Origin of the sequence: Pectobacterium betavasculorum, assembly GCF_000749845.1 — a bacterium.
Lineage (GTDB): Bacteria > Pseudomonadota > Gammaproteobacteria > Enterobacterales > Enterobacteriaceae > Pectobacterium > Pectobacterium betavasculorum.
Genome location: NZ_JQHM01000019.1, coordinates 1 through 43,209 on the forward strand (window position 1 = coordinate 1; position 43,209 = coordinate 43,209).

Below are 43,209 nucleotides of genomic sequence, written 5' to 3' on the forward strand. Positions count from 1 at the left end.
AGGTGAAAGCCCCTGCGGTGATGTTGCCCTGCGTTTTCCCTTCGATGCTGATATAGCATGGAGTTGGCATAGTTTTGCTCCTTGTTGTTGAACGAGTTGAATAACTTCACTGTTCGTATAGCAATCCTCATGCCAATTTATATCTTATTGTTTTTAATGATAAATTACTTAACTCAAATTTTCCCTAAGTCAAATTTGAGCAAGAAGTTGCGCAGACCTCGTGAAAAAACGGCATCCATTGCGCAAAAAGTGATTTATGCCAGAAAGTGAGCAAGAAGTTGCGCAGAATGCGCAGTTATGCTGAAAGTTTGCGTTAATGGTGTGAGATGGCCGTCTATTTGGAATGAATTAACTATTGATTGGGAATAAAAAAATGTTATTACCGATTAAAGGTGGAAAAATAATTTAAGCATTAATCGTTAGTTGCCTGATGCTGTGATAGCTAAGAATGTGATGGAGGAAGCGGGAGAATGAATAATAAAGAGGGAAATATCTGGTGTTGGCATGTTGAAAATGGGTGGAAAGACAAAAACGGCGGGGCAGGTGCTTTGCCCCAACCGTATTCAGCTCAATGACGACCTGTCGCCGACAATTAGCCTTCCTGCATCGCCTTTTCCACTTCTTCAGCCAGAATCGCGATACCGCGTTCGATTTTTTCCGGCTCTGGCACATAGTTCATGCGCATGCATTGGTGAGCGTGCGGCCAGTCCTGATCTAAGCCAGGGAAGAAATAGTGACCCGGCACCATGAGGACGCCGCGTTTTTTCAGGCGTTGGTACAGAATTTCCGTCGTGATAGGCAGATCCTTGAACCACAGCCACAGGAAGATGGCACCTTCTGGTTTATGAATCAGACACTGCTCGGGGGACAGATAGCGGCGGATAATTGCGATAGTCTCCGTCACGCGCTGCTGATAGAACGGGCGTACAACGTCGTTAGATAAACGCAACAGATCGCCGCGCTGAATCATCTCATGCGCCAGTGCCGGGCCAACCGCGCCTGGAGACAGGCTAATGATGCCGTTCATGTTACCGATCGCCGAGATCACCTTTTCATCCGCAATCACGATACCGCAGCGCGAGCCGGGCAGACCCAGTTTGGACAAGCTCATGCACAGGATGATATTCGGGTTCCACAGCGGCGTGGCATCGCTAAAGATAATGCCGGGGAAAGGCACACCATAGGCGTTATCAATCAGCAGAGGGATATTGTGCTGCTGTGCCAGAATATCCAGACGCATCAGCTCGTCGTCGGTCAGCACGTTACCGGTAGGGTTAGTCGGGCGTGATACGCAGACTAGCCCGATATCATCGGTAATCGACAGATGCTCGAAATCGACGTGATATTTAAATTGCCCATCGGGCAACAGTTCGATTTGCGGACGAACCGAAACGAACATGTCTTCGTCCAGTCCAGAATCTGAATAGCCGATATATTCTGGTGCCAGCGGAAACAGTACCTTTTTCAGGCTGCCATCGCTGTGGCGACCAGCAAACAGGTTAAATAAGTAGAAAAACGCACTCTGACTGCCATTTGTCAGCGCAATATTCTGTGGTCCAATCTGCCAACCTAATTCATTACTCAGGAGTTCGGCTAACGCATTGAGCAGCGTATCCTTACCTTGTGGGCCATCGTAGTTGCATAGCGCTTCCGTTAATTTCCCTTGTTCCAGCATATCCTGACACAGCTTTTGGAAGTAGCTGTCCATCTCCGGAATGTGCGCCGGGTTGCCGCCCCCCAGCATGATCGCGCCTGGCGTACGCAGCCCTTCGTTCAGATCGTCCATTAATTGGGTGATGCCAGCGTGGCGCGTGAATTTCTTGCCAAAAAGAGAAAAGTTCATAGTTGATTTATCAGTGGTCGTACACAGGTTAGCGGCAACCATAGCGCTTGCGCTAATAGGGTGCAATGTGGTCAAAAAACAATGCGGCAATTTTTTGCCCTGTTGTATGCGAAAAAATTAGCATTAATTGCTGATTGGTTTGTGGTCGGGACAATGCTTTCAGGTGACTTGCTTTATTATGCTGAAACGATGTCAGCTTTTTCCGATCAATGTCTCAATAATACTGCAAGTATTGTTTCTGTTAACAGATAATTAGTGAGATTAGTCAGATAAATAACGCGTCAATGCTGAATTTTTCCATCTGGTGATAGCTATCACATTCTGATCATCCGCTGATTTGTAGTCTTTAGTTCGCATTAGCTAAAACAATTCAGCAAAGAAGGGTGGTTAACATGAAAAAATTACTGGCTATGGGCATTACACTGGCGCTGGCATCATGGCAATTATCGGCACAGACGTTTGTGCTGACGGATGCTGAAAGCAGTGTAGAAAAGGGAAACTGGCAAATCAGCAGTGATGCTCTGAAGATCAAGAATCAGCATTTCAGCATTGAGCAAAAAGTCCTGCACGGCGGACGTCAGGAAGGCAGTAAAGTTATTACGATTACCAGTCAGGACGGACTGAAAATTGCGCTCAGCCCGACACGAGGGATGAACTTACTGCATGCGGCAGGTAAAAACATCCGTTTGGGGTGGGATTCTCCGGTTGATGAGGTCGTCAATCCGAATACCATCAATCTGGAAAGCCGTAATGGATTGGGCTGGCTGGAAGGTTTCAATGAGATGATGGTGCGCTGTGGGTTCGAATGGACGGGGCATCCGGTCGTCAGCGATGGCATGATCTACACACTGCATGGCCGTGCGGGTAACACGCCTGCCTCAAAAGTGGTGGTGGAAGTCAGCGATAGCGCACCGTATACCATTACGGTACGGGGTCTGCTGAAGGAAAACAGCTTTAAGAAGTCGAATCTGGAAACCTGGACTGAGCTGCGTTACGTTCCCGGCAGCGAATCATTTACCGTGCATGATGTATTGACCAATAAAGCCGACTATCCACGTGACTATCAGATTATCTACCATAGCAATTTCGGCACGCCGATTCTGGAAGAAGGTGCGCGTTTCCTCGCCCCAGTAAAAGAGATTTCTCCGTTTAATGACCACGCCAAAGCGGGTCTGGCGACCTGGCAAACCTATAAAGGGCCGACAAAAGATTTTGATGAGATGGTGTTCAACATTACGCCATATACCGATTCGCAAGGAAAAACGCTGGCCGCGCTGGTGAACAAGGCGGGAGATAAGGGAGTGTCGATTGCCTTTGATACTCACCAACTGCCGCTGCTGACGCTGTGGAAAAATACGGATACGGAAAAACAAGGCTACGTGACAGGGATCGAACCCGGCACTAACTACGCTTATCCAGTCACGATTGAACGTGAGCAAGGGCGAGTCAAAAAGTTACAGCCCGGACAGAGCACCACGTTTGAGCTGACATACAGCTTGTTGAGTAGCGCGGATGCGGTACAAAAAACGGAACAGAAAGTTAAAGCCATCCAGGGCGACAACAAAACCACGCTGACGGAAAAACCGATCGCCGTCGAGTAACCGCTATCTATGCCGGCCACTAATGTGGTGGTCGGCCATCTCACGTTATGCTCACGCTTAGTCATCATCACGTAACGCCATAATTATCTTTTCTTATTCGTTCTCTCATTTTACGCGTACCTTGGGGAAGGTATTGTTACGTATTGGATCAGGGGATGAAGATGTCGTTGAAAGATGCGCTGCTCGCGCTTTGTGTCGTGGTGTTATGGGGTGTGAACTTTGTGGTGATTAAGGTCGGGCTGAACGACATGCCGCCTTTTTTATTGGCGGGGCTACGTTTTTCGCTGGTGGCGCTCCCGGCTATTTTATTTGTTCCTTTTCCGCGCATTCCTCTGAAATGGCTACTTGCCTATGGCATGACAATCAGCTTTGGTCAGTTTGGCTTTTTGTTTCTCGCCATCAAACTGGGTATGCCTGCGGGGATTGCATCGCTGGTATTGCAGGCTCAGGCCTTCTTTACGCTGCTGGTTGGCGCGATATTGCTGTCGGAAAAGCTACGCTGGAATCACGTCGTCGGCATTCTGGTCGCAGCGATAGGGATGGTAGTGCTGGCGGAAGGGCGCACGGCGCTGCAAATGTCATCCGGTATGACGACCACTACGCTGCTGCTGACGTTGGCGGCAGCGCTGTCATGGGCGGTGGGTAACATCATCAATAAAATTATCATGAGCAAAAACAGCGATGTGCGCATTATGTCGTTGGTGGTGTGGGGGGCACTGGTGCCTGTTGTGCCGTTCTTCATCAGTTCCTGGCTATTTGAAGGTAGAGAGGCGATTGTCCATAGTTTAACCACCATTCAATTGCCGACGATCTTATCTCTGGTGTATCTGGCATTTGCGGCAACCATCATCGGCTATGGGATTTGGGGAAGCCTGCTGGCGCGTTATGAAACCTGGCGTGTGGCGCCCTTGTCACTGTTGGTACCGGTGGTTGGATTGGTGAGCGCCGCCATTTTTCTTGGGGAATCTCTCTCGCTATTACAGATCGTTGGCGCAGTGATGATTATGGTCGGTCTGCTGGTGAATGTGTTTGGCGCGCGGCTGCGTTCATGGCGATCCGTGCGGCAGGCGTGAAGCTTTTGTTTTGTGATGGTGCGTATTTATCGTGCAGCGTCGCAAAGATAAGCGGCTATTTTCGCAATTTCTCACGCCTTTCCTACGCTTCTTACTGCTGCTGAGTCCGTTAAGTTAAGCCTTTGCCGTTTGTTGGCGCGGACTTTGCAAGTTGGTTTTGCAAGAAGATAGAGATAAAGCAGTAAGTAAAATCAATGGGATAAAGGGGTCTTCATGAAAATAAAAAACACAACATCGGGAAAATGGTTGTTGTCGCTGAGCGTGACGGCGCTGCTAGTGAGTGGAAATGTGCAGGCGGCGTCTGCCCCTGCGGTGGAAGCGAAAAACGGCATGGTGGTCAGCTCGCAGTATCTGGCTTCGCAGATTGGCGTCGATATCATGAAAATGGGTGGCAATGCGATTGATGCCGCCGTGGCTGTGGGCTATGCGCAGGCGGTGGTGAATCCCTGCTGTGGCAATATCGGCGGCGGTGGATTTATGACGCTGCACCTGGCCGATGGGAAAGACACCTTTATCAACTTCCGTGAAACCGCACCCGCGGCGGCCAGTGCCAACATGTATCTGAACGCGGATGGGAGCGTGAAAAAAGACGCGAGCCTGTACGGCTATCTGGCCGCTGGCGTACCGGGAACGGTACTGGGGCTGGATACCGCGTTGCAAAAATACGGCAAATTGACGCGTGAACAGGTGATGGCTCCGGCGATTAAACTGGCGCGTGAAGGGTTTGAACTCACACGTGCAGATACCGATATTCTGGACACCACCATCAAACGCTTCAAAGCCGATCCTGAAGCAGCGCGCATTTTCCTGCGCCCTGACGGCAGCGCGTTGCAGCCCGGCGATAAGCTGGTGCAAACCGATCTGGCGAATACGCTGGCGGCGATTGCCACGAAAGGGCCGGATGCTTTCTACAAGGGCACAATCCCACAGGTGGTGGAGAAGGCGGCAAAGCAGGGCGGCGGCATTCTGACCGCGGCTGATTTTGCCAATTACCGCATTACCGAAACGGCACCGGTAACCTGTAACTATCGCGGTTATCAGTTTGTCTCTTCGCCGCCGCCCAGCTCCGGTGGCGTCACGATGTGTGAAATTCTCAATATTGTCGAAGGTTACGACATTAAATCGACAGGTTTTAACTCTGCGGCCACCGTGCATGTGCTGACGGAAGCGATGCGTCACGCTTACATGGATCGCAACACCTACCTTGGCGATCCGGCGTTTGTGAGCAATCCCGTCGAGCGCCTGTTGAGTAAGGACTACGCTGCTGAAATTCGCAAACAAATCGAACCGGAGAACGCGACGCCGTCCAAAAACGTACAGCCGGGGATTGGCCCGCACGAGCGACCGGAAACCACGCACTACTCTATCGTGGATAATCAGGGCAATGCGGTGTCCACCACGTATACCGTGAACGGGCGTTTTGGTTCGGTGGTGATCGCGCCGGGTACGGGTTTCTTCCTCAATAACGAAATGGATGACTTTACCGTGAAGGTTGGCGAGAAAAACCTGTACGGACTGGTGCAAGGGGAACGTAATTCGATCGCCCCCGGTAAGCGCCCACTTTCGTCCATGAGCCCGTCACTGGTGACGAAAGACGGCAAAGTTTTCATGGTGCTCGGCTCGCCCGGTGGTTCGCGCATTATCACCATCACGTTGCAAACGGCGCTGAATATTATCGACCACGGCATGGCACCGCAGGAAGCGGTGGATGCACCGCGTATTCATCACCAGTGGCTGCCGGACGAGGTGTATTACGAACAGCGTGGGCTCTCTGCGGATACGCTGAACCTGCTGAAGCAGCGCGGCTACAAGATGGTGGAACAGACTCCATGGGGCGCAGCGGAGCTGATTCTGGTCGGCTTGCCGGGCGCGGCGGGCGTAACGCCTGCGGATTCAGGCAATGACTCAGCGGTATCCGGCAAGGTGCGTGAAGGTTACCTGTACGGCGCAAATGATATCCGCCGCCCGGCCGGGGCAGCGATAGGGTATTGATTTTATTTTCCTGTAAATTAGCGACCCGGTAAGGCTGAGGGATCCCCACAAACTCAGGACTAATAAACCAGCACCATATTCCGATAGGTGCTGGTGAGTTGGGCTAAAATACTCCCCAGCTTTAGCCGCCTGACCCGGATGCGGCCAATAAAGTCCCATCCAAGTACTTTGATATGCCGAAACCATTCATTGTGGCAGCCCGCGCCAGTGATGAGGGTGACTTTCGTTTGTGGTGCGATGGCACTGGCAAGCGCGTCAAGAAAAGCCTGAGAGGGATAACCACTCCGGTCAACGGCAATAGCACAGCACGTCATATTTTTGGTCATCATGGAAGCAATCTGATTAAATATTCTCGGGATATCGTTATAAAGGGCAGAGTTTCGCAAAAGGCGGTTAACCCGTTTTATTTTATCTTTCACGCGGGCGGTGCCGGGTAAATAACGCCCGATGCAGGTAAGCACCGTTTATCAACGCAGCGGCAAAGCCATCAGCGTAAACATCGAGTCAACGACGCCCTGTAAAATCCGGAGCGGCAGGTTGAACACGCGCTTCATCATCAAGACCGTGGTAATAGCCATATAGCTGTAGCGATCAGATCCGTCAATCTCCTGAAAGTTCGATTTATTCAACAAAGCCGCATTGCAACAAAGTCCGATGAAAAAATTATTTACCTTGTCGTACATTAATCAATCTGGCTGAGCTGCTACTAATGCCATTCTTGAATTTTCTGTCATTCGGCATTCTCTATAATGAAGGGAAATTAACTAGTAACTCCATAACAAAGGTATTATTGATCTTTGAATCAAGAAAAATCTTAACAAAAAAAAGATTTTTATTTTGTTTTTATTTGTTTATGTGAATCTTACTTCTATTTTTGAATTTTTAACCTAATATTAATCCTGTTCTATCGGCTTGGATAAATAGCTTTTCATAATCGCGTTTTCCGTGTGGCCATAAATTATATGGCAAAAGTATTTTTCCACCTTACCTTTTGTTTTTTATATCTAATTTCATCATAAATTACCCATATTGGGTCGTGACATGTTCTGAATAGACGTTTCAACGTCAATGGTTGTCTGGCATATGTAGAGGAAGCAATCTCATATATGCTCCGTATAATAATATAGGGGGAGGTGTGTCTGAGGTTAATGGGAAAATTCGTTTGATAAATAATGATTATGTGGATAAGGTTATTTTGATTTATGATAATAATATCTATTTTCATAAATCAGCTTCTTCGTTTTTACATAACCGATGTGGTTCTGAATTCATTGTTAATGCAGTCAGCGATGAGAAGGATTTGTTTTATCAGATTGCGATAAACGAAAATATTGATACCATTTTTATTGCGTACCATCCTGTCTGGATGAATACACTCCATAGTATCTATAAATTAAAAAAATTCTATCCGGAAATCCGGACCGTCGTACTATTGGATGATCCTCATTTTCCATCAGTAGTTTTGATGCGTTGTTTTGAGATCGGTATTATCCTATCGAAAAAAGATGATCTGGAATGTTTGAACTCTGTGCTTGATTTAATGCCATGCGACTACTATTTAAGTCCATCATTTTTAATGAATGCAAATGATAAGAACATGGATAGAATTATCAGAATTGAAAAGATGAAGCGGTTTTTGACGCCAATGGAACGTTTTATTCTAGCAGAGATTTTTGGCGAGAAGAGCACATCGATTATTGCACAGGAAAGAGGGTGTAGCGTCAAGACTATTTATCAGCATAAAAAAAATGCATTGGTAAAAATGGGATTTAAGAGTTTAGTTGAAATTATTTATCTAAGAAAAGGTAATGTTTTTCCTAATGAAACAAGGAATCAAATTCACGTTCATTAATTCGTATTGTTTCTTCAATTCATAAGATGAATTATCAATCCTATATTTTTGTATGGCGTAGCTTGTACAAAAAATGTACTGAGCGTGCTTCGGTTTTTATTGGGCGCGTTATGTACTGTTCGCGATGTGTGTCCCACACACGTATTTTAATTAAGGAGATAAGGTAAATGAAACATATTTCTTCAGCTATTGGTTTGGTTTTAGCATTATCAAGCGGTGTGGCTTTTTCTGCTGATCAAGGACATGGTACAGTTACATTTAAAGGTACAATTATTGATTCACCTTGCTCTATTACCCCTGAAAGTACCGATCAGACGGTTAATATGGGACAAATATCAAATAAAGCACTGGAAAATGGAGGTAAATCTACGCCTCGTACTTTCTATATTAAATTAGAAAACTGCGATGTCACTGCTTTACAGGATAAAACGGTCACGACGACGTTTAGCGGTACTGCGTCTCAGGCCCAACCGGACAATCTCACTCTGGTAGGTACGGCTCAAGGTGCCGCCATTGCGTTAACCAATGGCGACGGCACCGGCATTAAGCTGGGAAGCCCTTCTCTGCCATCTTCTGTGGTAAATGGTAACAATACGCTGACTTTTGCTGCGTTCTTGCAAGGTAATGCTGGCGCCGCTTCCGTTGTTCCTGGTGAGTTTACATCGGTCGCGAACTTCACGCTCGCTTATCAGTAAGCCTAACTCGTGGTGTAGAGGCAGGCGCGAATCTCGCGCCTGATTTACCAGGTGTTGCCGTGCTGAAAAAGAGAGGGAGCGCTATGTCGTATATTCAATATTCTACTTTTATGCTTTGCCGACGAATTCAAACTTCCACGAACAATGGCGAAAAAAATATTGACGCGCCGCCTGTACGGATAGGGCAAATAATAGGTTTTGTTTGTCCGTTGATGGCGTTATTTAAATGGGGTGGGTGCTAATGAAAGGATGCCAGAGTTTCATAATAAGCCCGCTATCCGTATTCGTGGCGCTGTCCATATTTGTTCATACGTCGTCTTTTGCAGCAGAGAATATTGAATTTAATACTGATGTGCTTGATGTTCAGGATCGAGAGAAGATTGACCTGAGTGAATTTTCCAGAACGGGCTACCTTATGCCCGGTCAGTACCAGATGATCGTTCGCGTCAATAAAAATGAGCTGTCTGAACAGAATATCGAATTTCTTCCACCGGAAGGGGATCCCAAAGGGAGTGTTCCCTGCCTGACGCCGGAATTAGTTAAACAGTTCGGCCTTACCGCCACCGCAATGCGCAATATAACATGGTGGAATGGCGGGAAGTGTCTGAATACAAGCTCGATTAATGGTATGGACGCACAGGGTGATTTGGCAACGGGATCGCTCTACGTCAACATACCGCAAGTGAATCTGGAGTATGTTGCGGATAACTGGGATCCGCCCTCGCGCTGGGATCATGGGATCGCGGGACTGTTGTTTGATTATAATCTCAATGCGCAAAGTACGTTCCCATCAAAAGGGAAAAATACCCAGACGTTAAGCGGAAACGGGTCTTCTGGTTTTAACGTGGAAGCCTGGCGTTTTCGCGCCGACTGGCAGGGTAGCTATGACCATACCACGGGAGAACCCAATAGCACTTATAATGACTGGGATGTTAGCCGTTATTATGTATATCGGGCAATCGCGGCGCTTCGCGCTAAACTGACGCTTGGCGAAAACTATCTTACGTCTAGCATCTTCGATAGCTTTCGCTATCTGGGGGCGACGCTGGTTTCCGACGATAATATGCTGCCTCCGAATCTGCGCGGCTATGCGCCTGAAATTTCAGGCGTGGCCAATACTAACGCCAAAGTGACGGTCAGGCAGCAGGGGCGGGTGTTATATGAAACGACGGTATCGTCGGGGCCTTTTCTCATCCAGGATCTGAACTCCGCCACATCCGGCACGCTGGATGTGACGGTACAAGAACAAGATGGAACGACGCGCACCTTTCAGGTCAGTACGGCGAATGTGCCTTACCTGACTCGACCGGGGCTGGTTCGTTATAAAATGGCGCTGGGCAAGCCGTCAGACTATAAGCGTAACCATCAGGGACCTGGATTTGCTACCGGGGAGTTTTCCTGGGGTATCAACAACGGCTGGTCCCTCTATGGTGGCACTATTCTGGGGGGCGATGATTATAATGCGCTCTCCGCAGGGGTTGGTCGAGATTTGCTGGCGTTTGGCGCAATTTCAGTCGATATAACGCAGTCTCGTGCCAATCTGGCTGAGAACAAAAATGTGAGCGGCGGTTCCTATCGTTTCAGTTATTCAAAACGCTTTGATGAATATAACAGCCAGGTCACGTTCGCCGGATATCGTTTCTCTGAAAAAAACTTTTTGAGTATGTCCCAGTATATCGACATACGATATCGTGGTTTTAATATTAATAATAATAAAGATCTGTATACGGTAACGTTTAACAAACAATTTTTGGACTATAGAATGAGCATGTATGCGAACTATAGCCATCAGACTTATTGGAATCATGTTTCTAACGATGCCTATAACCTATCGCTTTCACGTTATTTAGATATCGGCGGTTTGAAAAATATCAGCATGAATGTTACCGGATATCGAAATACCTACAATAACATGCACGATGACGGTGTATTTTTAAGCCTGTCCATTCCATGGGGTAATACCGGAAGCCTATCTTATGATGGGCAATATAATCGTAATAACAATTCTAACATGGTGGGTTATTACGATCGCGTCGATGATAATAATAGCTACAACGTCAAAGCCGGTATAGGTCAGAATGGACGTTCGGCGGCGAGCGGGTATTACACACACGACGGTGATTTGGCTCAGATTACGGCAAATGTCGGTTATCGGGATGCAGAATACACGTCGGTCGCGCTTGGCTTGCAAGGCGGGATGACGGCCACGGCGGAAGGGGCAGCATTGCACCGTACCAATGTTATGGGCGGAACGCGAATGATGGTGGATACCGACGGCGTTGGCGGTGTCCCCATCCGAGGTTACGGTGGCGTTAACCACACTAATCGGTTTGGGAAAGCCGTAATCAGCGATGTGAATAGCTATTACCGCAATAGCTTAACGGTTGATGTCGACGAATTGGAAGATAACATCGATGCTACGCGTTCCGTCGTACAAGGTACGTTGACGGAAGGGGCAGTGGGCTATCGCCGTTTCGGCATCGTGTCCGGTGAGAAAGCAATGGCCATAATTAAATTAAAAGATGGGAGCGCGCCGCCGTTTGGCGCCACGGTCGCCAACCAAAAGCAATACCAGACGGGGATTGTTAATGATAACGGCAACGTATGGTTAACGGGCATCAGCGCCGGAGAATCAATGTATGTCCGCTGGGGGGGAGAGGTTCAGTGTACGATTCATGTTCCCAACCCGTTGCCGCCGCTGACCAGCAGCTTACTCCTGCCCTGCCAGACGGTGGTTAAAAATAAAGACACCGCTCAGGATGGCGAGCTGTCGCATGACGATCTCTGAATACAGGGCGGCGTATATGGTACGCAATAGATGTTTCCGCCTGGAGAGAAAGTTAATTAACTACGGCCTCTTCTTAATATCAATGCCATGCATTAATGGGCAGTAATAACGTAACGGTAAGGAATATAATGAACGCCATAAAGATATTCTCTATTTTAACAATAAGTGCATTTATGCCTGCGCAGCAGGCGAATGCGGCTATAGCGCTCGACCGCACGCGTATTATTTTTGATGGTGACAACAAATCCATAAGCGTAAGTATTAGCAATCAGAATAATGAACTGCCCTATTTAGCTCAGGGCTGGATAGAGGATGAGCGTGGGAAAAAAATTGAATCGCCTCTGGTTGTATTACCTCCGCTGCAACGTGTCGAGCCGGGAGCAAAAAGTCTGGTAAAGATTCAGGGCATGCCCGCAGTTAATGCATTACCACAGGATAGGGAAACCCTTTTCTATTTTAACTTACGAGAAATACCCCCTAAGGTTGGAAAAATTAACACGTTGCAAATTGCATTACAAACGCGTGTAAAACTATTCTATCGGCCTAAGCCTATTCAGGCCAATCAACAGGATTATGCCGATCCGTGGCAAAAAAAACTGACTCTGACAAGAGAAGGGGATAAGTATCGTATTCATAATCCCACTCCGTATTATGTAACTCTGTCAGCGGTAATGCCGTCAGTGAACGGGAAGCGTATTGACGATTTTAATCCCATAATGGTGGCGCCGAAAGGGTCGGACATCCTGAACGTCAAAGCCGCATTGTTAGGCAGCAGCCCCGTCATCAGCTATATCAACGATTTTGGCGGTCGTCCGCAGTTAATTTTTAACTGCAATGGAACCCATTGCTCGGTGAAAGAAAACAAACCTGGCTGATGAAGTGGAAAGCGTTTGCTGCGCTTTATTTTCATGGCAAGGTGCGCGACTATCGCGAAGCGCATATCATTTCTGACTAAGGGGCGCGGAAACATGTTGTTAAATCGTGTTGGGAAATTTTTTAATCCTGCGATGATCATCCCGGTGATTTTTATTATCACCTGTTTCGATGCATCAGCATATACATGTAGAAATAAGCAAACTGGGAAAACATTGGGGGGCGGGAGTTCTTCTGTTTCAATACCGCTGAGCAGGACATTAACCTCAGGTGAGCAAGTGGTTATCGATATTGGAAAATACTACGAGTGTAAGAATGATACGCCAGCAGTCTATAGCGACTATATGTTTACTCAAAGTAATTCATCAACGACGGTTTTGTCTTCTGCTTTTGATACGGGAGCCTATATTAAAGGAGGGAAATATGCTTTTCCTCTGCCTGAAGTCAATGTCTTTACTTTGCCAAAGGGGGGAGATTCCGCATACCACAATGTTCCCATCAGCATTTTCTATGAAATGAAAGATAGTCCTGGGGAACTGGTTAAAATAACCAAGGGGCAGACGATCGCCACATTAATGTTGCATAAATATGCAACGACTACTGGAGGCCCTCAGGATCGGCGGTATTTTACCTGGAATATTATTGCGGATAATGACTCAATTTTTACATCGGGAACCTGTGAAATAAATGGGGGTAGGAACATTGATATTGATTTTGGTCAGATCGCTAAACAGGAGCTGAGTGAATCCGGTATTTCCAGCACTAACCGACGTCGCGTTGACGTGCCTTATAAATGTAAAAATCCGGTAAATATGCCGATAAGCATCACCCTATCCGCTGATATTGCAGCATTTTCAATTGATTCAATCAAAACATCCAATGAAAACCTCGGCGTTCAAATGTATTATGGTGAGAATTTAATTTCTCCTGGAAAATCCGTCCATCTTGAACTCCAGAATGGAATCGGCAATAGCTTGTTTGATTTTGTATTGGTGAAAAACAGAAGTGGCACCGTCAGCTCCGGGCCATTTAGCGGCAGTGCCGTTCTGGTGATGAGCGCCGATTAATAGGCGCGCTATGGATCGGCGCTGATCTTCTCCCTCCATGACGTATTTCTCTTACATTATATTTGTGAAGAAAAGCCAGCGGTCTGGCCGTACCGCTGGCAATGCCTTACTTCTCTGTTTGCGATAGCGGCCAGCTTTGTTGAATAAATCAGAGTCAACTGACAGGGTGGCTCCCACCCCAACTGGTGATTTTGAGTTTTTGCTTTGCTATGGGGAACCCGATGCTGAAACGACTGTAGCGAGCAGATCTGTCAATCTCCTGAAAGTTCGATTTATTCAACAAAGCCTTCCCGCTGTTATGGAAACCCAATGAACCTTGAGGGACGGTTACTTAAAGTCCGCGTACGGCGTAAGCGGCTGTGGTGGACTATCGAGATCGCCCTGCCAGCCGGAGACGGAGTAGCGCAGGTAGAGGAGACCGTGGCTTGGGGTGTAGTCCTTCGCTTGCTGAATGTCGATACCGACGCCCAGCGTCCAGTGTGAGCTGAGGCGGCGTTCGACGACGGCACGCGCCGTGTAGCCGAATCCGGAACTGTTGCTGCCCTGTTCGATGGTGTCTCTGTCGGTGAGTACGGCGTTACCGAGCAGGCCGACAAGCGGATAGCGACGCTGATCTTTGGTAGAAGAACGTGACCACGACAGCGATCCGCCGAGTTCCCACGACCAGTTTTCCGTCCGCTGCCGGTAGTTCACCGGTACGCCCAGCGAGAAGTATTGCTGTGGGCTGTAGTAACCGCCCTGACCGAGCGAATAACCGCTTAAGTCTTTCTGGTGTCGCCACCACATGCTGTTCAGACCGACCGTGACGCGTCGGTTATCCTCGTTAATCAGCTTGTAGTAATAACCTGCCATAGCACGGGCGCGGTCATTATCGGCCACGTTTTTACCCGTAATTTGATGGACGCTAAAATCACTCCACACGCCGTGCGCTTCGCCCCGATCGTAGCTCAGCCCGAAACTGACGCCCGTGGCACGCACGCCGCCCCAGGTAATTCCGGTGCCAGGGTCTTTGGTGCCGCCGAAGGCGAGTAATGAGCTGGATATTGGGCGGCGCGATGCTGTCGCGGTCCAGCCGATTTGCTGCCAGTCGCCGCTGTAGCTTGCGCCACCGACGATATCGACCACATCAAAGCCGAGCGGTGTAGTTCCGATATCCGCCGACCAGCGATCGTTCTTCCAACCTGCGGCGACGCTGGTGCCGGTAGCTTTCTGCGATTTACCGTCGAAACAGTCCCGCGTGGCGCAGGTACCGAAGGTTTCCCGGTAGGCGCCGTTGCTGTCTGTAGAGAAAGAGCCCGCGTTCATCTGCACGGTGTCGGTGCGCAAGAAGGCGCGGCCGTCGTACAGCGGCATATCCACCTGCAACAGAGTGTCGTGAGCGCTGAGGTCGGAGATCCCACCGGTGCCGCTCGAACTCGAGTAATCATGATCGAGGGTGACGGTAATATCCTGTTGGCGATACAGGTCTGCGGCATCGGCGCGGATGCTGCGTTGCAGCCAGTCGTCGCTGTTTTTATTACGCGTTAGTTGGGTGTAGTCATCGTCGCGTTGTGGCAGCGCGGGGGTGATGCCGCTGGCGACCATGGCCTGTTTATAGTCCTGCTGCGCCTGTTCAGGTTGGGATTGCTGCTGTTCGACGCGTGCCGCATCGCGGTAGACCAGTGCTTTGCCCTGACCGACAGGCTCTTTCTGTGCATCGATTTTTAGCTGACGGAAAAGCGCGGTCGATTTTTGCGGATTGCCTACCGCTTGCCAGGCATTGGCGGCGCGCCGCTGTCCGTTGAGTGTATCAGCCGCCTGCGCGGGGAGTTGGTTCAGCCGCTGGCGCGCCTCATCTTGCTGCCCTTGTGCGATAAATGCATCGATCTCACCCAACTGTGCATCAGGATTCTGTGGTTCGCGCGTGCGGATGCGTTGATAATCCGCCAGCGCCGTTGTGTATTCACCCCGAGCCAGCGCCCAGTCTGCCAATAGCAGATCGATACGCGTGTCGGCCGGTTGCTGACGCAGAAACGCAATAGCGGCGGATTCGTCACCTGCATCACGCATCGCTTCTGCTTTCGCCAGCGTGGTTTGACTTGTCAGACGCTTGGACAAATCGCGCATGTCGTCGTTCCACTCTGCCGCAGGTAGCGTGTTCAGGTGAGCGAGTGCTTGCTCATCGCGATTGGTGGACGACAGATAAAGTGAGTAAACGTAGTCCTTCTCCGCGCTTGCTGGTGGTACGGCGGTAGCGCGTTGTACTACGTTATCCGCTTGCTGCGGTTTCCCCAGTTGGCGAAGCGTCTGGGCATAGCGATAGGCAAACCAAATATCGTTTGGATCTTGCTGATTAGCCTGACGATACTTCTCTTCAGCCAGTGTCCACTGTTGCTGTTCCGACAACTGTTCCGCCTGCTGTTTTAGGATACCGAGTTGCAGGGCAGCAAGTGTCTCTCGCATCGTATTCTGCTGGCTGTGTGGCAGGCTGTTGAGGTAAGCGAGCGCTTTCTCCGGCGACTGTCGTTGGTAAATACCGACTGATCCGCGTAGAGCGTTATCGTTGCCGGGTTCAAGGTGTAAAGCCTGTTGATAGAGCGACTGGGCGGCAGCATCATTTTTGCTGGCAACGGCCACGTCGCCCAGACCAATCAGCGCATAAGCGTTGGTATTATCTATCTGGCGTGCCTGCTGATATTTTTGCCGCGCCAGCGTTAGGTTATTCGCTTTTAGCGCCTGGTCGCCTTCCGCAATGGTGGTCCAATACTGCGTGCTTTGGATTAGCCCTTCCCATTTGCCGCTGTTCAGGCGATTAACATCCGCCTGCAATGCTTTCTGGAACTGTGTCAGGGCTTTTACCCGATCGCCAGCGCGCAGATAAATCACACCAATCGCGCCGATCAGCTCCGGATCGTTTGGCGTGGCGACCAGCGATTTATTCAACGCATCGAGCGTGGCGCTGTTGCCGCCGCCCTCTTCAATCTGCGCCAGCGCACGCAGTCGCCCTTGATAAATAGGATCGGCTAATATTCCCTGCTGACGACTGAGTTCTTTACGTGCGGTCTCTGCCGGTTCGCCTTCATCAAACACGGTCAGAAAGCGGTTAAGCTCAGCCATACTTTGCGGTGTGACCAGCATCCGGCCAATAATTTCCAGCCACAGCGAAGCTGCCTGACTACGTCCGACGGGGTCGTTAGAAAGCTGTTTCAGTAGAGGGTAGGCTTGTTCGTTACGATTCTGGCTAAACAACAATCGCGCCAGCGCCATGCGTAGCGGCACATTATTAGGATAAGCTCGATCCAACGTCTCCAGTCGCTTGATTGCAAGAGGTTGCTGGCCGGGCAAACGTGAAACCAGACGCCAATACTCCACGGCAAGATCGAGTGTTGGCGGATCGCTATGAAAGAGCACGTCGTATTGCGCTTTGGCTTCCGCATAGCGCCCGGCGGTAGATAACAAGCGCGCCTGCTGTAATTGTTTACGCGGCTCTTCTTGCGTCAGCGACAGCGTGATTTCTGACTGGCGGTAGATGGCAGAGTCGGGTGCTACAGCTTTCAGCTTTTCCAACTGTTGGCGCGCCTGTGCCTGATCGCCTTGACGCAGTACCAGCCGGAATCTGGCAGCGATAACCTCGGGATTATCTGGGTTGATCAGTTCTAGTCGATGGAGCGACTGACGGACGAGATCGTCTTTGTTGCTGGCTTCTCCCAGATGCACTTGCTCCATCAGAAATTGCTCTGGCGACGCGGTTTCTGCGCTGGTTGCCTGCGGTGCGGCCATCAGCAATAACGGAAGGAAGCGCAGCCAGTTTAGGGTGTTGTTGTGCATTGGCTGCCCCAAGACGGTAAAAGTTGGCCTTGTGACGTGAAGCGGTAGCGCTTCTCATCCCATCCCTGACCAAACAACGTTAGAGAAGCAGAGAAATAGGCATCGTCACCCGGTGGATTCGCAGCGAGTCGTTGTCGCTGTGCAGCTAGCGCATCCGGCTGGCGGGCTAGCATCGGAAGCAGGGAGGCAGAAAACCCGATAGACCCTTGTCCGGTGACTGTTCCTGCCGCGGTATCCGTTTTTTCGGGGGGTAATCCCAGTTGGATTGTCTGCTGAATCATCGGCTGAAACTGTTTGAGCAAATCGGCTTTCCCTCTGCTGCCGTCAGCCATCATCCCTGCCCACAGGTAGACGCGAATGGCGTCATAGCTGCCGATATTGGGCTTAGCGGTATCGGGTTGCCAGCCTTTGCCTTTTTGCCAGATGACCCAATCAGGCGAAAATCCTTGCGGCGCGGTTTCCAGCAGCATGCGCTGCGTGGTGCGCTGCATGGCTTTCCATTTCTCATCCAATGGAGCAAAACGGGCCAACAGCTGCGGCGGAAGGTAGCTAGGGTTTACGCGCCAGCTCTCTTTCTCTGCAAAACCCTCTTTTCCCGGCAATAGCATCACGCCTAACTCTGGAATGTTAACGACTTCTTCCTTGGCGATACGTGCGAGTAGCGCTGTACCTAGCGTCTGATAACGCGTTTCTTTCCACAGTCGACCTGCCTCAAGCAGGTTATAGGCAATCCACAGGTCGGCGTCGGATGCGGAATTTGGGTCCAGCACCGTCCACTGTTTATCTGTACTTTCTCCCCACAGCCAGGACGGCAAGTTAGCACGCAGATCGCCAGCAGACAGGTTGTCTTCCGTCCATTTCAGTAATCTGTCAAACATCGCCCGATCGTTGGCGACTAGCGCAAAGAACATGGCGTAGCTTTGCCCTTCGGACGTGGTGATTTTATTGGGCGTGGAGGTATCAATCACCCGGCCTTGTTCACTGATGTAATGCTGTTTGTACTGTTCCCAGGCGGACCAGTCGCAGACAGCCGCAGTGGCCAGGGAAGTCCATAACCACAGCAGCGTGGGGATCAGGTAGCGCAGCACGCGTGGCATGATGTGTTAATCCCTTTCATCCGGTGACAGACGGCGGCGGCTGAAGAATTTAAGGCTACGCCACAGCAGCCACGCAATGATGATGACGGTAAAGGTCGATATGATGGCTAGCCAGATAGGATGCTGCGCCAGCGCGTGCCAGATGCGTTCCCACCACGGCAGATGGCCGACGTAATACATGTCGCCGACTCGCAGATTATTGATGCCCGATTCACGGATGACGGAAACGGAACCAAACAGTGAGGCTCTTTTTTCGCTGTCGATCAGCGCGTTGTTGAGTAGCGTGTAGCCCTGCGGGCTATCGGCTAATAGCGCGACAACGCTGCGCTGGTCGTGATACGGAGACTGGAAGCCGATAATCGCCGACATTGCGCCGTCACCGCTGACGGTGGTTTTGCTGTCTGGCTTCGCGTCAGATTCGGGCGAGCCCATGTCTGGGATGACGGTCTGGCGTGTTGGTTGCTTGATCCAGCTTTTCGTTTGTTCGACCAGCAGGTTGATTTTGCCATCGTCGTGCAGTTCAGGCGGGATAGCGCCGATCATCAGAATGTCGCTGTCCTGCTTGTCTACCTGCGTCCAGTCATCGCTGAGTTGCATCGCTAAAGCAGGATAACCGGTTTGTGCCCCAATGTTGCCAATGGCGTTCAGTAGCGCACTGACCTGATCGGGCTGCGGCTGTTTGTTTACCAGCACCAGCGTTTGTGACAGATCAGCCAGTCGGCTGAACGGGAAGCCTGCATTGGCGAAGGCACGCAGATCCGGCATCGCCATAAAGTGACGATAGCCAGAGAAGTTAATTGTCGAACTGCCGTCGATGACAGCGTGATTCACGACTGGCGTATAGGTTTCGCAACGGTCTGCGGTGCCGCTGGAAAGTAACGTAGTGTAGTTGAAATCAAAGCGCAACTGGTTGGTGGTACCCAGCTTCAGCGCCGGAATGGACAGGCTCTTGTCGGAATCCCATAACCCCTGAGTCAGCGGCAGGCGCATCAACAGGGAGTTCTGGTCGTGCTCCGGTGCCAGCGAGAAAGCCTGCACGAACTGATTGTTCAGGTTGATACTCAGACGCGAACCATCCTGAATCTGCGGCGCGGTGTAGCGATATTTCAAGCGCATATCGATGCCCTGACTGCGGATCAGGAACAGGTCGGGCGGCAGGTTCATGGTCAGGGAAATCGGCCGAGGGACAATACCGTCAGTTTGCAACTGCTCGTTATATTGCTGAAGCTCGGCGAAGGTCATCGGGCGGTCGGTGCGCACCCAATTTGGCGCATCATACGGCTGGCGTGGGGCGAGCTGTTCGACCTTATCGATGGTGACGCTTTGCCCACGGAACAGCGTGTTCCCCTGTGCGATGCCCTGCACGGCGGTAAGTAACTCATTGTCATCGCGACCCTGTACCAACAGCAGTTTAACGTGAGGATCGTCAGGGTGGCTGATGATAGACACTGTCGGTCCATTCACGGCGGGAGTATCACGCAGGAAATCCGGTCGCTTATCGTTGGTGGCGAAAACAATGCCGTGGCGATCCGGCAACTGGTTGAAGAGGGCAGGGAAGGACTGCCCACGCCATTGCGCTTTGCTGCCAAACCAGGAAGCGAGCATGGCTGCGGCACGCTGCTGAACCAGATCCGGCTGGCTGGCAAAAACGATGGGCAGCGTCAGCGGGCGGGTATCGCGACTGTCAAAAAATGGTGCAGGGAACGGCGACAGATCGTCCTTCAGCGCCAGCTTTTGGAATTGCAGATTGAGCGCGCTGGATTTGCTCACATCCAGCCACAGGCTGGTGCTGGCAGGGTTTTCACAGATATTCTGATAATGGCCGACGAACACCAATTGCAGGCGGTTGAAGTCCGTGATGTAGCGCGAATCGATAGGAATACGGACGCGGTTTGACTTACCCATCTGCTCTTTGCCAATTGCGGTGACACCCATCAGCTCATTATTTAGGTAAACCTTGATATGAGATTCGGTGGGAATTAGCGCCGGTGACGGGGTAAATTCGAGATCGAGCGAGGCCTGCGTCACGATTTCGTCGCTACGTACACCGAATTCAATTTGTCCGTCGGGATTGATGCCGCGTAATGCAAAATTACCTGGGGCTGGCGCGATCTGCGCAAATGGCATCACCATGTTGCGTACGACGGCGTTAGCTGACGGCTGCTCCAGTGGGATCGTGGGCATGCTCGTCGTAGATATGTCAGTCGCAGGTGTGTCTGCTGTTGGTGTTGCGGTGGCAGCATTTGTGGGCGCCGGGGTTGTGCCTCCCTGAGCCGATATTTGCGCGTTCGGCGCGGTGACAGCGTGAGATAATGAGCTGACGCCTAAAGCCAATGCGGTGAACCAGATTATTTTTTTCGTCATCGTGTCATCATCAATGTTAAGGGTCTTTTTCTTTGTCGGGAAAAAGACCGTTGATCACGGTCTGTGAATGGCAATCAAGCCACTGTCTTTTCTGTAAATAGGTTCTGTTGTGCAAATCGTCTTTCATGGGCAGACGGTGTCTTGCCCTGATGCACGGCTTTTTCTGGTAGCGCAGCGCCCGGCTGTTCTATTGTGGTGCGTCTCCCCACATAGCGCGGGATGAATGACACGATCCACACCACGATGTTGAAGAAGGCCAGAATAATCTTGCGTATGACGGGCGGCGCGTAATCCGCCAGGCGCAGGTAGCCGCGAAAGCCGAGTGCCAGTACATCAACCAGACTTTCAATCGGTTTATCCTGCGGGAAGCTGTCTTGCCAGAGCGCCCAGGTATCGGCGCGGGCAAAGGTACATTGAATGAAATCAATATGCTGGCGGATGGTCAGGTTGGTCATGCGCAGGCCAATCTTGTTGTCGAATGCGCGGGTGACGCTGAAAGGGAAGGCGTACTCTTGCTGGCCGCGTTTTAACAACAGCGAGACATTGTCTCCGACCTGAAGAATGCCTGACTCGCGAGCTTCAACGCCGACACCGCCATCAGAGTAGTCGCGCAGGACGCAAGGGAAAAGGTGACCATCGGTGCGGAGGATGGCCGCGGACATCGACATTTCCACCCGATGTGCCTGACGCACCTGCTTGGCTTCGACCGCCACCGCGACGGCACCGCCTAAAATCGTCATGTTATACACGACCCACAGCAGGCTGATGAACACCGTCATGATCTCTTCTGGCGGTCCGTAAATCAGGCGCCAGATGCCATATAGCACCCCGGCGATATTCAGCAACACAAGCACCAGATAAGGCCGCGTAATCACCCAGTCGACATGTTGTTCTTCAACCAACCCACCCTTGGCCGTCACGTTGAATTTCCCTTTGTGCGGGTTAAACAGCGCTACGGTGGTGGGACGAGCGATATACCACGCCAGCACGGTTTCATAGATTTCACTCCAGAAAGAGTGGCGGTAGCGACCCTGAATGCGCGAGTTGGTCAGGCTGGCGTGCACCATGTGCGGCAGCACGTAGAGCGCAATGGCTAACGCGGGGGCGAAAATGATGTAAGCGTGCATCAGGAGAAACGCCAGCGGCGCGGTCAGGAAGATCAGCCGGGGAATCCCGGACAGAAAGTGCATCATGGCGTTGGCATAACACAGCCGCTGCCCTAGCTTCAGCCCCTTGCCGAATAAGGGGTTATCCAACCGGAAGATTTGCACCATGCCGCGTGCCCAGCGAATACGCTGCCCGATGTGAGCCGAGAGGCTCTCGGTTGCCAGTCCCGCCGCCTGAGGAATGCGGATATAGGCTGAGCTGTATCCACGGCGATGCAGCCGTAATGAGGTGTGGGCATCCTCCGTCACCGTTTCGACCGCAATGCCGTTAATCTCATCCAGCGGTTTACGCCGTAGAATGGCGCAGGAACCGCAGAAGAACGTGGCGTCCCACATGTCGTTACCGTCCTGAACCAGACCATAGAACAGGGTGCCTTCGTTGGGCGTACGGCGGAAGCGTCCCAGATTACGCTCGAACGGATCGGGCGAGAAGAAATGGTGCGGCGTTTGTAACATCGCCAGCTTTTTGTCTTTGAAAAACCAGCCCATGGTTAATTGCAGGAAGGAGCGGGTAGGGACGTGGTCGCAGTCGAAAATGGCGACGAACTCGCCTGTTGCCTGTTTCAGGGCGTTGTTGATATTCCCGGCTTTGGCGTGCTCGTGCGTGATGCGGGCGATGTAATGGACGCCAACTTCTTCTGCGAAGGCTTTAAATTCGGCACGACCGCCGTCATCCAGAATATAAATGTTGAGCTTGTCTTTAGGCCAATCGATGCCCAGCGCGGCATACACCGTCGGTTTCACGACGCTCAACGGTTCATTGTAGGTTGGGATCATGAGATCGACGGTCGGCCACGTTTTGCTGTCTTCCGGCAGCGAAACAGGGTAGCGGTTGAGCGGCCATATCGTCTGGAAATAGCCCAGAACCAACACGACCCAGGCATAGGTTTCCGCTGCCAGCAGCAAGAGTCCGCAGACCAGACTGACGGGATCGTCCCAGTTCAGCGTTTCGGTGTAGCGCCACCACAGATAACGGCAGGAGACTGTGAAAGAAAGGGCGATCATCATGAGCGTCGGCATGCGTCCCGGCATATTGCGCACGAGCATGGCGATGCCCCACAGCAGCGTCATGAAAATAAATTGCGACAGCAAATCAAATGGCTGCGTGATGCACAGCAGCGCCAGTGCCGCACACAGCAGGCTCAGCGTCACTGTCACCAGCTTTTGTACGCGGTTCATCCGGGTAGTGCCGGATTCACTGCTTTCGCGATCGTCAGTATTCGCATGGCTAAAGCGGGTAAACAGCTTTTGCTGCGCATTCATATAGCGTTGCCGCCAGCGCGGTAATGCAGAGAAGTAGTTACGGCGTGATGTAGGCAACTGGCCATTTTTGATGGTTAGCAGCCAAATACCTTGTGTCAGATAGCGAAGAACATCTGCTGGACGTGGGCGCTGAGGCGAAATGTGCGGGAACCAATAGGTTCGTTGCGCTCGAATCTGTTGCCAGCCGTCCGACTCCAACCGCAGGAAGATCCAGCCAAGTATCGCAAACAGCGTGGCGAAAAAGGCAGCAAATGTGGAGGCACCCTTCTGACGATAGCCACGGTAGCGCTGCTGTATCGCCTGTCTGGCGGGCGGAACGAGGAACAAGCGCAGGATGCCACTCATACGCCGCTTTCCTTGACGTGAATCAGGCACCAGTTTGCCAGCGTCATGATCTCTTCCGCTGCCACGCTGTCTGGGCGGCATTCGCCCAGCGGCTGTTTCAGCATCAGTGATTCTGACAACGCTTCGTCACGGTGTACTACTAGCGGCAGTAAGTGTGACAGCGTGTGCAGCCAGAACTGGTGTAAATCCTGCTGAAGCGTACTGAGGGTGGAAAATTGATTGACCAGAAAATGGCACTGACGCGGTAACGCCTGTTGATGTAGACGTGAATGGCAGTTGGCATCCGCTATCACCACCTGAAAAACGGTATTTGCGGTGGCCAACGCCTGTCGTGTCAGCGGGCTGTTGCCCGCCGGTACATCGATCAATATCCAGCGATGACGTCCCGCAGCGCTAAGCTGTGCCAGATTATTTTGCCACGTCGCGGGGTGCTGCTGGTAATGCTGTTGTAGTGTCGCGATTTCCTGAGGGTTCAGGCGGCCAAACGGTAGAAAATCCAATCCGGGGAGATATTGCATGGCACCGGTTTGCCACGGTGTGTTGTCGGCTTCTGCTCGCGCCCAGCCACGGCGCTGTTCAAACGGCATATTAAAGTTAATGCGCAGCAAATTGTCCGGCGAGAAATCCATCACCAGCGCGGATTCGCCCAGCCGGTGGAACGCCCACCCCAATGCTGCGGCTATCGAGGTTGTTCCCACGCCTCCACGGATTCCCTGCAAGGCAATAACGGGCATCGTCAGTCGCTCCCAGCCGGCTCTTTTAATTCATCCAGCAGCGGCCAGCGAGCCATCATTTGGCTCAGACGCGCCTGACGGGCGATATCGATATAGTTTATTTCAGGTAAAGAAAAAGCCTGACTGAGAACCCGTAAGTCGTCATCAGATCTTGCGTTCTCGGTTAAATCGGTGCGTGCGCTGTTATCTATACGAGTCGATTGGTTATTCATTCCATGCCTCTGAAATAGGCTATCCATTATTGAGATAGATAAAGGGAAACATCTGAATAACAGATGTGGTGCTTCTTTTGCCCCATGACAGACGGTCTGGCAGATGAAGGCTTGCGCCTCTGCTGTTTTTAATAAAATAGTGGGCAGGCCAATTAACTATAGCAATGAATTGGTGTTTGTAATGTTGAACGCTAAAAATAGTAAAAGAGGGGATTTATTAAGGGAACGGAATAATTAAGAACGCGACGTTGTGATCCTACAGAGGGCTGCTAGAGTTTATTTTGATTGGTTGGTTACCGCCATTAACGGAAAAGAAAATCAGTCTATGAAGCAGAACTTTTCATTAGGTATTCGTCACCTTTGGGATGAGCTGGCTACGCTCCAGCAGGCTGGATTTTATTGGGTGAATATTGATCGGCAGGTTGATGCTGCACTATTTTGCCAGCAGGTTATACATAGCCAAAATAACGACACAAGGGTGGCGTTAATAGGTTGTGGGGAACGATCTGATGCATTTCTGACCACATTGTTTAACACCGAAATAAAACAATTAACTTGCTATTCGTTACCGGAAAATAAAGCCGCGTTGCTGAATTTAACCGATGATTTAATGCGAGCACTGCGCCCGAAAAATCGTCTTTTAGTGCTTTATGCACCCGCTAGCCTGTGGCGAGATATTTCGCCGGAGAGGCTACAACGTTGGGTGGATGACACGGCAGTATGGCTACATCAGCGCCAGTGTACGCTGGTGGTGTTCAGTCATAGCAGCGGTGTAACCCGCCTGAGAAATATGCTGATCTCCCAGCATCGTGGGCTTTACGGTTTGGCTAGCCTGCAATGGCAGCAGGATCGCGCGCAGTATTTGGTGTCGTGGTGGACAACGGAAAGAAGCGTGCGGGCGAATCAGGTACAGATGCTGCAATCCGATGATGACGGATGGCAAATGCTGACGGAAGAACAACCTGACCTCACGCCGTCTCTGAATGACGATGGGCTCTTTCTTATGGAAAGGAGCGTGCTGGAAGGGGCGCCTGCGCTGTCAGAAAACTGGCAGTTAATGGACGACAACGCCATTTTGGTACAAACCGGTATGCTGACGCATGCGGCAACCCTCGTTTTCGCACTTAATCAGACTACTCAGGTGGATACGCTCGCCAAACAGGTTCATAGCCTGCGTCGGCAACGTGGCGAATTGCTGAAGATAGTGGTGCGGGAAATGAAGCCCTGCCTGCGCGCCAGCGACGAGCGCCTATTATTGGCGTGTGGCGCAAATCTTATTGTCTCCCATTCAGAGCCGCTATCTCGCTTCCTGACGCGGATTGAAAGCGTGCAAGGGCAGCGCTTTACCAAACATGTTCCTGTCGATGTCGAGATCCTGCTGACCACCATGCGTCCGTTGCAGATTAAGGGCTACCAGCCTCCTGAGACATTTCGGCAGTCTGTGCAGATGTTGATTGATAGTACGTTGATGCCTGAAGGCAGCAAAGGCGTGCTGGTGGCATTGCGTCCTGTGCCGGGAGTACGAGCGGCGCAGTCGTTGACGTTATGTACGTTGAGGCGCTTTGGCGACGTCGTCACGATCGCGCAGGGGCGTCTGTTTTTATTCCTGTCCAATTGTCGTCTGAATGAATTGGATATCGCGTTGAAATCCATCTTCCGCCTGCCGGTGGATGAAGTGTTCAGCAATCGGATTGTGTGGTCACAGGACTTACAGATTCTGGCGGAGATCAAAGCGTTGACACAAGACAACACCTCCGGGCAGGAACAGCAGATTAATGATTATGCGCAATTGCAACGGACCGAATCTGCACCACGCAGTCAGGCGGTGCGGCATGAACCTATTGCTATTGATTTACTGGGGCCTGATTTACTGACCCGCGCACCGGGAGAAACATCATGATGAACCTGATTGATATCGTTCAACTGGTGTTATTGAGTGCGGTCATCTTCTTTACGCTTGGCTATCTGGCACACCGTGTGATTCCTCATTGGATTCAGTACTTGAAAAACAGGCTATTGTCGCCGCGCTACCTGAAGCCCGCGCGTGTCTGGATGCGTAACCCTTCTTCAACAAAGACGGTCTCAACCAAGCCGACTTCAGCAGAGACTAAAAAATAAAATGGACGAAAAAACACGTACGCAAAAACAGCAGAACCTCTGGCGCTACTGGCGTGGGCTCGGTGCCTGGAATGTGTATTTTTTGCTGAAATTCGCCCTGTTATGGTTTGGCTACCTGAATTTTCATCCGCTGCTTAATCTGGTCTTTCTGGCGTTTCTGCTGTTCCCGATCCCCAATCACACACTGCACCGCTGGCGTCATATTATTGCCGTCCCGCTCGGTATCGGGCTTTTTTACCATGATACCTGGTTGCCGGGCATCAACAGTATTCTCAGTCAGGGAACGCAGGTTGTTGGTTTTAGCGGCGCTTATTTGTTGGAGCTGTTAAACCGCTTCATTAACTGGCAAATGGTGGGGGTGGCCCTGGTTATTACCGTGGCCTATCTATTTTTCGCGCAGTGGATTCGTATTACGGTGTTTACCGTGGCGGCACTGGCGTGGCTAAACATCGTCAATCTGGCGGGGCCTGCGGTTTCGCTGATGCCTGCGACATCGACGGCGTCCGCAACCTCGGCAGCGGCTTCCCCAACCGATGGAGGCACTGCGCTGCCTGAGGCGACATTACCGCCAACGAACGCAAACCTAACGGCTTATCTCAATCAATTTTATACGCGAGAAAAGGCGCGAACCACGGTGTTTCCCGTTACGCTGTCGCAGGATGCACAGCCTTTTGACCTGCTGATTATCAATATCTGTTCGCTGTCGTGGTCGGATCTGGAGGTGGCGCAGTTAGAAAACCACCCGCTGTGGAAGAAGTTCGATATCCTGTTCCGCCAGTTTAATTCTGCCACCGCTTATAGTGGGCCTGCGTCAATTCGCCTGCTGCGTGCAAGCTGTGGCCAACAGTCCCACACCGATTTGTACCAGCCAGTGAATCAACAGTGCTACCTGTTCAGTAATTTGGTGAAGCTGGGTTTTGAAGAGCAACTGATGCTCGATCATTCCGGCGTCTTCGGGAATTACCTGCGTGAGGTGCGCGAAGAGGGCGATATTCAGATTCCGATGCTCTCGCAGGAGGGGATTAGCCACCAGATTACCTCGTTTGACGGCGAGCCGATTTATAACGATCTGGAACTATTAAATCGTTGGTTAGGCGAGCGAGGTAAAGCGACGACAGCGCGCAACGCGACCTTCTTTAACCTGATTCCGCTGCATGACGGTAACCGCTTTGTCGGCACCAATCAGTCGGCTGACTATGCGCCACGCGCCAAGATTCTGTTTGATCAACTGGATGCCTTTTTTGACGTTCTGCAAAAATCTGGTCGTAAAGTGATGGTTATTGTCGTGCCAGAGCACGGCGCGGCGCTGGCCGGTGATAAGATGCAAATGTCCGGGCTGCGTGATATTCCCAGTCCGAGCATCACGCATATTCCTGTTGGCGTGAAACTATTTGGCCTACAGGCTTCGCATCAGAGCGACACGCTGGAAATTACGTCACCGAGCAGCTATCTGGCGATTTCAGAACTGGTGGCGCGGATGGTTGACGGTAAAGTGTTCACCGCGCCTTCTGTGGACTGGCAAGCACTGACGAGTGCACTGCCACAAACGGAAGCGATTTCGGAAAATGAGAATGCTATCGTGATGCAATATCAGGGAAAACCCTATATTCGCCTGAACGGTGGAGACTGGGTGCCTTACCCGCAATAGCGCCGACCGCCATAACATCATGCTAATCGTTTAGGCATCGAGAAACACAGGGGGCATCTCTAATGCTCCCCTGTGTTTCCCCTAAAAACGGGCAGTACTAGGCTGTCATAACACGTTCTGCCCTTCTTAACCGCTTGCTGTATTCGCGCTCAACTCCCAAATAGTCACGCTAGCTTATAAAGGGGATATATCCTATTCTGAGGCCGCATTACCGCTGTCGCCTGGGGTTGCCTAGGATTAAGATGAAATCCCCCGAACATCAGCAGAAAACAGCGTTGAGGCGACGATAAGCTGCCTTATACTATTTGCCGCGTGTAACTTGTGCGCGCCACGGCGCGTTTTTCGCGTTGTGTATTGCTCACCTCTTTTATCCGGTGGGTCAGGTATTCAGGTTTGCAAAAAAGATTGACGGAGAAAGCGCTTGCGGCTCAGACGTTCATTAACGATTAAACAGATGACTGCCGTGTCTGCCGTGGCACTGGTGACGATCAGCCTGTTTATCGTCATACAGCTCTTTCATTTCGTTCATCAGCGCCGTGAAGATTACGCCAAGCAGTTGGAGAGTATCGCCTATTCCGTGCGTCAACCGCTGACGGATGCGGTGTTACAAGGGGAAGTCCAGCGAGCTGGCAATATTCTGGATAGCTTGCTGCCAGCTGCCTTTCTTAGTCGGGCAGATGTATTGCTGCCGGATGATTTCCAAACGCTGCACGCCAATTTTCCGAAAGAACGTCCGGTGCCGGACTGGATCGCCCGAGTCTTTAAGCTGCCGATCCGCATCTCCATCCCGCTCTATTCGCCGCCGCAGACGCAATATTCGGCTCCGCTGGCACATCTGGTCTTGCAGGCGGATTCCTACCAAATGTATCAATTTATCGTCAGCACGTTTTCAACTATGCTGGCGACGTATCTGCTGCTGGCGTTGATTATGTCGATCGCCATTACCTGGTGTATTAATCGGCTGCTGATACACCCGCTGCGCGGGATTATTGTCGAGTTACAGAATCTACCGCCGGACGCGATGCTTCACCGTCCGCTCACGCTACCGCCCTGGCATCAGGATGATGAGTTGGGCGCGCTGGTGCGCAGCTATAATCGCAATCAACAGCTGTTAGAGCAGTCGCTCTCTGCCGGAAATACAGGCGTTCGCCTACCGGACAAGGCGCATTTTGTACGACGCTTCGAACAGCGTTTGGCCGATGGTATCCCGTTCAGCCTACTGGTTATCGGGCTTGACTCCTCAGCGAGTCAGGGTGATATGGCCACGTTGGCCAAGCAGCTTCACGCGGTGATAGCAGAACAAAATGAGGCTGGTCTGATCTACCTGGCATGCCTTGATTGTGATGAGTTTTCCATCATTGGGAAAGCGCTAGAATCCGCGGGGCAGGCACAGGATTGGGTGCAAAACGTGATGCTGGCGATTAACTCTCCTTTTTTACCTGCGGGTTCCCAGCCTGCACGGGCCGTCAGCGCCGGTATCCTCACGATTACCGATCCTCGACCAGAGGACGCGGCGCTGCTCTTGTCGCAAGCTCGTTTTGCCATGCAACTGGCGCGGCGTGATAAAAAATGCGGTATTCACCATCTCACCACACCCTCATGAATATTCACGGGTAACGTAATGTTACTTTGCGTAGATATGTTTCCTGAACGTTGCTTCCCCCGTATGGCGTGGGGTTGAAGGCTTTTGGTAGGGGTGTTTCTGCTGTAAAAATGTGCATCTGTTACAAGTAAATTGCATTAATGTTTCTTTATAATTCCTGCTGACGTGATTCAGCTCTTGTTTTTAACCTGTTGTTCACAAACTAAACTTATAAAACATTCTCAGCTTGTTATTGCAATGTTACTTTCCGGCGCAATCACAGGCGGCATTTTCGTACCCTATTCCCCTCCTGTGTTTTCCCCACCATAGGACGTATGTATGAAAACATCAATTTTTAAAAGTCTTTATTTTCAAGTTCTTACGGCCATCACAATAGGGATCCTGTTGGGGCATTTCTACCCCCAGCTTGGCGAGCAAATGAAGCCGTTGGGCGACGGGTTTGTTAAATTAATTAAAATGATTATTGCGCCGGTTATCTTCTGTACGGTAGTAACCGGTATCGCAGGCATGGAAAGTATGAAATCGGTCGGTCGCACTGGTGCGGCGGCTCTGTTGTATTTTGAAATTGTCAGTACGATTGCGCTGATTATCGGTCTGGTCGTTGTTAACGTTGTGAAACCTGGCGTCGGCATGAACATCGACCCGAGTACGCTGGATGCGTCTGCGGTGGCGGTTTATACCCAACAGGCCTCGCAACAAGGTCTGATTCCGTTTTTGATGGACGTGATTCCGGCGAGTGTGGTCGGTGCGTTTGCCAGCGGTAATATCTTGCAGGTTCTGCTGTTTGCTGTGATGTTCGGTTTTGCGCTGCACCGCTTGGGGCCAAAGGGCAAAGTCATTTTTGATGTGATCGACAGCTTCTCCAAGGTCATTTTCGGCGTCATTAACATGATCATGAAATTGGCGCCACTGGGGGCGTTCGGTGCTATGGCCTTCACCATCGGTAAATATGGTGTCGGTACGCTGGTGCAGTTGGGGCAACTGATCGCCTGCTTCTACATCACCTGTGTTCTATTCGTCTTTCTGGTGCTGGGTAGTATTGCCAAGGCAACGGGTTTCAGTATCTTCAAATTTATTCGCTACATCCGTGAAGAACTGCTGATCGTGTTGGGTACCTCCTCTTCCGAATCCGTGTTGCCACGAATGCTGGAGAAAATGGAGAAGGTTGGCTATAAAAAATCCGTTGTGGGTCTGGTTATTCCTACCGGTTACTCGTTCAACCTTGACGGTACCTCCATCTATCTGACGATGGCGGCGGTGTTTATCGCTCAGGCGACCAACAGCCACATGGATATCTGGCATCAGATTACGTTGCTGGTGGTGTTGTTGCTGTCCTCTAAAGGTGCCGCGGGCGTGACGGGCAGTGGATTTATCGTGCTGGCAGCAACGCTATCTGCCGTGGGTCACCTGCCTGTTGCCGGTCTGGCGTTAATTCTGGGTATTGACCGCTTTATGTCAGAAGCCCGTGCGTTGACCAACCTGATTGGTAACGGTGTTGCGACCATCGTGGTAGCAAAATATTGCCGCGAGCTGGATGAGAAAAAACTGCAAGCTGAGCTGTCTGGGACTAGTAAGAATGATAACGCGGCCACGCCAACGGCGCAGTCGTAATTCCAGCAAGTAGTTAGCGTTTCCAGCATAGTTCATATGCCCTAAATCATTCCCCGCGGCGTTCTGCACCGTGGGGAATTTTTTTGTTGGTAAGCTTTTTGTCTGCCAAATTTTTGTTTGTAAACTCGTCGAATCAAACGGCTTTGCTCTCGCTTCTTATCCGCCATAAAACGTAAAAATATTGTTAAATATGACTATTTTTACCTTTTTTGCAGATTATTTCGCCTCTTGAAGTGACATAGACAAAAGCGCGCTGTCCAATGCAATGGTACACTTCGCGTCTTCAATTTCTTCCGTGATATATCCACGAGAGTGTGCGGTGGCAGACGCAAGGCCACCATAATGATCAACAATAACCACATTATTATGTTGGATAGCTATGAGTAGGGGTTCACATGCAGGGCACCAAAAAGGCGCTTTTCGTTGGTGGTTTGTTGCTGGCTGTGGTCAGCAGCAGCGTGCAGGCTGAAACACTACAGCCCGATCCTGCCTGGCAGCAGGGTAAACTTGATAATGGTTTTACCTGGCAGTTATTAACAACGCCACAGCGCCCCGGCGATCGGGTTGAGCTGCGTCTGGTTGTTAATGCCGGATCGTTGCTGGAAAACGCCCAGCAAGTGGGTTTTGCACATTTTCTTCCTCGCCTGGCTTTGGCGCCTGGCGATAAGCTGTCCGCAGCTCAGTTACCTTCCATGTGGATGCGGGACGCCAACGGCTCACGCGTCCTGCCTCCAGCCATTGTTTCGTACGACTTCACGTCGTATAACCTGAGTTTGCCAAATAATCGCCCCGAACTGCTGAAAGAAGCGCTGACGTGGCTGGCGGAAAGCGCAGGGCAGATGACGTTCGACGAAAAAAACCTACAGGCCGCGTTAAAGGTGCCCGATCAGGTGGCAACCTTTCCGGTTAACCCGCAGGATCCGAGCTGGCGCTATCGCCTGAAAGGGTCGCCTTTGCTGGCACACGATCCTGCTCAGGATGTCAAACCACCGCTGAATGGCGAACAGCTCCAGCAATTTTATAAAACCTGGTATACACCAGATGCGATGACGCTTTACATCGTCGGTCATGTGGATAACCGCAGCGTGATCGAACAAATCGGTAAAGTCTTTTCCCCGTTGGAAGGGAAACGCGAAGCGCCGGCGCCAGTGCCGACATTAAGCCCGCTGCCGCAGCAGGCGATCAGCCTGATGAATAACAACGTGCAGAAGGACACGCTGTCGCTGATGTGGGATGCGCCGTGGCACCCGATTCGTGAATCACAGGCGCTGGTTCGCTACTGGCTAGGCGACATGACGCGGGAAGCGATGTTCTGGCATCTACAGCAGGTACTGGAGAAGAGACCGCTGAAGGGCAACAATCTCCGTTTCGACTGCAACGTGTTTTACACCCGTTCTCAGTGCGCGATTCATATGGATGTTCGGGGCAGCGAGGGAGTTGAACCGGGCGTCACGTTTATAGCGCGCGAACTGGCGGCGCTGCGTGAAAAGGGACTGACACAGCAAGAGTTTGATGCGCTAATTGCGCGCAAGACGGACGAACTGAGCAAGCTGTTTGCCACTTATGCGCGAACCAGCACGGACATCTTGATGGATCAGCGTCTGCGCTCCCAGCAAAATGGCGTCGTGGACATTGCTCCCGAGCAGTATCAGAAACTGCGCCAGAGTTATCTGTCCGCACTGACGCTCGATATGCTGAATCAGGAACTGCACCAGCAACTGGCACAGGATACGACGCTGATGCTGATCCAACAGCCCGGTGAGCCAGAAGCGAATATGAAGGCGTTACAGGAAAGCTACGAGCAGATTATGACGCCAGCCGCTGAGCCAGTCACCAGTGCGGCGGCAACTGAAGAAACAAAACCTCAGGAAACCGCGCCCACCGCACAGTAAATCCGTTATCAGTAATAGAGACAGAAATAGAAAAGGCCGCGATTGCGGCCTTTAACTTATTATCACCAGACCGTACTGTTTACGCAGGCATTGCCTCAAGCGGGATAATCGCGCCGCGGTATTGAATGACCGTGCTGGCCGTCAGATGACCGCGCTGCGCAGCTTCCTGCGTACTACCTCCATTCAGTCGTACGGCCAGATAGCCTGCGCTGAAAGAGTCTCCTGCGGCGGTGGTATCAACTATTTTCTCTTTTGACAATTTTATCGCCGGAACATCGACCAGCGCGTACCCGCGTTCTGACACGATGCAGGAATCAGCGCCGCGTTTGATGACGACTTCGTTAACGCCCAGACCGTGCGTGCGCTCCAGCACCACTTCCAGCGGCTTCGTGCCCCACAGCATGTCTTCATCATCCAGTGTCAGGAAAGCGATATCCGTACAGGACAGGATGTCGGTGTAAGACTGTTGTGTCTCTTCCTTGCTCTGCCACAAACGTGGACGGTAGTTATTATCAAAAATCACTTTACCGCCGTTGGCGCGGCAAGCACGCAGCAGTGCAAGGAGACGCTGACGGCTTTGAGCGTTCAGAATCGCCAGACTGATGCCGCTTAGGTAAAGGTAGTCAAAGTGTGCCAGCGCCTGACCGATTTTTTCTGCTTCCGGGCTGTCCAGCCAGTAGCGGGCAGCCGCGTCATTGCGCCAATAGTAAAAGGTACGCTCGCCGCTATCGTCGGTTTCAATGAAGTACAAACCAGGCAGTTTGTTGTCCAGTCGCTGGATCAGGTCGGTTTTCACCCCTTCTTTTTGCCAGGCGGCAACCATCTCGGTACTGAAGCTATCGGTGCCAAGTGCAGTCACATAATGCACGCCCAGCTTATCGGCGTTTACCTGACGAGCAATATAAACAGCGGTGTTCAGCGTATCGCCACCAAAACCACGGTTAAGATCCGTGCCCTTCTGCGACAGTTCGATCATGCATTCGCCGATTACGGCAATGTTAGTAGTTGTCATCAATTTTGGCCTGTTTGAAAAGTACCCTGGGACGCGCATTATTAGGGTATAAAAACGCGGAAATTAACGTCAGTCTCAACATTACGTGAGACTGAGTCAATAGTCTTGAAACGATGTTTTATTTTTTTCATGACGCAGATCGGAAAACCAGTGCTTTTCCTCTACTTTTAGCGATCGGAGGGCGGTTCTTTCTCCTGATCACTCTTGTCTGTCGAGGTGTCGCCTTTGTAGTTCGCCGTTGCGATCCACGCGGCGCAAAAGAGCGTCAGGCGAGCGAAGAAATAGAAGAATGCCATCAGCCCAATGACTGAACCGAACGCCGCACCGGAAGGCGAACTGGCCAGTTTAGGCAGCGCGACGGTCATCGCGAACTTGATGGCTTCAAAGCCCACAGCAGCAATCAGAGTGCCACGAAAGAGCGCTCTGCGTTTGGGTTTGTGCCGCGGTAGAACGAAAAATATCCAAAGGAATAACAAATAGTTGGCGAAGATGGAGATTGACAGCGCAATCAGCGTCAACGGGGGACGTAACCATTCAATGCCATCCAGACCCAACGCGGTCACAATCATGTTTTGCGCGGTACCGGCAACGGAAGTCAGGAAAAGCGTGACGATTAGCGCAATAACCAGGCCCGTTAGCGACAGGAAATCCCGCGTATACTGAAAGTAAATCTTCTCTTCATCTTTCGGGTTCCGTTCCCACACGTCACGCGACTGGGCGCGAATCGCCTCACGCAGGTTTCCCATCCAACTGACGCCGGAATAGAGCGCGATCAGCAAACCGGTAATCCCGACGGTAGTACGCTGCTGTATGGCCGTGTTGACGGTACTTTTCAGCGTATTGGCCAGATTAGGATCGCTGATACTGTTAACGATACGGTTAATCAGCTCCGTCAGCAGATCGGGATTGGAGGCCAGCACGAAACCCACGGCAGCAAACGACACCATGAGAATCGGGATCAGCGACAGAAAGGAAAAGTAGGTAATGGCCGCGCCAAACTGGTTACCCATGCGATCGTTAAAGCGTTCACCCGCGCGAATCAGGTGCGCCACGCTGGGGATCGCCTGAATACGGGCGACCAGACGTTTGCTCTTGCCCAGTAGCGAACGGGATGTCTGCGGCGATTTGTCCCCTTCTGGGGTTGACGATGTTGACTGGCGATCCGGGTCTGCCGGTACAGGCATTGCTTTTCTCCTGTGTTCGGGATTATAAGTTTGATTATAACCAACAATATAAGAATGTGACTTTTCGATATTTTTTGAACGTACGTCATACACGGACGTTAAGCGAGTGAATTTTCCATGCCAACACCTTCCCCATCAGAACCCGCGTTGAGTGGGCTGCGCCTTAATCTGCGCATCGTTTCCGTTGTTGCGTTCAACTTTGCCAGCTATCTGAATATAGGCCTGCCGTTGGCGGTGCTGCCGGGGTATGTGCACGATCACCTTGGCTATAGCGCATTCTGGGCCGGACTGGTGATCAGTCTGCAATACTTCTCCACGCTATTAAGCCGCCCCCATGCGGGTCGCAGCGCCGATGAAAAAGGGCCAAAGAAAATCGTTGTCTGGGGATTGGCTGGCGTCATGCTGAGCGGGGTTTTTTACCTGCTGGCTGCCTTTAGCGACGCATCGCCTGTGATTACGCTGTTGCTGCTATGTTTTGGGCGTATCGTGCTGGGAGCCGGACAGAGCTTTGCCGGTACAGGCGCGACGCTCTGGGGTGTCGGTGTGGTCGGTTCCCGACACATCGGGCGCGTGATTTCCTGGAATGGCATTGCCACCTATGGTGCGATGGCGATTGGCGCGCCGCTTGGCGTCTGGCTCAACCATATCGGCGGGTTAAAATTGCTCTCCGTGTGTATTATCCTGATTGCGGCGGTGGCGATTGTTTTCGCGCTGCCGCGCCCGGCGGTGCAGGTCGCGCCGGGGAAGAAGATCCCTTTCCGCGAAGTGCTGGGTAAAGTCTGGATTTACGGCATTATTCTGGCAATCGCCTCTGTGGGTTTTGGTGTAATTGCCACCTTTATCACGCTGTTTTATGCCGATCACAACTGGGAAGGTGCGGCGCTGACGCTGACCATTTTCAGTTGTGCTTTTGTTGGGGCACGGTTGGTTTTCCCCAACAGTATTCAGCGGTTTGGTGGGCTGCGTGTAGCGATGGCCTGTTTTGTGGTGGAGATCGTCGGATTGCTGCTGGTGTGGGGGGCGACGCAACCGCTGATGGCAGAAGTCGGCGCATTCCTCGCGGGGGCAGGCTTCTCTCTGGTGTTTCCGGCGTTAGGCGTTGTCGCCGTTCAGGCCGTATCACCGCAGAATCAGGGCAGTGCGCTGGCGACTTATACGATATTTCTCGATCTGTCGCTGGGCGTCGTCGGGCCGCTGGCGGGTGTACTGATGGGCTATACCGGTATCGCCTCTATTTATCTGGCGGCGGCATTATTAGGGCTAGGCGGTCTGGCGCTGACGTGGCGGCTGACTCAGCGCAGAGCAGAAGGCTGGCAGCAGCCATAATGCATTTGTAAACATCATGCCTCCTGATTCCCTATACTGTGCCGCCGTTCCTTGCTGATGGTGACATCATTACTTCACCGGCTGCTGATCCGTTTTAGGCTGCTTTGCGCGATAGGCATCCATGATCGGCGCCCAGTCCATGCCCAATGGGATGGGGTGCTGTTTAAACAGTGCGCCGTATTCTTTGTCAAAATCCTGAATCGTTACGGTGTATTGGCTTACGCCGATTGGGAATTTTTTATCATACCAATCGTCTGTCACTTCCTCGGCGATACCACGAGCAAGCAGCAAATCTGGTTTGACAAGCAACCTATCGCCTTTCAAGAGCACTTCATAATAACCGCCGGGAGCCAGGCCAAAATAAAGCCAGCTACGTTGGTCAATGTGCTTGCCAATCTGATAGCGCTGTTGCATTTGCCGGGCTAAATTTGCAGGTAAATCGACTTTGATACGGTAGCGTTTGCGATCGTAGAGGGACACCATTTCTATTACTGCCCGATCGGGAACGGCCATTCCCTCTACAGGCAAACCGCCACCGCCGGCCCAGTAATACTGTTTTTCTGTAATCCATTTCGCACTAGTACTTGGTCCCCCTCCGCCTCCTGGATAGCCGCCAATAAATGCCCCGCCACGATAAAACTCAACGTTGGTGGTCCATATTTCATCGATATTACTGCCCGTGCCGTAACTCCAGCTAACTGAGGCTTTTAAGTTCGGACTTGAGCAGGCGCTCAGCGAGATGCTGAGACCCACTACCATCATCAAATACCTGAACATCATGCCTCCTGATTCCCTATACTGTGCCGCCGTTCCTTGCTGATGGTGACACAATCATTTCACCGGCTGCTGATCCGTTTTAGGCTGCTTTGCGCGATAGGCATCCATGATCGGTGCCCAGTCCATGCCCAATGGGATAGGGTGCTGTTTAAACAGTGCACCGTATTTTTTATCGAAATCCTGGATCGTTACGGTGTATTGGCTTACGCCGATTGGGAATTTTTTATCATACCAATTGTCTGTCACTTCCTCGGCGATACCACGGGCAAGCAGCACATCTGGGCTGACGCCAAGCCCACGCCCCATCAATACCACTTCATAGTAGCCGCCTGGAGCCAGGCCAAAATAGAGCCGATTTCGTTGGTCAATGCGTTTGCCAATTTGATAGCGCTGCCGCATTTGCTGGGCTAAATCAGCCGGTAAATCGACCTTGATACGGTAGCGTTTGCGATCGTAGAGGGACACCATCTCTATTACTGCCCGATCGGGAACGGCCATTCCCTCTACAGGCAAACCGCCACCGCCGGCCCAGTAGTAACGCTTCTCCGTAATCCGTTTTACACTGGCACCGGGGCCTACTCCACCCCCGGGATAGCCGCCAATAAATGCCCCGCCACGATAAAACTCAACGTTGATGGTCCACGTTTCATCGATATTACTGCCCGTGCCGTATCGCCATGAAAAAGCCGATTTTGTGGGGGCCGTCGCACAGGCAGTCAATGAAAAACAAAGCGCCAACAACACAATACATGGTTTAAACATCATGCCTCCTGATTCCCTATCATGTGCCGCCGCTCTTTACCCACAGTGACACAATCATTTCACAGGCTGTTGGTCCGTTTTAGGCTGCTTGGCGCGATAGGCATCCATGATCGGTGCCCAGTCCATGCCCAATGGGATGGGGTGCTGTTTAAACAGTGCACCGTATTTTTTATCGAAATCATCAATGCCATATTGTTCAGCCACAGAGACTTTTTTATCATACCAATCATCGGTAACCTCTTCGGCGATACCACGAGCAAGCAACAGATCTGGACTGACGCCAAGCCCCCGCCCCATCAAAACCACTTCATAATAGCCGCCAGGTGCCAAGCCAAAATACAAACGGTCACGGCGATCGTAGCGTTCCTGAATTTGATAAACCGCTCTCATTTTCTGTTCTAAATTTGCCGGTAAATCAACCTTGATGCGGTAACGTTTGCGATCGTAGAAGGAAACCATCTCTATCAAAACCCTGTCAGGAACTGGGACGCCATCGGTAGGTAACCCTCCCCCCCCAGCCCAGTAATAACGTCGGCCTGTGATTCTGTCGCTCAGCAGCCCGCCCGCCCCGCCACCCGCTTCACGGTCGGCGTAAATGAGTTTTCCATCACGGTAAAACTCTGTTCGCGTATTGTTAGTGATATCAATGTTGCTACCCGTGCCATATCGCCATGAAAAATCGGACATCGTGGCCGATGTAGTACAGGCGACCAATGAAACACAAAGCCCCAGTAACACCATTAGTTGTCTATACATCATGCTTCCTCATTCCCTATTACGCGCCGACGCTCTTTACTCACGGTAGTTTCAAATTTGCTGGTATTGGCTGGACTGGCGATACCCTGATTGCTGGCGCTACGATGGACATAATCGCGGCGCAGTGACTGATAAACCTCCGCAGAGAGCTGCTGGCTCAGATTTTTCACTACACCCTGCTCGGTGGCTGCGAATGCCCACATCTCATCTAATTTAACCAAGTTGACCGCTGGCAGTTTGGCTGAAAGGGGTTCAAGTTGAAGCTGTTTATCTTTTGAACGCCACACCCTAAACGGCACCCCGGCGGCTCGACCCGCTTCCAGCATCATGTGCAACGGAATGCGCGAATATTCCCCCTCCACCATGCGACTCATCACCACCTCCACATACACGGCCTTTTTCAGCCACACATCATCCTTGCCACGCCGTCGGATAAACGAATAGGGGATCAAACTGATCGCCCCTACAGGAGGAATAGCGGTGCGCTGTAAATGCGGATGAAGACGTCCGACCCAGCCTTGCGCAATTTTCTCCTCGGCATAGGCGCGAGCCTGACGATAGGCCTGGCTTTCATCATCTGGCGTGGAGGTCGCTTCTTCACTCATAAAGCGCTCCAGTTCGAGGCACTCGGTCAGCGCCGGATCGCTGTTCGGATTAGGCAGGCTCCAGTGGCTGTAATACCCGCCGCCAAGATCAGAATGCGCGCCCGGCAGAGCCATTTCAGTGAAATGTGGTGGAATGCTAGTGCCAATGGCAGTGGGAGTGACGCGCGTTAAGGGAAAGTGTTTTCGCACCTCATCCAGAGCCGTCAAATGCACCAATCGCTCGACGCTATCCGCATGTAAACGGATGTTCACACTCGGGTGGTAGGATGAGGCGACCGTATCAAAAATCCCGACAAACGTGATCCGTACATCCTCCCTATTGGCCCAGTCAAACCCAGCCTTAAGACGAATTGTAGGTGTTTTAGCCACCGCCTGTACCAGCGGATGATCGGCTTTTTGGTCGATGACATTCACAAAGTGGCGTGCCGCCGCCGCTCCACGGCTGAAGCCAAACACATCGAATACAATGCGGTGAATGCAATCGATGTTAGGTAATACGTTCTTCAAATCATCACCAATCGCTTGTGCGATTGATTGTTCACAGGCAAAGTTAACCTTGCCAACAATTGAGGTATTTTCACCGCTAAAATCCAGATCCAGCCCTTTTGTCAGCATATCGTCCGTGCGGTATTCCAGCTCCTCTTTTCCCGCGACAGGATTGAGCGTTCCAATACCGCTGATATAGCTACGGACGACCAACGGGCCAGCAGTCAGATCATATTGGTTGAATAGCTTACCCACATTAGTAATATCATTCGCCGCACTGTCACTCACCGGAAGCCGCCCCATCTGGCAGCCACGCAGCTCTTTCTCCCGTTGCGCCGGATCGGAGCAAGTTTCAGCCAGCCATTGTGCCACTTTTTTGAGGCCAGACTCGGCATTATACGTGTTATTCCCCGTGCCATCGAAGAACACGCCGATGCGCAGCACATTGATCTGATAACCTTTTACTTCGATAACGTAGGAATGGTTGGTAAAGAAACGCACGCTACCGGCTTTGCCTTCCTGATGCGCCTCTGGCAAGGGTGGCTCAGGCGCGGTCAAGCACAGGTCTCCGGTGGTGGCCTTAATATGTTCACGTGGCGTTTCATCATACCCAGCTTTCTCTGCCACATAGGCGGGGACGGCACTTTGCCCATCCTTCAATATTTCACGCGATTGCGCTGCTTTGAGCCAAGGTAGCGTCTCCAGTTTGACGGCTATTGGGCCGACGGCAAAACCGCGTACTAATACAGGCCCTTCTTTGAGGGTGACCGTTTCGGATTTGCCTGTCTCGTCAGTCAGTGTCGCTTGCAGCCCCTTGAACGAACGATTGTGTTCATCACGCACCTCAATCTCTATCCAGTTATCGTAACGCTCGCAGGGAATACAGTGGGGATCGGCTGCCATTAGTTAACTCCTATCAACGCATTATGCTGCACCATCCAGTGGTTGACCTGCGCGAATTCAGCTTCGGTCAGCATCAGCGGCGCTCGAATACTCTCCAGAGGAAGCCCGGCCTGCAAGGTCAAGGCTCCGGCTACCACGCCGTCGAGCACATCGTCCTGAAGCCTCTCCGCATTGGCTTGCCGGAGAACGGACAAAATAGTCCCTGCCGGATCGGGATGACGTTCCATCATGTTCGTCATGGTCTGCCACAGACGCCGACGAAGAATATAGGCGTGACGCTTTTCGTCATACAACGCGGCCATATGGTGTGAGCGGATGTGAAACCAGGGGCTTTTTAACGGGGGATGGAAGGGAATATCAGGATTACGCGTAAATCCATTGTCGTTGATCCAGAGTCCATTACAGGGGCCAAGCACGGCATCCCGCTCTTCGGGGTTCATGGCGCAGAGCATCGGCAGAAAAATACGAGGTTCAGAGAAACGAAACCAGACTGCCTCCCCTTCACGGATAGCCAATATCAGGCTTTGCCAATGGTTGCGAACGACGGCAAGCGACTGTTCGCTGACCAGATAGAATCCACTCAGTGCCGGAGAATTCGCCACAAATGCAGGTGAGGGAGTAGCCAGTAGCCAGGGGCCAAGTGCGGCTTGTTCGGCAAACTCGGTTCCTGCGAAGAGAGGGAAAGCTTCACCTCGGCTGAGTTCATAGAAACGGGCTACCGCCGTGCGATCTACCGCGCCGTCGACGATAGCAAAGAGCGTGCCGCTATGCTGGGCTTGCCACGTACTCAGGCTCATGCTTTGCCTCCCTTAGCGAGGGGGCAAGGTTTGACAAGCGGTGACATCGATTCCAGGCTTTTATGAATGGCAGGTGCAGGCAGTGTCGCGGGTGGGGCAGGGGGGACGGCAACACTACCCGGCAGAATGGGGCTTTGTCCTGACCAGCCAGAGCCGTTGCCAGCACTGCCGCCAGAGTTAATCTTGATAGCCGGGCCTACCACGCTCACGCCGCTGGGGTCGATCTTGACGAAGCTTCCCCCGACTTTCAGCGTCAGCTCCGCTCCCGCTTCAAGAACCACCTTAGCCCCCGCTTTCACATGCACTTCCTGACCCACCTCGGCCAGCAAAGCCTGCCCCAGTTTCTGGTGCATCGAGGCATCGACGCTCAGTGAGTAATCGCCTTTAATATGATCGCGTTTCTCGCTGTCGACCGTCAGGTGATCGTTGGCTTTAACGCGGGTGACGCGCTCATTATCAATCTCCGTGTGGGCATCATGTTTGATATGCCAGACCACATCGTTCTCAATCAGCGCGTTGAGATCTTTCTGGCCGTGAATATAGATCTCTTCCTGCCCTGCCTGATCTTCAAAGCGCAGCTCGTTAAACCCTTCGCCCTGATGGGTTTCCGTGCGCAGCACGGTGCGCGTCTTGTGGGCAGGCAGGTCGTAAGGAGGACGGTTGGTGGCGTGGAATGTCCGCCCCGTGACAATCGGCTGGTCCGGGTCGCCTTCGAGGAAGCTGACGATCACTTCATGACCGATGCGCGGGATAGCGATCATACCGTACTGACCGCCTGCCCAGCCCTGACTGACCCGCACCCAGCAGGAGCTTTGGTCATTGCTCGCACCGTATCTGTCCCACGGGAATTGCAGCTTCACGCGGCCGTGCTGGTCGCAGTAAATCTCTTCATCCGCTGGCCCCACCACCGTGGCGATTTGTGGGCCGTCCACCATCGGTTTGTACGGCATCGCGGCA

The 43,209-nt window shown here is 51.7% G+C and carries 30 protein-coding genes and 3 pseudogenes; 15 read left to right on the plus strand and 18 right to left on the minus strand.

The features are described from left to right. Both KP22_RS22495 and KP22_RS19420 read right to left on the minus strand, forming a co-directional pair. Positions 1–70, minus strand: a pseudogene (locus KP22_RS22495) (type VI secretion system tube protein Hcp); the annotation flags it as partial. 522 nt (positions 71–592) lie between these two features. After that, the gene (locus KP22_RS19420) at positions 593–1,843 is read right to left on the minus strand and encodes a valine--pyruvate transaminase (RefSeq protein ID WP_039325865.1); all 1,251 of its coding nucleotides are present in this window, start codon (positions 1,841–1,843) and stop codon (positions 593–595) included. Between the two features lie 392 nt (positions 1,844–2,235). On the opposite strand from KP22_RS19420, the gene KP22_RS19425 reads away from it, so the two are divergent. From KP22_RS19425 to ggt, 3 genes are all read left to right on the plus strand, one after another. Beyond that, positions 2,236–3,444 carry an aldose 1-epimerase family protein gene (locus tag KP22_RS19425; protein WP_039308299.1) on the plus strand — a complete coding sequence of 403 codons (1,209 nt, stop codon included), beginning with the start codon at positions 2,236–2,238 and terminating at the stop codon, positions 3,442–3,444. 161 nt (positions 3,445–3,605) lie between these two features. Beyond that, positions 3,606–4,517 carry an EamA family transporter gene (locus tag KP22_RS19430; RefSeq protein ID WP_039308303.1) on the plus strand — a complete coding sequence of 304 codons (912 nt, stop codon included), beginning with the start codon at positions 3,606–3,608 and terminating at the stop codon, positions 4,515–4,517. A gap of 213 nt (positions 4,518–4,730) precedes the next feature. Beyond that, the gene (gene ggt / locus KP22_RS19435) at positions 4,731–6,509 is read left to right on the plus strand and encodes a gamma-glutamyltransferase (RefSeq protein WP_039308306.1); all 1,779 of its coding nucleotides are present in this window, start codon (positions 4,731–4,733) and stop codon (positions 6,507–6,509) included. A 134-nt stretch (positions 6,510–6,643) separates the two neighbouring features. Here the strand turns inward: ggt and KP22_RS19440 are convergent. Further along, a pseudogene (locus KP22_RS19440) lies at positions 6,644–6,967 on the minus strand (IS4 family transposase); the annotation flags it as partial. A 12-nt stretch (positions 6,968–6,979) separates the two neighbouring features. Continuing rightward, positions 6,980–7,096: pseudogene (locus tag KP22_RS22045) on the minus strand (transposase); the annotation flags it as partial. A 548-nt stretch (positions 7,097–7,644) separates the two neighbouring features. Here KP22_RS22045 and KP22_RS19450 point away from each other — a divergent pair. The 5 genes from KP22_RS19450 (at position 7,645) to KP22_RS19470 (ending at position 13,784) form a co-directional block, all read left to right on the plus strand. Continuing rightward, entirely contained in the window at positions 7,645–8,361 is a 717-nt protein-coding gene (locus KP22_RS19450) for a helix-turn-helix transcriptional regulator (RefSeq protein ID WP_039325867.1), read from the plus strand. 167 nt (positions 8,362–8,528) lie between these two features. Next, positions 8,529–9,056 (plus strand): fimbrial protein, encoded by a 528-nt coding sequence (locus KP22_RS19455; RefSeq protein ID WP_039308320.1) that lies wholly within the window; start codon positions 8,529–8,531, stop codon positions 9,054–9,056. A 241-nt stretch (positions 9,057–9,297) separates the two neighbouring features. Continuing rightward, positions 9,298–11,844 (plus strand): outer membrane usher protein, encoded by a 2,547-nt coding sequence (locus tag KP22_RS19460; protein WP_156107287.1) that lies wholly within the window; start codon positions 9,298–9,300, stop codon positions 11,842–11,844. 128 nt (positions 11,845–11,972) lie between these two features. Beyond that, a complete protein-coding gene (locus KP22_RS19465; RefSeq protein ID WP_039308323.1) occupies positions 11,973–12,719 on the plus strand; it encodes a fimbria/pilus periplasmic chaperone in 747 nt (248 codons plus the stop codon). A gap of 93 nt (positions 12,720–12,812) precedes the next feature. Then, entirely contained in the window at positions 12,813–13,784 is a 972-nt protein-coding gene (locus KP22_RS19470) for a fimbrial protein (protein WP_039325872.1), read from the plus strand. 327 nt (positions 13,785–14,111) lie between these two features. Here the strand turns inward: KP22_RS19470 and bcsC are convergent, their stop codons facing one another. From bcsC to bcsR, 6 genes are all read right to left on the minus strand, one after another. Continuing rightward, positions 14,112–17,591 carry a cellulose synthase complex outer membrane protein BcsC gene (gene bcsC, locus KP22_RS19475; protein ID WP_039325874.1) on the minus strand — a complete coding sequence of 1,160 codons (3,480 nt, stop codon included), beginning with the start codon at positions 17,589–17,591 and terminating at the stop codon, positions 14,112–14,114. Continuing rightward, positions 17,573–18,688 (minus strand): cellulose synthase complex periplasmic endoglucanase BcsZ, encoded by a 1,116-nt coding sequence (bcsZ, locus tag KP22_RS19480; RefSeq protein ID WP_039325876.1) that lies wholly within the window; start codon positions 18,686–18,688, stop codon positions 17,573–17,575. Before bcsZ ends, bcsC begins: the two co-directional genes overlap by 19 nt. Before the next feature lie 6 nt (positions 18,689–18,694). After that, a complete protein-coding gene (gene bcsB / locus KP22_RS19485; protein ID WP_039325879.1) occupies positions 18,695–21,052 on the minus strand; it encodes a cellulose biosynthesis cyclic di-GMP-binding regulatory protein BcsB in 2,358 nt (785 codons plus the stop codon). A 74-nt stretch (positions 21,053–21,126) separates the two neighbouring features. Next, a complete protein-coding gene (bcsA, locus tag KP22_RS19490) occupies positions 21,127–23,826 on the minus strand; it encodes a UDP-forming cellulose synthase catalytic subunit (RefSeq protein ID WP_039308335.1) in 2,700 nt (899 codons plus the stop codon). After that, positions 23,823–24,560, minus strand: a complete 738-nt coding sequence (gene bcsQ / locus KP22_RS19495) for a cellulose biosynthesis protein BcsQ (RefSeq protein WP_039325881.1) — start codon at positions 24,558–24,560, stop codon at positions 23,823–23,825. The genes bcsA and bcsQ overlap by 4 nt, the downstream gene beginning before the upstream one ends. Positions 24,561–24,562: 2 nt before the next feature. After that, positions 24,563–24,772, minus strand: coding sequence for a cellulose biosynthesis protein BcsR (bcsR, locus tag KP22_RS19500; protein ID WP_039308339.1), 210 nt, complete (start codon positions 24,770–24,772; stop codon positions 24,563–24,565). 325 nt (positions 24,773–25,097) lie between these two features. Here bcsR and bcsE point away from each other — a divergent pair, with 325 nt between their 5' ends. The 6 genes from bcsE to KP22_RS19530 all read left to right on the plus strand — a co-directional run bounded on the left by bcsE (position 25,098) and on the right by KP22_RS19530 (position 33,644). Next, entirely contained in the window at positions 25,098–26,672 is a 1,575-nt protein-coding gene (gene bcsE / locus KP22_RS19505) for a cellulose biosynthesis protein BcsE (protein WP_039325883.1), read from the plus strand. Then, entirely contained in the window at positions 26,672–26,890 is a 219-nt protein-coding gene (gene bcsF, locus KP22_RS19510; protein WP_081923429.1) for a cellulose biosynthesis protein BcsF, read from the plus strand. The genes bcsE and bcsF overlap by 1 nt, the downstream gene beginning before the upstream one ends. A 1-nt stretch (position 26,891) precedes the next feature. Beyond that, positions 26,892–28,538, plus strand: coding sequence for a cellulose biosynthesis protein BcsG (gene bcsG / locus KP22_RS19515; RefSeq protein WP_039325884.1), 1,647 nt, complete (start codon positions 26,892–26,894; stop codon positions 28,536–28,538). A 421-nt stretch (positions 28,539–28,959) separates the two neighbouring features. Further along, positions 28,960–30,141, plus strand: a complete 1,182-nt coding sequence (locus KP22_RS19520) for an adenylate/guanylate cyclase domain-containing protein (RefSeq protein ID WP_209428716.1) — start codon at positions 28,960–28,962, stop codon at positions 30,139–30,141. Between the two features lie 318 nt (positions 30,142–30,459). Continuing rightward, positions 30,460–31,752 carry a dicarboxylate/amino acid:cation symporter gene (locus KP22_RS19525; RefSeq protein WP_039325889.1) on the plus strand — a complete coding sequence of 431 codons (1,293 nt, stop codon included), beginning with the start codon at positions 30,460–30,462 and terminating at the stop codon, positions 31,750–31,752. A 395-nt stretch (positions 31,753–32,147) separates the two neighbouring features. After that, complete coding sequence (locus KP22_RS19530) at positions 32,148–33,644, plus strand: M16 family metallopeptidase (protein WP_039308354.1); 1,497 nt, start codon at positions 32,148–32,150, stop codon at positions 33,642–33,644. Positions 33,645–33,723: 79 nt separating this feature from the next. Here the strand turns inward: KP22_RS19530 and kdgK are convergent, their stop codons facing one another. Both kdgK and yhjD read right to left on the minus strand, forming a co-directional pair. Then, on the minus strand, positions 33,724–34,656 hold the full coding sequence (gene kdgK, locus KP22_RS19535; RefSeq protein ID WP_039308357.1) for a 2-dehydro-3-deoxygluconokinase: 933 nt from the start codon (positions 34,654–34,656) through the stop codon (positions 33,724–33,726). Positions 34,657–34,823: 167 nt separating this feature from the next. Then, positions 34,824–35,840, minus strand: coding sequence for an inner membrane protein YhjD (yhjD, locus tag KP22_RS19540; protein WP_039325891.1), 1,017 nt, complete (start codon positions 35,838–35,840; stop codon positions 34,824–34,826). A 117-nt stretch (positions 35,841–35,957) separates the two neighbouring features. On the opposite strand from yhjD, the gene KP22_RS19545 reads away from it, so the two are divergent. After that, a complete protein-coding gene (locus KP22_RS19545; protein WP_039325893.1) occupies positions 35,958–37,166 on the plus strand; it encodes an MFS transporter in 1,209 nt (402 codons plus the stop codon). Between the two features lie 69 nt (positions 37,167–37,235). On the opposite strand, the gene KP22_RS19550 is transcribed toward KP22_RS19545, so the two are convergent. The 6 genes from KP22_RS19550 to KP22_RS19575 form a co-directional block, all read right to left on the minus strand. Further along, positions 37,236–37,946, minus strand: a complete 711-nt coding sequence (locus KP22_RS19550; RefSeq protein WP_244880046.1) for a DUF2931 family protein — start codon at positions 37,944–37,946, stop codon at positions 37,236–37,238. 51 nt (positions 37,947–37,997) lie between these two features. Next, positions 37,998–38,708, minus strand: a complete 711-nt coding sequence (locus KP22_RS19555; protein WP_244880047.1) for a DUF2931 family protein — start codon at positions 38,706–38,708, stop codon at positions 37,998–38,000. A gap of 51 nt (positions 38,709–38,759) precedes the next feature. Further along, positions 38,760–39,464 (minus strand): DUF2931 family protein, encoded by a 705-nt coding sequence (locus KP22_RS19560; protein ID WP_244880048.1) that lies wholly within the window; start codon positions 39,462–39,464, stop codon positions 38,760–38,762. Beyond that, positions 39,461–41,455 carry a T6SS phospholipase effector Tle1-like catalytic domain-containing protein gene (locus tag KP22_RS19565; protein ID WP_039325902.1) on the minus strand — a complete coding sequence of 665 codons (1,995 nt, stop codon included), beginning with the start codon at positions 41,453–41,455 and terminating at the stop codon, positions 39,461–39,463. Before KP22_RS19565 ends, KP22_RS19560 begins: the two co-directional genes overlap by 4 nt. Next, positions 41,455–42,252, minus strand: coding sequence for a DUF4123 domain-containing protein (locus tag KP22_RS19570; RefSeq protein WP_039325904.1), 798 nt, complete (start codon positions 42,250–42,252; stop codon positions 41,455–41,457). Before KP22_RS19570 ends, KP22_RS19565 begins: the two co-directional genes overlap by 1 nt. Further along, a partial coding sequence (locus KP22_RS19575; protein ID WP_039325907.1) for a type VI secretion system Vgr family protein occupies positions 42,249–43,209 on the minus strand: 961 nt, incomplete at its 5' end. The genes KP22_RS19575 and KP22_RS19570, both read right to left, overlap by 4 nt.

Excerpts from the sequence above, each read along its gene's own strand:
- KP22_RS19550 (WP_244880046.1), bottom strand. The coding sequence starts at position 37,946 with ATGATGTTCAGGTATTTGATGATGGTAGTGGGTCTCAGCATCTCGCTG.
- KP22_RS19460 (WP_156107287.1), top strand. The coding sequence starts at position 9,298 with ATGAAAGGATGCCAGAGTTTCATAATAAGCCCGCTATCCGTATTCGTG.
- bcsZ (WP_039325876.1), bottom strand. The coding sequence starts at position 18,688 with ATGCCACGCGTGCTGCGCTACCTGATCCCCACGCTGCTGTGGTTATGG.
- bcsC (WP_039325874.1), bottom strand. The coding sequence starts at position 17,591 with ATGCACAACAACACCCTAAACTGGCTGCGCTTCCTTCCGTTATTGCTG.
- KP22_RS19425 (WP_039308299.1), top strand. The coding sequence starts at position 2,236 with ATGAAAAAATTACTGGCTATGGGCATTACACTGGCGCTGGCATCATGG.
- KP22_RS19465 (WP_039308323.1), top strand. The coding sequence starts at position 11,973 with ATGAACGCCATAAAGATATTCTCTATTTTAACAATAAGTGCATTTATG.
- KP22_RS19455 (WP_039308320.1), top strand. The coding sequence starts at position 8,529 with ATGAAACATATTTCTTCAGCTATTGGTTTGGTTTTAGCATTATCAAGC.
- KP22_RS19565 (WP_039325902.1), bottom strand. The coding sequence starts at position 41,455 with ATGGCAGCCGATCCCCACTGTATTCCCTGCGAGCGTTACGATAACTGG.
- bcsR (WP_039308339.1), bottom strand. The coding sequence starts at position 24,772 with ATGAATAACCAATCGACTCGTATAGATAACAGCGCACGCACCGATTTA.
- bcsG (WP_039325884.1), top strand. The coding sequence starts at position 26,892 with ATGGACGAAAAAACACGTACGCAAAAACAGCAGAACCTCTGGCGCTAC.
- KP22_RS19470 (WP_039325872.1), top strand. The coding sequence starts at position 12,813 with ATGTTGTTAAATCGTGTTGGGAAATTTTTTAATCCTGCGATGATCATC.
- bcsQ (WP_039325881.1), bottom strand. The coding sequence starts at position 24,560 with ATGCCCGTTATTGCCTTGCAGGGAATCCGTGGAGGCGTGGGAACAACC.
- bcsB (WP_039325879.1), bottom strand. The coding sequence starts at position 21,052 with ATGACGAAAAAAATAATCTGGTTCACCGCATTGGCTTTAGGCGTCAGC.
- bcsA (WP_039308335.1), bottom strand. The coding sequence starts at position 23,826 with ATGAGTGGCATCCTGCGCTTGTTCCTCGTTCCGCCCGCCAGACAGGCG.
- KP22_RS19525 (WP_039325889.1), top strand. The coding sequence starts at position 30,460 with ATGAAAACATCAATTTTTAAAAGTCTTTATTTTCAAGTTCTTACGGCC.
- KP22_RS19560 (WP_244880048.1), bottom strand. The coding sequence starts at position 39,464 with ATGATGTATAGACAACTAATGGTGTTACTGGGGCTTTGTGTTTCATTG.
- KP22_RS19555 (WP_244880047.1), bottom strand. The coding sequence starts at position 38,708 with ATGATGTTTAAACCATGTATTGTGTTGTTGGCGCTTTGTTTTTCATTG.
- KP22_RS19545 (WP_039325893.1), top strand. The coding sequence starts at position 35,958 with ATGCCAACACCTTCCCCATCAGAACCCGCGTTGAGTGGGCTGCGCCTT.
- ggt (WP_039308306.1), top strand. The coding sequence starts at position 4,731 with ATGAAAATAAAAAACACAACATCGGGAAAATGGTTGTTGTCGCTGAGC.
- KP22_RS19570 (WP_039325904.1), bottom strand. The coding sequence starts at position 42,252 with ATGAGCCTGAGTACGTGGCAAGCCCAGCATAGCGGCACGCTCTTTGCT.
- KP22_RS19420 (WP_039325865.1), bottom strand. The coding sequence starts at position 1,843 with ATGAACTTTTCTCTTTTTGGCAAGAAATTCACGCGCCACGCTGGCATC.
- yhjD (WP_039325891.1), bottom strand. The coding sequence starts at position 35,840 with ATGCCTGTACCGGCAGACCCGGATCGCCAGTCAACATCGTCAACCCCA.
- KP22_RS19530 (WP_039308354.1), top strand. The coding sequence starts at position 32,148 with ATGCAGGGCACCAAAAAGGCGCTTTTCGTTGGTGGTTTGTTGCTGGCT.
- kdgK (WP_039308357.1), bottom strand. The coding sequence starts at position 34,656 with ATGACAACTACTAACATTGCCGTAATCGGCGAATGCATGATCGAACTG.
- bcsF (WP_081923429.1), top strand. The coding sequence starts at position 26,672 with ATGAACCTGATTGATATCGTTCAACTGGTGTTATTGAGTGCGGTCATC.
- bcsE (WP_039325883.1), top strand. The coding sequence starts at position 25,098 with ATGAAGCAGAACTTTTCATTAGGTATTCGTCACCTTTGGGATGAGCTG.
- KP22_RS19430 (WP_039308303.1), top strand. The coding sequence starts at position 3,606 with ATGTCGTTGAAAGATGCGCTGCTCGCGCTTTGTGTCGTGGTGTTATGG.